This is a genomic window from Pseudomonas sp. Leaf58, assembly GCF_003627215.1.
Classification (GTDB): Bacteria; Pseudomonadota; Gammaproteobacteria; order Pseudomonadales; family Pseudomonadaceae; genus Aquipseudomonas.
Genome location: NZ_CP032678.1, coordinates 501,460 through 558,644 on the forward strand (window position 1 = coordinate 501,460; position 57,185 = coordinate 558,644).

Here is a 57,185-nt window from a genome sequence, read left to right on the forward strand (position 1 = left end):
ATACCGCTCGATCCTAAGGTATGACAGGGAGGGGGTCGACGCGCCTTTGCTGAGCTTGAAAAGCGCTGATCAGGCGAAGCTGTTTTCAGTGCTTGGCCTCGATTTCAAGTCGCTCAGGATCCGCGATCTCGGCGATTTGCGACACATCCAGTCACGCCATGATGATGACTTGTTCAAGCCTGCGGCGAAGGTTACTGTGCTTGCAGCCTCGGATGTCATACCGCCTCTGGCTGCTGAGGCGCCCCAAGCGCCCATCACCCCGGCGCAGTACCCGACACCTGAAGCTGATGAAACGCTCACCTCCAGGCCAGGTTTCTTGAAAGCCCTGCAAGGGCTATTCACATTCAGCAAGGACAAGTCGGTTTCTGTCGATGCCCAGCTCCAGCAAGAACCTGGCGCGGAATCCGCCCAACCCTTGACAGCTTCCACCCCAAAGTTCCGCCCCCAGGAAATGGATTCGATGCTGGCGAGAAAGTCGCTGACTGGCATACTGGCCTACGCCCTGGAGCGACGTGAACCAACGATCGACTGGCAGAGCTTGCTTGATTTCTATAACCAAGCCAGCCCAACGGCGCAGGCATCGCTAGACAGACTTTTCAAGCTCCTGACCGACTGCAGCATCCCTGAGCTGCTTACACCACCAGGCTTGGAATGGGGGAGACCGTGTCAGATCAGCGAAGGGGCATCCCGCAAAGACATCATGGGTCGCACATACATTGAAAACGAGAACCAGCATTGGCTGCGAGAAGATCGCTACATCCAGCGCTACTTCGTGTACGCCACGCTGGAGGAACATAGAAAAAACAATTCTGTTGATCGCGTGAACAATGGGATGACTCTTGATTTGACCAAACATCGATTTGTAGAGCGCATTCAACTGGTCGGCACCACGGGCTCGCTCGAAGGCGCCATTGAGGTGGCCCTGCTGGTAAGCAGGCAGCTTCCCAATCAGCAGCATGAGGGCGCTCAGTGGGCCGCAGCCCTGAACATCTATGAGGGGCCTTTGATCACCCGGAGCGATCCAGCCCTGCTCTCGGCGGAGATCCAGCACGAGCAGGTCGATCTGGCTGACAGCACCGTGATCGAGTCCAGGCTCAATTGGCAACGTCCAGATAACCCGAGCATGGACAAGGTGCTGATGGATACCCTGGCCATACTGGGGAACGAAGAGTCGTTGGCCGGGTTCCTGGAAGATGATCTGAACCTTTAATACAAGTCTGCACGGTTTGAGAAATTGCACTCGTCCAGGCAATACGGGGCATCATCGCTCACGATTGCTTTGGTGCTCACGACCGAGCAGAACACGATCAAAGCGATGAGAAGTGACCAGGCCCATTTGTTCAGACAAAGCTCATGCCACAAGGCTTTGAAACCAATGGCGAAGTGAATGATCGCGTGAAAGATGACCAAAAACCCAAGGGTGACAAGAAAGATCGGTTCTCCAGCGATCCATAGGCCTCGATACACTGAGGCCACCAGCCAGGCAATAGTAGCAACTAATAAGAAAAGCCAAGTGGGAAATGCCATTAGGGCCAATGGAACATTTGCCAGGTAGCGCTCTCGGCGATCGAAGGCTTCATTCACCCTCGCTACAACGCTGGCCTGATATACTTCGCCTTCGGATCCTGACTCCAGCTGACATTCAGCAAAACCCAGCGCGCCACCCTTGAGCAAAACAAGCTCCTGGCGACGGGCCTTCTGCATGGCCTCGATCTTCGCTTGAACAGCGGGGTGCAGCGCGACGCTTTCAACCCCCGGTAGTCGAGTGTTCATTTCTGACCTCCAATATTTTCTCAAACCGATTTGCGGTAATGCCGCGATATTACCACGGAAGAATCTGAACAAAGGCTTGGCACACGGCCCAATTTTAGGTATACTCGGTATCATTAAATCCCAGCGGAGACCGGTCATGTTTCAACGTGAAGAGTGGACACTGTTTCGCAACCTGAGCACCATCGGCCAGAAGGCGGGTGTCCCGCTCGATCGCCTGGCGGAGATCTGCTGCAAGGAGCTCGTGGACAACGCGCTCGATGCCGGCGCTAAAGCGACGATTGACCGCACAATGGAAGGCGTTGTCATCACCGACAATGGCCCTGGTATCTCGGCTGACCCGGATTACATTGTACGGCTGTTCTCGATCAATCGTCCACTGATTTCCTCCAAACTGATCCGCCTGCCCATGCGCGGCGCCCTGGGTAATGGCCTGCGTGTCGTGGTCGGCGCTGTCCTGGCATCCCGAGGCACCCTGACGGTCGAAAACTTCGGCCTGAAATTCATTCTGACGCCCCAGAACGACGGCTCCACTTCGGTCGAGACCGAAGCATCCTCGGTATACAAGGGCACTCGCATCACCTTGTGCCTGGGTGACGCCATTCCGGTCAATCGCGATTCGCTCAGCCTTTCCGAAGTGGCCATCAGCATGGCGCCGCTGGGTGACGTGTACAAGGGCAAAACCTCCCCTTGGTGGTATGAGGAGGAGGCCTTTTTTGAAATGTTCGCGGCCAGCGGTGATCGCCCGGTCGAAGACATCCTGGAGCTGTTCCACGGTATCAAGCCTGCCTTTGCCCGTGACCTGGCCAATGGCCGGATCGCTTCACAGATCGACCACCATGTGGCGCGCAACCTGTTGATCGCCTTGCGTGAGCAGTCGACCAAGCTGTCGCCCGCCAAGCTGGGGAAAATGGGCGACGCATTCTCTGGCTTCGGTTATCAGCACATGAAAGGCGAAATTCCGATTAAGAGCGCGGGGATTGCAGGCAGCCTGCCGTACAGCATCGAGGTCTATGCGGTCTCGAACGATGACGCTTCGGACACCATCACGTTGCTGGTCAACCGCACACCAGTAACCGGTGACCTGCGCATTTCCCGCATCAAGCCGTCGACCAAGGTGGGTATTTTCGGCTGCGGGCTATCGCATGGCTTCGAGGTGGGGCGCAAAGGCGTTACCCTGTATGTGAACATCACCACCCCGTTCATGCCAATCACCACAGACGGCAAGGAACCTGATCTGTTGCGTTATATTGTACCACTTGCAGAAGCGCTGAAGAAAGCTTGCGCCAAGGCCCGACGCCTGGCGGCCAAAGACAGCGCCGGCAAGGTCATCTCGCAGCGCTCGGTCATCGCTGACAACCTCGACGACGCGATCGCCAAGGCGAGTGGCGATGGCAGCTATCGCTACTCCCTGCGCCAGTTGTTCTATGCGGTAAGACCCTACATGCTGGAGGCCTTCGGCAAAGAGCCTGACTACAACTACTTCGCCCAGATGATCACCGACATTGAAGCCGAGCGGGGCGAAGATTTGCCGGGTATCTATCGCGATGCACGCGGAACGTTGTACCATCCGCACCTCGGCGAAGACATCCCGCTCGGCACCATGAACGTCGAGAAATACCAACGCCCAGCCCACACCATCCGGCACGTACTTTATCTCGAAAAAGAGGGATTCAATAACCTGCTAAAGGATACGAAGTGGCCGGAGCGCAATGACTGTGCATTGTTGACCAGCAAGGGCTTTGCATCAAGGGCCGCACGTGACGTCATCGACTTGCTCGGCGACTCCGAAGAGGAGTTGTACTTCTACTGCATTCACGACAGTGATGCCTCGGGCACGCTGATCTACCAGGCATTGACCGAAGCCACCCGCGCCAGGGGGGCCCGAAAGGTAAAAGTGATTAATCTTGGCCTTGATCCCTGGGAGGCGGTCAATGTAATGGGTCTGCAGGTCGAAACCTTCAAGGAAGCGAGCGATTCGAAACGCAAACTGCCGGTCGCCAACTATGTCCATGAATATGACGGCGAAGATGGCAAGGGCTACTGGGCCGACTGGCTGCAGACGCGCCGGGTGGAACTGAACGCCATGACCTCGCCACAGTTCCTGGCATGGCTGGACAAGAAGTTCGAGCCGTACAAGCAGAAAGTCGTGCCGGATCACCAGGTATTGCGCAGCACATTCAACGACCAGGGTAGAAAGGCGATCGAGGCAGAGCTGGCCAGAAAGATTCTCAAAGAGGCCGGGTTCGAAGAACAGGTGGCCAAGGCCATGGAGCACCTCGCCCACGCAGCCGGGGAAGTAGACTTCGAGCAGATCGTGCGGGACGGCCTGGAAGAAGTTCCGGAACACCGTTGGGACAACCCGCTGGGGCAAGTGGCTGACCGGATGGCCAAGCGCACGGTCGGTTGATCAACTGGTAATCAGAAAGGCCGGGGAAACCCGGCTTTTTCATGCCCGCAGCGCAGGGGCAGCGCACCCGGCAACTCACTTCAGCTGGGCAAATTTGCTATCAATATGCCGCTTATTTGACGTCAAAAGGCCACTGTTTCAATATCCGTGATACTTCGTCATAATTTAGTCACCTTTAATACAGGAGGCTGTTGTGACTGAATATGCTTTAATTGATCCGGATATTGAGCCGTTTAACACAGTCCTGGGTGAATCAGGGGCTTCCCTGCAGATGCACATCATGCGTGGCACTGAATGCCGAGCTGGTGCACCGCTGGAGGACGGACAATGGGAGTATCGCCTCTTCGCCAACGGCGCTATCGCTCTTGTTCTCAGGGATGCGGTCAGTCGTATCCCGGTCAGGAATGAACTGGGCGAGACCATTCTGGCGTCCCCTGAGGCGATTTCTCTGTCCATGAACCTGCTCGCGCTCAAAGATCAGCAGCAGTTGGTACCGCTGGAAGTCGCCACCCGACTTGAAACCCTTTACCGGGCGTTGAAGGAAGCGCTGATCCAGGAGCATTCCACCTTGATTCTCTCAGGGCTTGCGCCCGACCTGCGTGCGCGAAAACCTGCTGATCGCAGGGAAGGGCGTCTGCGCCCACACCGGGAAGCACACAGCATTATTCAGATGGAAGGATAGGGTTTTGTCCACTGGGTCGCTCGCGCTACCATGTATCAAAGGAGATCGCCATGAAAGCTGCCGACAACGACCCACTGGTACCGTTAAAAAACCTGCTGCATAGTCGCGCCGAAAAAGCCGCCCTTGCACTAGAGCCTGATGATGGGATTGGGCCGATCATGTGCAAACTGGTTGAGGCAGGGATCAAACTTGATGCGGACAAACCCGTAGCCAATGCCTGGGCCAAAATCCTGGGCTCGGTGCCGGCGATTCATGCGCTGCTGAGGGAGGGCGCTTCCCCCTACTGGGCATCCGCAGCGAAGGTTGAGAGCCGGTTCGGCGAACCACTGATCCTCGGCCATCATCCAGGCATTGCGTCATCTGCGAGCGCCCGTTCGATGGTGCTGGCACTGGGCATGCTGCAGTGCACCTCAACACTGGCCACCAATGAGCACATGGTAGCCTCCAATCTGCTGCGCATGATGTTACTGGGCGTGATCACTCCGTATCATGTGGCGACTGACCAAATCAGCCCTCGGTGGAAACAGCTGCTTTGCCAGCCCGCAGTGCAATTGGCGATTGCGGATGAACTCACCCGTCAGCCTGGCGGGCAGGCCTTGTTGGACAACCCGGAAAACGTCTTGAAAATGGGCGTGATGTTCCAACAGCTTGGCGCCCAGACTGTCGTTGAGGCACTGCAAGACCATCCTTTGGCGCAAGCGCTGTTTACGCCGAATGTCATCCGTGACGGCGCCGTGACCAACCTGGTCATCCTGAGCCTCGATCTGCCTGACGCAGACAAGGTTGCCCAGGTGCATGAAGCGGTAGCGCGCTTTCTGGGGATTGAAGCACTCGATGAGATCTTCGATCAGGCCTTTGCCCACGCCTGCCAGACCCCAATGACCAACGAAGGTACTGGTGTGGCAAGGAGGGTGTTATCTCTTCGCCTGGCCAACCTCTCGCAGCTGGGGGTGGGCTCGCAAGCACAACCTTGGCTCGCCCAGGCCGCTGCCTTCCCCCTGGATTCGGCTGATCCAGAATCTCAATTCCACCTGCAGCCGTTCTGGCTTGAGCTGGCCAGGTATCCTGAGCTCATGCAAGGCCCAACCCGGTTCCTGCAGCGCCTGACGGACAGTAGCTTCCTCAAGGGCACCCTGGATACTATGGGAGAAAACGCCTGGGCACAGATTTTCAGTGCTGCCTGGGGCACAGATGCTGCTCAATCGTCACATTTGGAAGTACTCACACGCCTGAATGCCCAGGAGCTAGCGTCATACCCTGTACTGCGCAAGGCCATGCTTGGCGTTATTGAGCGGGAGATCGTGCGACCCGAAGCGTCGTTGGCTTTCTTACAGAAAGATGATCTTGATAAAATCTGGGATGGCTATCGCAACGCTGCGGTGAAAATCTGCGGCATGGTTGGTCTGTACTTGGCGCCAGATTACTGCACAGAAGCCGCTGCGGCCTGGTTTGACCTGCTCAAACATGCCATCTGCCAGCAAGCAATGATTGCAAAGCTGCCTCGCGATCCCGTGTTGCTTGCTAAATTGGATGACGCAGGATTGGAATCAGCCTTGTCTGGGGATTTGGGCCTCTGAGCTGAAGATCTGGTTGACTTCGATTAGCATGGTCTGTCGCCGGCAGATCCTGAGCTCCGCTTGCCACTGGACTAACGCAAGATGCAGGCGTGCAACCAGAATCAGGTGTGCGGGTTCCTGCAATGCTCAGCCGGGTTGCGCCTGGAAGCTAGGCGCATGCCCCGGCTGAGTGGGGCTTAGCAACTCAAGTCTTGCTCAGGTTGCGTAATGATTCGAAAGTCCGCTTCGTTGCGGTAGCTGCGATGGCCCTCGGCCATGTCGATCAACCAGAGCTTGCCTTCCTTGTCCTTAAGAAAATCGACACTCCAGTACCCTTTGAGGCTGCGTGTAATGCGCTCTGAGGCGTTGATCATGAAATCTAGGTCTTTCCCTGTAGGGGTGGATATCGCCTTCAGGGCCTCTTGCCAGGCGGCAATGGACGGTTTTTGAATTGAATCGACTGGCCAGTACGGCTGGTATCCTTCGATGACGCCATCGCGAGCGAACACGCGGTACTCTTCCGTGACCGGCATTTGGCCCTCAAAGGCCGTGAAGACCGGGGCAACATCAATCATTTTTCGAACAACCAATTCGGGGGTGAATGTCTCAATGCCGTTCATGCCCTGGAAGTTGAGTAGCTCGCATACGTGAGCCAGGATCGTTTGCGGGTGGCCATCGGGCAAGGCACAGGCTTCTGACCAGTAATGCTTTGCGCTGGTGAAGGCCGTTTTGATGAACAGCGGGTAGCCATGCTCGGTACCGAACGTCTGAATGGCCTGCACCAATGCATCAATTTGAGTTTCAACCTGGGCATCGGCGGGTTTGCCGTCAAGCAGCGTGCTCTGAAGCTCTGGGCTCAGCGTGATCGTAGATGTCTTGGGATGGCGGATACCAGCCACTTCGACGGCGGGAAACCAGTTGGAGAATGCATTGGGGTTGGCCTGACAACGCTCGTAGGCTTCGGCCATCATGGTCTTCATTTGACTCTCGTCAAACTCAGGAATTACAAACAAACTGTCCAGGTCAAATGGGGTTTTTCCGGTCATTGCATAGCCCTCTTTAGTTAGAGCTATATTGGCATAATCAAGGTTTAAATTGGTAGAGGGGAGGGGCCATCCTGGCCAATGTTCCATTAGGGCCGAGGCAATACGCCCATACTCTGGATATCTGCTTCAAGCTCTATAACCAATTCGGCGATGTCGGGATATTCCGATTTGAGCCAGGTGCTGCTAACGTAGAGGTGTCCCAGGTAGGCAGTAGTAGGGCTACCGGTTTGCTCGCAGGCCGAGATAGCAATCATGGCTTCATTTTCAGCGTCGGCGAGCGCTGCCGGCAACAAGATCAAGCCGTCCTCGGTGATGGCGAACGACCGGGCCCATTCTGGATAGCGGGTGTCAGATGTATTCTGCGTTACATACCATTTCATGTTACCTACTTCACCCTCGTACCTGAGAAAGCGCCGCATGTTAGCGACTACTGTCCAAAATTGATACCCACTATGTGCGGCAAGCACGATCCATCAAGGATGGCATTTAGCCACAAGGTGCCCCTATGAAAACCGTACAAAGCGCCTGTTTTCTCGCGAGCTTGCTGGCAGATGCCACCACTGGCCGGCTGATGCCAGCAGACATGAATCGCCCCTATGTTTGGGAAAAGGCGCATGTAGAGACCCTGTTTGATTCAATTTTGAAGCAAATCCCGATTGGTAGTTTCTTGTTGTGGCAACCAAACGGAAAGGCCAACCTGTCTCAGCTTTCACGCAGCCGGCTTGGGCCTGTCGCCATCCTCAAGGATCTGCAAAGTCATACCCCGCTCAGCCTGCTCCTGGATGGCCAGAACCGCCTTGCCTCTCTGATGTGGCTGGCGAATATGAGGCCAGATTTGGTCACCGCTCAACTGTCAGGCACAGAGAAAGCCACGTGGGGATCGGGGGAGGCGCTGGTGTTTGACGGGGATACAGGTTCTGTAATCTTTGTTCCCAGTGCTTTGGCACAAGAGGGGTTGCGCGTGCCCGCATGGATGCTGATGCGCTCAATTTCAGCGGAACAGTCTGTGGCTACGCAAAAGGGTCTCGGCAACTGTACCTGCATTGGGAGACGTTCAAGTCGGAACACGAAATCGATCTGTTCCTTACACAGTTTGAAGCCGCTGCAGAGGCCTTCAGGGATGCCAGGGTCACCGTGACCACCATTGAGGATGCGACAGCAGAAGAAGCCAGAGCGATTTTCCTCAGGATCTGCCGTGTTGGCGTACAAATGAGCCAAGTTGATTTCGACCGGGCGGTAGGTTGGACACCTAAACCACCGGCAGATGTTTCTCCTGAGCCTGAATGTCCGTAAGATGTGCGTATTTTCATCTCATTAAGGACACGCCGGCATGACTTCTTACACCCCTGACAGTTCAAGCAATGACTTCGAGACGCTGTATAGGGCAGCTATCAACAGCGATGAAGTTGGGGGCGTAGCCCGCGATACGGCGCAGAAAGTCGTTGAGCGGTTCTTTGAGAACAAAAACGACGGACAGCTTTCAGACCTTACTGCTCAGATTCAGGAGGCAGCGGGTGATCGCAACATCGACCGCATCTTGAAACTTACGGAAGAGCTTAAAAGGGCCAAAGACACCGAGCATGAGCGGGCGATGCGCCTGGTGAAGTTCGCCGAGGAGTTCACATTCCAGGAGCTCTTGCAGGCTTTCCCTAGCGACTTCAAAGACCTGGCCTACGAAATTGGCCTGCTGGTGATCCAACACACCCAACAAGGCATCGCCAAAAGCAAGCGCCGTGGAGGCTCAGCGTCTGGATCCCGACGTGTCAGCCGGCACAAGTACCTGATCTCCAGGGGTGATCAGACCATTGAGGCCGTCAGCAACGTGGGCTCGCCGAAGAAGCCGGGGGCTGAGCGTGAATTCTTCGAGTTCATGGGCTTCACCGTCTCGGAAGACGGACGCTCGTTGCAACCGCCAACCTTTGTCAACATCAAGGGCGAGACGGTTACCATCGTGTCGAAGAAGGCTGTGATCGAAGACCTGATGGCGGGCCATGATGCTTGGCTGAGCAAGGGCTACAGCATCAAGGTGCAGGAGCAGACACCTGAACCATCCGGTGCCTGATATCAGTTCAGATCAAAGCCCCACGAGCCCGCCTCCGGGGCTTTTTTTCTGGCAGCTGACTTTTTGATCACGACATTGTCGTTGTCGTCATAGCTGATGATGCTGCGGGCTTCTCTCTTGAGCAGCTTCAAGCAATGTTCAGGGTTCAGCTCTGTCTCAGAAAGGGCAACGATGGTGATTCCCGTTGTCTTAACGAACATGAACATGTCGGGTTTGTTTTCGGTGCGCTCAGGGTGGAAGTAGCGCTCAGTATCGTAGAGGTTGGTAATGGACTTCTTGTATTTGAACTGGAAGAAAACCTCGCGTTTGCCTTCCCGCAGCTGACAACTGAAATGATCACCCACTTTGAATGAACCATTCATGATGTCGTCCCACACAGGATCTACGGCGGTGTTCAGTTTAAAGAAGTAGTTGCCATCCAGGGTCTCTTCATAGATGTAGGCAAATTGATTTGCCCGGAAGGCTTTGAGCAGCGCCGATTTGATGTCGCCGAAAACAAAGGTCATGCGTTGTTTTTCAGCTTTGATCTCAGCTTCAAGGGAAGGGTGCATTAGGGGTACTCCGCGTTCGAGTGTCGAGGGTACCACAGCAGAGGGGCGCGTTGTAGGTGGCGCGAAAGCAGGGTACGCCTGGCGAATGGCTGACTTGCTTCAAGCATGACAGAAGTCGAAGCCAGGTGTCATGAATATGTTCACAGAAATGGCGCGCCTGGCCCGATTTGAACGGGCGACCTTTCCCTTAGGAGGGGAACGCTCTATCCAGCTGAGCTACAAGCGCATGAGGCAGTGCATGGTAGCGAGTGTCGGACTCGAACCGACCTAACAGGGGAATGAACCCAGTGGCATCACCCGACCGCCGAACTCGCATAACATGGGTGTATGAAGCCCAGACTTCATTCCCGGCTAGCCAACCATAAACCTTATGGTCAGTAGTGGACAATGTTTTCAGGCGAAACACTCTCCACTACAGCCTGAATTTCAAGTGGTTTCTTTCACTTGGCGCCCCAGGGTGCGCGAATTTAAATGACACTTGCAGCTTACTTGTGCAGCATATGCTGTCGCCAGATCTTGAGGCGAGCCAGGATCCTGTGGCGTTGGAGCCAATCGAAAATGTGTTTGCCGGCAAAAGCACCGAGCGAGAACACTGTCAGGGCGGTGACACACACTAAGACCATGACACTGACAATAACGGATTTGAGTGCAAAACCAACGCTATTGAACATGGAAGCACCAACATGAGTTGATGTAGCTGAAAGGTGGAGCGGGTACCGAGAATCGAACTCGGATAGTCAGCTTGGAAGGCTGGGGTTCTACCATTAAACTATACCCGCGCATTCATTTGTTGATCGACATGGGAAAACAAGCCATTCAACTAAAATGGTGCCCTGAGGGAGACTCGAACTCCCACACCATTGAAAGTACAACCACCTCAAGGTTGCGCGTCTACCAATTTCGCCATCAGGGCTTTTGTTACTATTTCAAATCTTAAGCTAGATTTGATCTCAGGTCAACAGCCTAAGCTATTGATTTTCATCGAATATGGCGGGCAAAAAGAGATTCGAACTCTTGGACGAGTTACCCCGTCGACGGTTTTCAAGACCGTAGCCTTAATCCACTCGGCCATCTGCCCGGAAAGCATGGGCTGTTGTCAGCCAACACTTTGGTTTGTCGCTCGAACTGGGCCCGGTCGTGACTTCGGGCTGTAGAAACCACCATCCTACTTATTGCTCAGTGGGGCGGTTCGGCTAGGTGATGAGGTCTTTCAGACATCGCCCCCACCGAAACGCTGAGCTTTTCTCTCCCTCGATTACCCGGAGCTGGTGGTTGCCGCTCTCTTGAATCCCGGAAAAGCTGCCTGACTACAGGCTTCCTTTCGAGTTCTCACTATATTGTAATCGCTGAAGACCGTCAATACTCGATTTGATATTTTATTGATTCTACGAAACTTTCTGGAGGATGCTGCTGGGCCGCCCCTGCTAGCAGGTTATGCCAGGAGTGGGTGGGGGCGCTGTGCGGTAACAACATGGGGCAGAAATTTCTGGTGTGCCGAGGCAAGCCCGCGTAGGATTGCGCTTTCGGTTTATATTGCTTACCCCGACATTGACGAGCCGCTCCACAGCCGGCCACAGGAGCTTAGATTGACCACCCTTGAGAATCGGCTTCCCAGAGAATCGTTCAGTAAGGCGCTTGCGCGTATGTGCAAGAAGCTCGATGAGGCGCCTGAAAGGCTTGTTTTAGAGAAGTCAGCCTTCTCGGGAAATTTCGAAGCACGCATCACAATCACCAGCCTTTGGGTGGTTGGTTCCTATGCCCGAGGCGCTGAGCACTGCGGTGATCTGGATGTGGTGATAAATTGGCGGAGCGGCAATGGCCTGACACCATCCACTCAGGCAGTGAAGAATATCTTCTTTGGCCCGGTACCTCGCTTGCAGTGCTTTAGTGGAACACCCAAAAACAACAGCTCGTACGTCGCTTTCCCTGATGCGGTGAAAATATGGTCAGGGCCCGGCTGCAATTGGGAAAAAGCTATCGAAAGCATCAAGGTTGTGCAGGGGGCAGGGCGGGAAGCGCGTGAGACAGATCTGATACCCTTGCGCCCATGCCAGATGAATTGCTGTTGGGATGGCCTTCACAATGTCGTCGAACAATTGAAGTCAGGGATCTTGGAGCAAGAATTTGTTGCCTTCACACCTGAAATGATCACTGCGGATGTTGGTGCAGATCTGGATCCCACGGCCCGGTACTTGTTCTCCCTTCAGAGCAAGAAGTCACAGGCTCTAATGCCGCCTATTGTTAGACTCATGGACAAAATAGAGCCCAACCTGAGGTGGTATTACGAAGGAGGCACGTCTCTTCGCTGCGGCGGAAGCCTGATTCGCCTGGGGTTGCCCTCAATCGATCTGCATCTCCTCATGGCGGACACCGGAGTCAGGCAATTGGTGATCATTCCCCACCTGAGCGCCCGTGGGCCAAATGGCGCCTGGATTTTGCGCAGGGGCCCCAACCACCCGGATGCACTGACCTTCGGGCAGCGGCAGGCTTATGCATTCACGTGTGGTGGCAAGCCGGTGGTACAGGCGAATTATCAGGTCGACTCGATGCCGCATTCGATTTGCCTTCTTGAGCTGTACAAGTCGGAAAGCGCCGCCCAAAGAAAGCGTGGCAAGGCAGAGAAGGGACTGGCCGAAGAAGTGGCAATCAGTTCGATTCAAGGTCAAGAGCTCCTCAATTCCATCATGGGGGTGGATGCTGTGAAGATCGGACGCACCATTCACGCGCTCTCACCTCGCGCCAAAGGGGCGTTGAGAAAGCCGATTTCAACAATCTTCAGCACTGTCGCTTAGGGATCATTGCTCGCGTGCTCGGCATGCGAACGACCTACTGGCCTAGCAGCCATAAATATACGACCGAAACGCTGGGATGCGCTCGGTGGCTGTCCTGCAGTGGACTGCCGCATTCTCGCAGCGATTGAGCATATCAGGATGATTACTCAGTACGGCCTGCACCTTGAGTTCTGAGCGACCCAGGGCTGTCATGAATAACATCTGCACCTGAGCCAACGTCTGCGCGCACTGCGCCAGGAACTCTACCTCTAGGAACTCGAAACCTGCAAGGACGGCGATAGGGAAATTCGCCTTCACTGCAGTGGCGTCAGCTGCAGTGCCGGAAGCTCGATCGCTGACAAAGTTGACGATCACACCTTCATGCGCCTTCCACAACGCTTCGGCTTCCGCTTCATCCCCTAGCACCACAAACACAGTTTTGTGCTCGCGCTCGGCCATCAACAATACACTGTCCAGTTGGCAGGACATACCAGCAACCAGGGCATAAGCGACATTGGCATTGTCGAACAGCTCGATCAACGTGGCGATTTCGTCCCGTACCCCCACAACCAGACCACCTGAACGCCACACACTGATGTCCTTGAACATGACTTGGTGCAAGGCCTTGTGTCGCATGTGCGGGCTCCTGGCCCTGACAAGCAAGGCCTGCGATACAGACACCTCGAAATTGGCTGAGTACACCAGCTCTAGCGCATCGTCCTGAAGGATCGCGGTGGGGGTGGGCATTTGAAATCACCTGAATTATGGGTGTTAATATCGGAATTTACGATAATTACCAAACAAAAAGGGGGTTACGCCTATCGGTGCCCAAACCTTCTGCACCGATCGCGAACCCCCTTCTTGCCAGCCGAAGCTGTAGGTTGCTATTCCACCCTGAAGTCACGCCGCAAGCGGCGCTGGTACGGTTTCATAAGAGCCCCAGGGAGTTAACCAGCTTCCCCCTGGTGCTGAGGGTTAATCAGTCACCCACAACCGCTCGACCTTTCCCCATCTATGACGCTACACGTGATTGCGCCGCGTCTCCGGTGCCAGTGGCCATGACGGATTACCTCTCCCTCACGCGCCCTCGCTTCAGTCAACCCACAGAGCGTAATAGCGTCATCGGTAGGGGGTGGGCCTTCCCCTGGCGATCTACTGGAACGGTGGGTAAAGCATGAGCCCGTCTCCAGCGCTAGTGGGGGCGGTACCGGTTTTCGAACGCGCCGCAGCGCGAACAGATTCCGATCATCCACCCCGCTGCCCATTCTCGGCGTAAAAGATTGACACGCAACCTCAAGGGCCGAACATGGACAGGTATGGTGCCGCCAATAGGATTCGAACCTATGACCCCCTGCTTACAAGGCAGTGGCTCTGACCAGCTGAGCTATAGCGGCATATTCTGTACTGATGATCCAATCTACCTTTTCTGTCGATCGTCGTCAATATATATCTAAAGGTGGCGGAAAGCGAGGGATTCGAACCCCCGTGACCCGTAGGTCGCACCGCTTTCGAGGCGGGCCCATTTAGCCAGGCTCTGGCAGCTTTCCTTAACTCGGTGCTCAGTGCGCTGGCAAAGCCGCCTCGGGCTTGCACGTGTGCTACACTGAGCGATAAAGTAGTGAAATTCCCATCTCAGGTACCAGCCAATGCCAACACCTCACTCCGCCCCTGGTTCAGCCTGCACCCGCGTGAGCCCTGAAGACTGCGAAGCCATCAAGGCCTGGTTTGAGTCCCCCGAGGCGGGCGCCGCTTTACAAGCGGCTGCACAGGAAGCGCGTGCAACGATCGCCAGGATGCGCCATGAATGCCGGATTGACTGGCGTGAGCTGCACCGGCCTATCGTGCGCATCCTGCCTTAGAGCTTAAATTGGTGCGGAGGAGGGGACTCGAACCCCTAAAGCTTTCGCCGCCTGAGCCTAAATCAGGTGTGTTTACCAATTTCACCACATCCGCGTTTTACAACAAAAATGGTCGGGATAGGAAGATTCGAACTTCCGGCCTCCAGTCCCCCAGACTGGCGCGCTAACCTGACTGCGCTATACCCCGTAAACTTGTCTTATACTCAATACCACTCAATTATTGTGCCAACCAAATGGTAGAAGTAAGATAAGGCACTTGCACTTTGACACCCTTCGACAGATGTCCGTATTATGCACAGCCACATACATGGACGGTACAACTACATATGGTCGGAGTACCAGGATTTGAACCTGGGACATCCTGCTCCCAAAGCAGGCGCGCTAACCTGGCTGCGCTATACTCCGAATTATTGCATAAACCTATGTTTCATACCAAGACCTTTGACGGGGGAGTCGAACCCCTTTGCCCAGCCAGGCACTTTCTTGGATTCGAACCAAGCCGCTGCCGGTTAGTACCGGCGCACCACCAATGGATCAAAGGCCTTGGTATGAAACATACAACTTGTTGGCGGAGAGTCCCGGATTCGAACCGGGGAGGCTGTGACACCTGGCAGGATTCAAAGCTGCTACTTTAGACCGCTCAGACAACTCTCCGTAACTGGTGCTGAGGGCGGGACTCGAACCCACGACCTGCGCCTTATGAGGGCGTCGCTCTACCGACTGAGCTACTTCAGCAAGACTCGATGTCATGGCCATGTTCCAGCCAAAACACATTAATAATCAGGCATTTGCGATGGAAGCTCGAAATGCCAAAAAGGGCTGCTAGACTCAGGCCTACGGCCTGCAGGGAACCCGTTTCTCCCTGTTGATCCTGAGGTCGAAGGTTCAGCAAACCCTCCACTTGACCACTCAAGTTCTTCATCAACGATGAACTAGCGCATATGGCGGTGATGCAGGGATTCGAACCCTGGATACCTGTGATAGATATGCCTCCTTAGCAGGGAGGTGCTTTCGGCCACTCAGCCACATCACCATATAAACTTCTGTCAGATTGTATAAAGAGCGGTAAATCTTGAATCGAATGTGGCGGTGAAGAGAGGATTTGAACCTCCGAACCTGTGACAGTTACCTGATTTCCAATCAGGCCCATTCAGCCGCTCTGGCACTTCACCGAAAACTTTTCCAAGGCATTAAAAAACCCGGAGCATGTCCGGGTTTTTGGATACTGGATCCCGGACGGCGTGTCCGAGATGCGAACACGCGATACTATGCCATTGGTGACGGCAGCGTCATTGTCAGACTAGATGGCATACTTGGCATGTTCATGGGTAGTTCCTCGTGCATATGTCTAATAGTAGTCACTGCTTCGAATTAGTGTCAACAGCCTTTTTCAAAAAAAGGGAAATATTTTTTCAGCTTGACCTACCACAAACATTGCGTATACTTGGTGTACGTTAACTGATGCGATGGAATCACCGCCATGCAGTATATCAAGCCGGAAAACCTGATCTTTCATAACGATGCCCTGGTGACCCTTGAGGTACTGCGTGAGCATACCCTGGGGTGTGAAGGTGATGAGGCTGTACGCCTGGGCATTCTTTCTAAAATCGATCGCCGCATTGCCGAACTGAAGGCCTCAGTTTTTGAGCGTAGGGAGGCCAATGGATCTATTCGGGTACGCCATCCCGCCATCGGCGTCCTGTGTATCGATCACGAAACCCTCAAAGAGCCGACCCAACTGTTCGCTTCCCATATCAAAAGCCTGGTGGCCTTCACCATCACCATCAGTCGTGCTGACGCCATCATTGGTGTCGATGGGCTGATTGATTACGAGCCCTATGAAGAGATTGCGCGCTTTAAGATGACTGCATCAGCGTTTAGCGAACTGATTACAAGTCCTGGGCGTGGCCATCATCCGGCCACATTCGAATTCGCCAAGTACTACCGGATTGATCCCTACCTGCCGGATGCCATGGCCAATTCAAAAACACTGTTGGCCCGCAGTGTGGAAAATTGTCTGGATGGCACGCAAGAGTGGCTCAGCAACCTGGCAGGACTTATCTCCGAAGCTGCTGAAAAATCTGCCAAGCCAACCCTCAAAGCCGTTGCTGAGATGCAGAAATACACGTCCATGCTTGAGTTATCGGTGGTCGCAGGCCCTGGGTACAACCTGGCACGCTTAGCCGAGTTTGCCGAGGTGGTTAAGGCCCACAGTCAGCAGGAAATCGAGGCGCTCATCGCCCTCCACAAAATGAATGAGGAGTCTCGTTGATGCGCTCAATTAATACTGCCGTGCTATCGTCCCTGGATCTTTCGGTTGCCGAGCTTGCGTTACTGGCGCCCACCGCAATCAAGCGACACGCGGAGCATGCTGCCAAGTACAACTACAAACCGGATCCGAAGCGCTCATTTTCGGAATGGTTGGCGCTGTACGGGCCAAAGGGTCTAAAGGTTGAGCAATACATCGATATTCAGCTCATGCACGCCCTGGCCACCCGCCATAAGCCCTACACATCTGTTCGCGAAGTCGAAACCAAGCTATTCGCACAGGAATATGGCACCCACCACAGTAGCTATGGCAGCATTTCCCTAGGTGCGCCCTCGTCGAGTCGAGTCGCACTGGTTGGCACCTCAACCATGTCCAGTTATTTCATGCAATTTGACATTCAGTTCGGCCAGTTGGCCGTCCGTGATGGCGACACCCCTCATCTGATGGACAACATAGGTTTGATTCGGGCAGCCATGTCTGTTGAGCAGTTCTCGCTTTTGATTCGCGGTGGCAGTGGGGTCAGGGCCCCAGCCAAGCTTCAAGTTATTCCTGAGGGCTTGGGAGACGACCCGCCCGCATTGAGTCCGACCTCTGCCAAGCGCCAGGATTTTGAAGGTGCAATTCGCCAAGCGGCACAACCATTCATTCTGGCGATGAAAGCGATCGCAGAGATCCTGGGGCAGGACTTGTCCAAAAAGGCGAATCGTGTGGCTTTGGGCGAGGCCGGTAAGGCGGCACAGCTCGCGCTGGCCGAGGTGCAGGGGCAGATTTCGGCAATGACCGTGGCGGCGAGCCAGGAAGAAACCGAGCGGGTGCAGCGCCAATTCGACGCGGAAATCGCCGAGCGCCTGCAATCGATGGGGATTGAAAACCTCAGTGCAATCATTCCCCGGCTGACCTGACGGGCCTCCCCCTGAGTGAGCCCCAACTTGCACCTGCAACTGGGGTTTTCTCGTGAAGACCGCTAGAGCCCAATCTCACTCTCCAGGTGCATCGTCAAGACGCGCTCGCTGACGTGGTCGAGCAGGTAGGGGAGCTTGATGATCTTGAATACCCTGTCAGCCAAACGCGGATTGCTGGCATACGTGAGCACCAGGTCTTGCGGGAGCGCCTGCAGAATAAGCGCCGCAACAGGTGCGGCCTGCTGCTTGGCACCGGCCTCAATCAATTCAGCAAGTTCCGCCAACGGCTGTGGTTGCCTGTCTTTAAGCCCTAGGTAGATGTAGCCGCCGACAAGGTATTGCTTCAAGCCAATGAACCAATCGGCGCCGTCCGCGATCAGTCGGGTCATCAGCTGATCATCCCCATCCCTGGCTTTTTGCTCACGGCGGAACATCGCCTGGATGATTTCATGGCCGCCATTTCGGGCGAATTCGGCTTTGTAAATCGGCTCCACTGTTGCCCAGGCGCCAGACGGAACGGCGCCAATGCTTGCGCCCAGCCAGTCTGCGAAATTCATGCTGGAATACGCTGCAGGATGGTCTTGGTCGCCGCCAGTAAGCATGAAATTCATAACGCGGCGGGAATATCCTGGTTCGCTGACCTGGCATATCGCACCATGTTTTCTGCGTCCATGTAACGCCGGATGGAGCGTATCCCCTGCAGACTCTTGAATGCTTCAATGTCACCGGCCCTGGCCACATTGAGCAGTACTGCATTGATGTTGGTGCCATTGTTAAGGAGTTTGCGAACGTCTGCGACCTTGCGCAAGCTGCCATTCTGGAAGCGCATGACGCTCTGGGTAAGGGGCAGGGGGTTGAGGTGATCCAGGCGGTAGCTGCGACCTTTCTGCTGGTGGATGATCGCGATCATCCGTTCGCGAGTGTCTTCTTGTGTCAGGGCTAAGGCGCAAACCTTGTCAAAGGCGGAATCTACCCAGCGTTCTAACGTCGTTGTGCGAGCATGCTTGTCCGGGACATGACCTGGAAACTCCTGCTCGATCACCACATTCGCCAGCTCGCTTTGGCCAGCGTAGAGTTGCTTTGCCACCTCCGAGATCACCTTCTGACGAGGCTCATCCGCTCTCCAGGCCATCCACTCAATCACCTGTGGTGCAATCCCGGTTAGACACGTCGCGTCCTTCCGGGCATGCCCGGCATCGGCAAGCTCGTTAAATTGAACTTCGGTCAAGACGAAGGAGGGGGTCGGCGTAGCAGTCATACAAACTCCATCTGCATCGGGATTTTCTTCTTGAGATAGACCTATTATGCTTGCTGCCCCGCACTGGGGTAAATCACCAGGCAGTTGACACCATTAGGTATACTCCGTATACTTTAATCACCACCTCATCAAGGATCGTGCTCATGAAAATGCTCAAGCTGCTAGTTGCCTCCGCGTTGCTGTCGGTCTTGGCGGGTTGTGCAGGCCTAACCTCGAACTCTGACAGTTCCGTCGAATACACCTATGCAGGCGTGCCTGACGCCATGGCTGATCACTGGGTGGGGGCGGCCACTGAAGACGGTGGCAAGGAGAACTGGACGTTCGCCATGGATTTGCGCCAGAAAGAACTCAGCCTGGTGAACTACTTCTCGCAGAACTGCACCGCCGTCATGAAGTACCAACGCACTGAGCCTAATGGTGGCCTACTGTTCCTGCAGCAGCGCAGCTCGGGCAACCAGTGCTTCGGCAACCACTATGTCCGCCTTACGCAGATTCAGCCCAATACCCTGGAATATGCCTTCTACACCCTCGAAGGCAAGAAGAAAGCCAGCGGCCAGCTCAAGCGCTCCAGCACCACCGCCTTTCATGTGAACATGGATTCGCGCCTGGTGGGCACCTGGAAAGGTACGGCAGTGCTGGTCGGCGGCAAGTCCACGCCGGCTGTTATCACCATCGGCAAGACCCAGACCAGTTCTGCCAGCTACGATGCGTGTGGCAGCAGCCGCCTGTACTACCGCTCGTTTGTCAACCGCTCGGTGGCATTTGAAGAGCAGGCCAGCAACGGTCAGCCAAGTGCCTGTGTTGGCCAGATCACGACCTTCAACTACATGCCTGACGGCACGCTGCGTCGCATCAACCTCAACGCCAAAGGTGAGCGGATTTCGGCGACCTACTTCACCAGGGTCAAATGACCTGGATCTGATCGGTAAATGAAGCCCGCGCCAGCGGGCTTTTTTGTGGGCAAAAACCGCTATCGGCTTGACCCATAAGGGCTTTTCACTCATAATGTATACAGAGTAGACCTTATTGGATGTTGCCATGAAAGTTGCACTTTTCGGCTCCGCATTCAACCCGCCCTCAGCAGGCCATGCCGATTGCGTTGCGCAGCTGGCCCAGTTTGTAGACGAGGTGTGGTTGATACCGTCTTTTCGCCATGCCTTCGACAAAGACATGTCGACCTACACCCTGCGCTGTGAATGGGTACAGGCGTTTGCGCAAGACCTGGGGCCGCATGTGAAACTCATGGCGATCGAACACGAGCTGGCGATAGCGACGGGTACGCCGCGCCCCATCTACAGCTACGAGGTGGTGGAGCATATCGCGCAACACCATCCTGATCACCAATTGCTGCTGGCCATTGGCCCTGACAACATGCATGCCTGGAGTCGATTCAGCCATACCGAGCGCATCCACGCCCGGTGCCAAGTCATGGTCACCCAGGAGAGACTTCAAGTGCGCAGCACAGGTATTCGCCAGGAATTGGTACGTGGTCATGTTCCACGTGCCATGCTCACACCACATGTGATTCAGGCACTCACCCAATACAACCCATGGAAGCCACTTTATGTCGCTTGAACAACTGCACGACAAAAGCCCAGCGCCTCGCCATGACCCTATCGTGACCCTGGACGCGGTCATCTTCTGCTGGTTGAACGAAGAACTGCTGGTGTTGCTCGAAAAGCGACGCAAAGAGCCATTCAAAGATGTGCTCGCAGTGCCTGGCGGCTACATTCACACTGACTCAGATAAAACCATCGACACCGGTCGCGATCGCATCCTGCGGGAGAAAGTGGGGTTCCTGCCTGACTACATGGAGCAGCTCGAATCGGTGGGTGGTATGGATCGAGATCCGCGTGGCTGGTCGGTCTCGATCATCTACATGTGTATTCTCAAACAAGACAGCCCAGTCTTGGCGAACTTGCCCGAGCACCTGCAGCTGCTTCCCATCTCGCAAGTCACAGGCCCGGACGGTGTCGAGCTTGCGTTCGATCATCGCGAAGTGATCAACCGCGCCTATCAGCGCCTGTCCAGCAAGACCGCTTACTCCAGTTTGCCGCTGCTGTTCATGCCCAGGCTGTTCACGATGCCGATGATCATTAACATCCACAAGGCCATCATGGGCACCACGCCGAACAAGATGAGCCTGCACAAGCGTTACAAACAGGGCGACCTGATTCGCAAGGTGCCAGGTGAAATGCTCTCACTGTCGGGTGCGCGGATTACCGATGCCTACGAGGCCACTATCGTAGAGCCTGAAATGTTCAGCGGCTCGCTGGGGGGTGGGGGATGATCAACTGGATTCAATCCCACCCCCGCAATACACGGGGCCGGGATTTCGCGATCAGCGATATTCATGGGTGCTTCAAGTTGCTGGAAACCAGCCTGGAACAAGTGGGATTTGATCCTGCTTGCGATCGCCTGTTCCCGGTAGGCGACCTGGTCGATCGCGGCCCTCAGAATGAATGGGTACTCGACTGGCTGGACAAGCCCTGGTTTTTACCGGTGAAAGGCAATCACGAGGCCTTCATCTTGAAGCTGTATGCACAAGGCGAGCCTTCGCAAGAGGCGCTGACCCATGCCCTGAATTTCAAGAAGTCTGGATTCGATTGGTGGGGTGAAACCTCCCGGTCGTTCCGACACAAGTTCTTGGCGGCCATCGCCAAACTCCCCATCGCTGCGCAAGTCGACACATCATTGGGCAAGGTGGGGTTGATTCACGCGGACGTGCCATCAGGGATGCACTGGGATCACATCGTCGATCTGATCAACGATCCTGATGTTGAACAACAACGCCGGCTACTGAGCAACCGCGACCGCGTGACCAACAAGGACTGCACACTGGTACCGGGGCTTGAGCGCGTCTACGTGGGTCATAATGTCGTGAAAAGACCCTTGGTGCTGGGCAACACGGTGTGCATTGACACGGGTGCATACCAGGGGCGTACGGCGAAGTGGCCGGGGAAAGGCGGCCTGAGCATCATTCGCTTGGATGTGGCGATGGGTGAGCTGCAAGCGAAGATCAACAGCTGCAAGCCCAACCGGGGCCTGCTGATCCCTTAAGATGCAAATTGGCCAGCGGAAAACACTGGCCGATCAATAGGGATGCGCCGTGGTGCCTGTTGCGCACTTTTGCCCGGAAGTCCCTCCCTGCAGGCCGCAACAGGCGCTATTCCTCCACCTCGAAGGCGTCCAGGCGACCATTGATGTCGACCAGGACGGCATCTGTGCTTTGCACCAGATCCAGCATTGAATCCGACACCTTGAGCTCAGGCTGAGCCAGGGTTTGCGTGATCAGCGCCTGGATTTTCCCCAGCAGATCCTTGAGCTTCCACAAGGCAATCAGGCGCGGCGGTTCAAGCAGAGCAATCAACTGATCATTCATGCGCAACTCAGTTTCGCTGATTGACAGCGCAATGGACTCAAGCTTGTGCTTGAGCAGCAGGTCAGTCTGACTTGTCTCGGCCTGATTCATGGTGAGCCTCTTCAGTGGGTCGATGCAGGTGCGCTGGCAGTCGCGGCACGTCGTACAAGCCACTCACGCACCAAGGTGAAAGCCAGGGCCAGGAAGACCGGGCCCAGGAAGATACCCAGGAAACCCCAAACCATCATGCCACCCAGCACGCCCAGCAGCACGATGGGCATCGGCAGCACGCCGCCGCGACTGATCAGAATGGGTTTGAAAATATGCTCGGCACCACCAACAATCACAAAGCCCCAGAACAACAGGAAGATCCCCATCCACAGCTGGCCATCGTACATCAACCACAGTCCGATCGGGACATACAGCAAAGGTGGGCCCATGGGAATCAAGCTCAAGAAGAAGGTGGCCAGGCCCAGCAACAACACTCCAGGGATGCCGGCGATGGCAAAACCGATCGCCAATAGCACCGCTTGGATGAGTGAAGTGCCCAGAACCCCATTGATCACTCCCTGGATGGTGTTTTGCGCCACCGTCCAGTAGCTGCGCGACGACGGCCCGACAATGTAGGACAGCGCGTCATGAAGAATTTTGGTGATTTGCTCGCCCTGGATATGGAACCAGAAGGCGAAGACAATGGCCATCAGGCACTGCACCACGATCGTTCCCACTACGGCACTGTGACTCAGCAGGTAGGTGGCAGCGGTATGCAGGTACGGTTTGACATCCAGGAACCAGTCCGGGCCTTTCGCCTCCCACAGCCCCCATTGCTGATGGATGTAGCTGCCCGCCAGCGGGATCGACTCTACCCAGGATGGGGCTGCGGGTAGCGTGGTGTGCGCCATTGCGACGATCGGCTCGATAAACTGCTGGGTGCCTCCGGCCAAACTCATGGCCAGAGCCACCAGGGGGCCTGCAATCAAGACGAGAAAGACCAGGGAGATCAAGCTGGCGGCGACCCAGCGCGACCCCGTAACCTTGCGAAGCCATTGCACTGCGGGCCAGGTGGCGAAGGCAATCAATGCGCCCCAGGCCAGGGTGATTGCAAACGGTGTGAGCACGTAGAGGGCAGCAAGCAGCACCCCCAGCACAATGACCATGCCAATGGGCTTTTCCAAGCGGCTGAACATGTTGAATCGTCCGTTTTGGTGAATGAGGTTAATTGCACTGTAATGGCGACCTGCCACTTTTGCAATATATTGATTAAGCGTTGTTTTTGACATTGAGACTGACCGCCAGTGGCGTCCTTTTCTCTACAGTACACCCGCCTTGGAAAAAATCAGGAACGGCAGGTGGGCCGCGACGACCATTACACAGATCGGGAAAGCAAACAGGAAGACCAAGCCCATCAACTGCATGGCCAGTACACCACCCAGCAAGTACATCATTGCGGCCAGCACCACAACGCACAGGGCTAAGCCGATTGTTATGAGGGCGATTAGACGAACCTGGGCGCCGACAAGCAGCCAGGAGGCTGAGCCAGACTGGCCAGTAATCGAGGTGAACACTAGGTTTAGCAGCGCCGCCAGGCGCTTGGCGTTGAACTGCAGGAGCAGCGAGCCGCCCACACTGACAACCGTGGTCAGGGCAACCCAATCAGCCCGCCCAGCTGCGCCTAAGAACGCTTGGGCATTCAGTGTCAGAGACTGCTCAACCGTGTGAACGGCCTCGGCATTCATGGCTGCCAGCGCCTCCCATCGCTGGGGGATGTCGGTGCCCAGGATCGTCACCCTGGTTAACCAAGGGGGCGGTGTGCCCACCTCGGTGCTTGCCATTGCCAGGTAGGCATCGAGCAGCCTCAGCGCATCAGTCGGGAACGCCGCTGGCAGCCATACTAGGGCGCCCAGCAAGCTCAGCACAAGGGTGGCGCAACCGGCGCCAATCACAGGCCTTCCCACAGCCCGAACCAGGTACGCGAACAGTGGTTGAGTGAGCACAGCCAACAGGATGCCAGTCGCGAAGGTGCTTGGCAGAGGTACGACCGCGAATAATCCAGCGATGACTACCCACAACAACAGAGTTTTCGCGACCATTAAATGCAAGTTGATAGGCATGGCAGGCTCACACGCAAGAGTCAGTCGGTAAGGGATCTTCAAACCCCATGGTTACTGGCGTGTACGGTGTTAATTGCCCGTACAGACCGAGCAATATACACAAAAACCATTAGAGACCCAAGTCGAGCTCCAGCACCAGGTCGCGATAACCCTCCAAAGCCGGGGCTTTCATGGCAATCTCACGCGGAAACGCCGCGCTTTTGAAGGTGGCCTGGATCATTTGAAGTTGCGCTGGATCGCGCAATTGTGCCGGCAGTGTTGCGCTCATTGCCTGGGTGATGAAGAGCAGGAGTTGAGCGGCACGATCAATCGCCGTCGCTCGATCTTGAGCAGAACAGTTACCCAGGCGCTTCTTGGCTTCTGCACGGTAAGCGAAGAGCACTTGATTGCGCAGTTGCTGATCCGTGGCGCCACGGTTGAAAGGCTCCTGAGGAACCACAAGTTCACGGTGAAATGCGGCCTTCATCAGCTGGATACGACCGACCATGCCATTGAAATCTACCCAGCGATGCTCACTCGCAGTGTCCTGCAACTGCTCAAGGTAGTCCTTGGCACCATCAAAATCGCTGACGTTGAGGAGTTCAATGAGCGGGGTGAGGGTGTTCATGCCGACAATCTCCATGGTTCATTTTTAGCCTATCATGCCCGCGTACACACAATCACTCGCAATCTTAATCAGGTTAATGTTCAGCAATTTCATATGGTTGTGTTACATTTCTCAAGTAAATTAGAGAAATCGTATCATTCTAGAAACGACATGAGGTAATCGTGCAGAATGCCCTGAAATCCGAATGAGGTTATCAAAGTCGTTCTAAATCAATCGGTTAGGCGCAACTGGTGAGGTTGGTCTCATGATCTTGTCTCCACCACCTGCACATGCCATAGTGAACTGGCAGGGCGGCTAACCGGATGAGATCGATCGCCCTCTGGCAGCTAGGGCTGTATTCGCGCAAGGCGAATCGAGAAGGGGATGACCCATCGAAGCAGTGTCCGGATCTACATTAAGAAAAATGCGCCCCGAGGCGCATTCTCTTTGGACGCAAATCAACGATCGCGATCATCATCCGGATAGTCTTCACGACGCTCTGCGTAGTCACGATCACGAAACTGCGATCGTCCTAGACCCCCTTCGTGACGAACAGGTTCCGCAGGCTTGTCTTGATGATCTTCAGGTGCATGTTGGCGCATGATAAAGGCTCCGATAAAGGCTCGAACGCTGGAATTGCATTTAGCCACATATTGGATTTGGGTTCAATAGGCGGCATACCTCAGCATCGCTGATCTCATCGCCTTCGACACCCTCGGTGGCTCCGACCACATGACCTGTAAAGTCGCCAAGTGCCTGGATCTCAGCGGCCTACAGGCATGTCGACCCCCTGTAATTTTCTACATTTAGGGGAGGGATTACCCACTCTAGCAAAACAATATATGCTATACTGAAAGCACATTTTGGAGATATCCCATGAGCGAAATTCAAAGCGTCGACACCCCGGAAGTAGAGCACGAAACCACCCCGGTAGCATCCGCCAAACGGCTTGCAGATACCCTGGCGACGCTTCGCTGCCTGGCGCTGGATGCTATGGAAGAACACCGCGATGCGCTGATGGAGCTGCCCGAGGTTTACAATCACTTGCAGATGATCGATCGCCACCTTTTCAACGCGGCGGTGGAAGAAGAACGCTCCCGTGCGCCAGCGCCTGAGCCCAAGAGCAACGATCTGCCGGATCTGGTAGCCCAGTTGGCGCCAGGGGAGAAGTTTCTCCTCAGATCCCTGTTGAAAGCCCCCAATGGCATCAACAAGCACATGCTGGGCACCGAAAACCAACGCCTGATCGATTGGGGTTTTGTCCTGGCCGAGGGCAACTTGCTCCTGCTTTCCGAGCGTGGCCATCAAGCCAACCAACTGCTGAGCCTCAAACCCAATCGACGCGCTGAAGCCCCAGTGCTGGCCGCCTCGGTCAATTGACTGCCCAGTAGACGGGGGCCGGGGAGGTTGTTGCCACTCCGGAGCCTCCTGTTGTACCTACTTATTGCCCCACCATCCCCTGATGGCTTGATACTCAGCAGGCTTGCGATCATGAATAGTCTGGAAGCCATCCAAGCCTTTCGTCAGGCCTGTAATCCAGCAGTTTACCAACGACATCCGTGCCATAGACCTTAATCAGGGTGCCGACCAACCCCCGGCTTGGCCGGGAGACAATCAATTCCGCTGGAAGAAAGTTGTATCGCTCCAGTTCTGTCCTGACTGGTACTGCATCACCATAATCAGGCGTGATGTCGTAATTCAGCGGCACCCCCACCAATCGCTTACCGCCGTCAAAGATTTCAAAGCGGTGCCAGAATCCACTGTTGGCAAATTTGAGCTTGTTACACTCTTCAAGGATTTCAGGAATGGCTTGCAACATCGACTCCAGGCTGTTGGTCACCCTGAAGTGATCAAACACTGTGCAGATGTAAATCTCGTTGCCGTCGTCATCCTGCGTATCAATGGATGAGTAGTGCGCGGCCTCAAGCGTATAGCGAAACGAACTCGATCGATCGCCGGGATCCAGAAGAGGATTGAATTTTGGTTCTGCGGTACACGCATAGGTAAGGCTTGTCTGGCTCAATAACTCCCAGAACTGATCCAGATGTTTCCATCCTCCTGGTTTCTCTCCAAGCGTGATGAGCGCCTCCAATTCTTGGGGCGGACTTCGTAACGCAGTGCCTTCACTGCCCAACACCTTTGCAAGCTGTCCTCTAAGGTCATTGATGGTCAGATCGACTGGAATTTCATCAAACCCGGCCAGCCTGGCAATCAGCGCGCACCCCGTGTCTCCACGATTTTGGCCCATGTAGGACGCTACCAGCGTAGAGGAGGTTTTTTCCAGGTCTTCCCACTCATGGGCCCAATTGCCGAATTCCTGGAGGGATCGTTGCATGATGAGAATGAGGTCAATCGGTCTTAACGGTTTCAAAAGGTACTTCTGCTTGCGTTGCGAGAGTTGCAGGGATGATCACCTGAATGCGAAGCGCCTTACAATCCCAGATCAAGGCCCAGGCAGTGCTCCACATATAGGTCGGCCACTTCGGCACCGAACGCTGCTTGAATGGCTTTCACGCAGACCTGCCCGTCTCTTTCTATGATCAGGCCACGAGGATCAAATCGACCTTCCGGTGGGAATTCGCTACAGTCCATCGGGCTCATGCAGGTGTACATGATGGAGCGACGGGCGGGTGTAAACGGATTGGCGATCTTGCTCTTTGCTTTAAGCACCTTGAGGCACACATCATTCAGATGTGTTGATTCCTCATCGCCGGTTATCCTGTCGGCAATTTGCTTGAGCTCCTGATCGCAGAGCCTTGACACGTCCGGAAGTTTTTTCAGCAGGGCTGTCAGGTCATTGGCATAGAAACTGGTTTGGAGGTCGTATGTGTCATAGTAAGGATCATCATCGGGGTGAGCGATCGGCACCAGGCTATCGAAGGCCATCACTTCATATTTCCAGCCTTGCGTGACGTCTTCGGCTGGATTGATGCATTCATGAATGGGGTTCTGCAGCAAGGCTTCGGTCAGTGGAACACCTGCCTGACGCTCCCAAAGGGCATCAAGGTAACGCCAGCCTCCAGGAACGCCATGTAATGCATTTATCTTGATGAGGGTGGTCATGTGTGACTCCCACCCTTGGGATAAATCATTGAATTTGGCTCGCAAGGCAAACCGCAGCTGAGTTACAGTAAAGTGCTGAAGGAGACCGGCAGCGTTAAGCAACTCGGCGAACAAGCTAAGCCCAGGGTCTTCAAGATCAAGGGGCCCAAACCCAGGCGCCATACATTCCAGTACAGGCATCTCATCAGGCGGCCAGTGTGTGGAGTGGCCAAGTGATTTGCGCATGGCATAGCCAGGTGCAGGGCACTGGCGCTAGGGGTGGGGGCGGGTGCGATCATGGGTCACCGGAACGTGGCAGTCTTCTGCTGGGTCGAGTACGACCAGTATGGCAGTGGAGCTTTTTTGGAGGCAAAAAAGACGCCACGCCGTGCCGGCAAATGGCGCCCTTGACCTGGGTATACCTAGGCGTTGCGAATGGCGGCCATCAGGCCAGCCAGGTCATGACTGTTTTCCAGGAAGGTGGCGATTCGGGGCAGGATTACATCGGCACTGTCCTGAATGCAGCGGATGCGAAACTCGGGCTCCAGTTCCTGAGGAATCAAGCAGAAGAGAAGGTTGTCGGATGAAGCTTGCGGGTCTACGTAGAGCACCGTCGCGCAGTTGACCAAGGCGGCTGCGATCGGATCCATCAGGTAGGGGAACTGCAGGGTTGTCCCAGAGATGATCAACAGATTGGTCGATCGGGCATGGGCCATGGCTTTGTTGTAGTTCTCGTTCTTGATGTTTTCGCCGAATAGTACGACGTCAGGACGAATGGGGGCTTGAGCAGGGTGGCGGCAGCGGTAGCAGCGCGGCGGGAGCACCATGTCTTCGGTGATCGCCAGTTCGTGCTTCTCGCCGCAGCGAAAGCAGGAATAGGAGTGGGTCGAACCATGCAGCTCGACCAGGCGATTGGGATCAAGCCCAGCCCGAAGTGACAGGCCGTCCACGTTCTGTGTGAGCTCCAGGTAGTCGCTGGAAGCGTCGCTGATGCGTTTTAAGGCCTTGTGGGCCTCCGAGGGTGCCGCTGACTTCAAGGCCATCAACAACATGTGCCAATGGCGCCAGAGGAGCTCTGGATTCTCCTTCAGGGTTTGGCGAGAGACGATCTGCTCCACCGGCATTTTATGCAAGGCTTCGATTTCGGTGTAGCGCCCTGTGGCTCCCCGGTAAGTGGGCAAACCACTGCCCACCGAGATACCAGCGCCGGTGATGGACATTACTCTCATCCACGTGCTCCTTGAAATGATTGGGCGAAGACAAACCAATCGAGTGCCAACGCAGTTAACTCAATATAACGCAAATCGTGAGGGTTTTAGAGACCAAGCTCCATGGTGAGAATTTCTTCTGCCACCATGTCCGAGTAGTCCTCCATGATGCATTTTTTCAGCAGTGGGTTGCCGGCCAGGAGAAGAAGATCGGCAACCTCTTGAGCATGGGGTAACACCGCGTCCACGCCGATTCGCTTTCCAGTGATAAGCTCATCGATGCACTTGAAACCCTGCTGGGACAATGACCCTGAAAGCAGACTTTTCACAAACGGTTCGAGCAGATGATCTGGGATCACCGACAGAGGCACCGCACCATTCACCAAGGCTTGGGGCAATGTTTTCGTGCTCTGCAGCAACGGCTCAAGCAGGGGCGCGATCGCATCGTGGTTGATGCGCTTTGCAGCGAGCAGCTCATGAATACACTTCAAGCCCTCACGGGACACAGAGCCTGACAGCAGGCAGGTCACAAACCTTTCGAGCAAATGGTCTGGAATCACTGACAGCGGTACCCCGCCATTCACCAACCCCTGGGGCAATGTTTTCTTGCTCTGCAGCAACGGATCCAGAAGGGGTGCGATCGCATCGTGGTTGTTGCTGATCCATTGCTTATGCCGTCCAATCGCATTGACCGCGATCAGCGCTGGATCCTGGGAAGGCGCCGGGCGCCCCCAGGTGGCACTGAACTCACCCAGGGCATAGTCAATGAAGTCGAGGTTGCAATGCTGCCAGAAGTCGGAAAAGAGTCCCTGGTGCAGCGACTCATAATCACGCCCAATATGAGCGGCCAGATCCGGTCTGAACACCACTTCGTAGGGGTGGCTGACGATCATGTCGTCAGGCCCCTGGTTGACGTCCCGCTTGCCAGAGGCATGAACGGTGAGAAAAGCCTGTTCGATGGGGCCCTTCAGGGGGTGACCGCCCTCGTAGGCGGGCAGGTAATGCAGCGTCACTGCCGGCATCAGTCTGAAATAGCGCTCAAAGTCATCCGTGAAATCGGCAGGGTGCACCCCAGGCGGCAATTCACTGAGGTGGCCGCGCATGACCCAGTTTCGCAAGATGGCTTGCGGCCAGTTGAGGTCTTTGATGCTGCCGGTGTCCAATTCAGGATGCAGGTCGAGCACACGACCAATGGCTGATTGCAGGTTACTCTCCAGGGGGCGACTGCGTTGCAATTTGAGCTGACTCAGCCCAGACGGATTGTGCCTGGAGCTCGGGTCAAAAAACTCGCGGTGCAGCTGCCCGAGCAAGTCGTCGTCTTTCGACAGGTGCTGAGCGAAGCGATGCAGCTGGCGAGCTGCTCTTTGCGGTGAAATGCTGGCCCAGAATGGCCTTTGCTCCATCATCAGAATGGCGGGCTGATAAAATGCACTCATCACATCGTTGCGGTGTGGAAACAACGCCAGGGTTTGATCCGTGCACAGAGTTTTATCCTCCCAGGATTCGAGCTCATGTTGCGCGCCGTCGCCAATGATCCATCCGCTCAAGGAGGCCAGGGGATGCAGGCCGTCTTCCAGCAGCAGCATGAGCGCATGCTGGGTCATGTACCCCTTGCCGCCCTCGCATTTGAGCAGGTCGTCAAAACCGAACACGATCAGCGACCCGAAGGGTTTTTTAAGCTCTTCGGGGAAGGCGTCATCGGCTATGGCCTTGGCATAGGCCTTTACCCCAACCATGCGTGTGTGTTGCTGCAAGGCCCGGTTGAGCATGTTGGCCAGGTAATCATCCTTGATGCCGGGGTTCATCAGAGCGGCAAATTTCTTGATGCGCGCCAGGTGTTCGACCAGGCTTGAGGGTAACGAATCGATTGAACGGTGCTGCAAAATCTTCGACATGGTCGAGAAATCCAGGAAACTATGACTGCTTCCAGCATGCCTTTAGGGCACAAAAAAAGCCAGCTTTCGCTGGCTCGTGTTGCGGTTTTGTCAGTCTTTCGAGCCCATGCCGAGCAAGCTCAACAAGCTGGTAAACAGGTTGAAGATGGACACGAATAACGAAACGGTTGCAAGCACATAGTTGGTCTGACCACCCCGGAGAATCTGACTGGTTTCGTAAAGAATGGCTGCCGAGGAAAACAGAACAAAGCCCGCTGAAATCGCAAGCTGCAGACCACTCATGGGGAAGAACAGCGACAGGATGACGGCCCCCATCAACACGAAGAATCCGGCCATCAGAAAGCCTTCAAGAAACTTCATGTCTCGGCCCGTTTTGAGCACGTAAGCGGAGAGGCCGCAGAAGGTGAATGCGGTCAAGAGCATGGCATTGGCAACCAGGTCGCCGCCATTTTTCATGGCCAGGTAATGGTTGAGCATGGGCCCGATGGCGTAGCCCATGAAGGCGGCCAGGCCAAACGTCCAGGCAATGCCGCCCACACCATTCTGGTACTTGTGGATGGCGTACATGATTCCGTAGAAGGCGAGCAGGGTGACGATCAGCCCTGGGCCTGGAAGGTGGAGGCTTTGGCTAACCAAAGCGGTGATGCCGCTGACCACCAGCGTCATCGAAAGCAACATGTAGGTTTGGCGCAGGACGCGGCTGGCAGCCGAGCCTTCAATGGCGGTGGTTGTCGACGAATTAGTGCTCATGGGCATCTCGCTGAGTGGATTCAATATATAGTTAATCACAGAGGCGCTGAGCCGTCATCAGGCGACCGTTTCAATCTGTTACAACGTCCCCGTCATCAGCCTAGCGGCCCATTCCTGGCAAGCCTATTTCAACCATCTCAATATATTCCAAAATCAGCTGGCGATGGCCGGGCCAACCCGTGACGGAGGCTACTTCTAAGGCAGTGCCGTGGGTTGCTCGGAAATGCGAGTGTTTTTCATTGACGCTCCCATCAAAAAGAGGAAGTTTCCAAAGCCGGGAGGGATGATCCCGGCTTTTTCCCAAGCCCACCTCATACCGTAAAGCTTACAAGCCCAATGAGTTCTCAAGGGCGTAGGCGAGCTTGCTCTCCGGCAGTTTTTCCATCATCTGAAGGGACGGATTGCCGAACTTGAGCATTTCATTGATGATGCTTGGCTTGGGTTTTTTCAGTGCCAACATCGCATCAAAGACCTCGGTAAACAAGGGCTCATTGTGTTGTCTGACCAGGCGCATAATGTAGGGTTTGGTCGATATGTGCTCACCCGAATACGTGTTGATCAACTCCGTTTTGTTGTCGTGAAGCACTTTGACCAACAACCTGATGGCATTTTCGCGGGTACAAAGGGTAAGCCCGGTGTTAAAAAGGGTCTCAAACGCACGATTGTTTGAACGCAGGACGCCGACCGCAGTGAAAATATTGGGAATGAGGCCAAAATTTGCCTGCCCAAGTTCAATCATCCTGTCGACCTTGCCGGCAGGCAAGGCCTTGGCATCGACGTTATACCCTGCGGCATAACCAATACGTAATGCGTAGTCCTGATGGCCCAGGTCAATGCCTTCGCTCGCCAGAATCCTGGCCACTTTTGCCATTGGTGTGACGTGCCCCAAGCCAATCCAGGCGTTGTTCATATTGTTTTCAAGCGGCAAGTCATGCTCAGGAATTGTGCCGATCTCCAACCCAAGAAAATCTTCGGCACGGATGCCCAGGGTTGGCCACAGGCGGGGGAAGGGCAGGAACGCCATTTTCGCATGGCACACAGCAAGATCGATGACATAGGGTTGGGCCCCATGTCGGTGGGTATACAGGTAGCTGAGCTTGTCCACCAGGGTTTCCATGATCAGTTTTGGATCTTCCCCTTTCAGCACGAACACCTGAGCAGGGAGGGCACTTAGCGCCCTGCCAAAATCCTTGACGTGACTGAAGTGCCGCTGCTCATCAGCCTTCGTCACTTTCTTGGTCGTCACTTCAAGGTTCACCAGGAAGAGGTTTTCGGCGGCGTTGTGAAACGCCTGCTGATCGCCGGCCCAGGTGGCGAAATCGATCTGGCCACGGTCGTTCATGCCTATCAAATGTGCCAGTAATGGGGCGAGCTTCACAACTTCTGCGTTTGATTGGCCGAGGAGGTTGCGCAAGTTGTAATGGGTTATCTGTTTCACCAGCGCGTGCATTTGTGGGTTGGTGCGGCGAAGCTCACTCACACGCCCCAATGCCCGGTCTTCATCAACGAGATAAAGGGGGAGCAGCAACTTTCTGAACACGTGCTCCACTGCTTTATGCAGTTCATCATCGCTGAGCTCGGCGGGTATCCGGATGCCAGCAAACCCGGAACTCTCCAGGCGCTTCATCAATCGCTCGGGGCCCGAGTATTTCGAAACAACTGCATTTTCCAGCGACACGCCATCGGCCAGCAGCAAGTGAATAAGTCCGAGATCAATATCTTCATTTAGCAGGGTGATCAATTCATGGGCTTCTTTCAGGTATTTGCCGGTCTTACGGAATTTCCGCCAATCCTGGATGATCAAGGCTGCAGATGAGCCCTCCTGGGTAAAATACTCGGCCCTGATGGCCTCGAACATTCGGGTGTAGTCATCCAGCGCCTCTTGCCCAAGAATGGCCAGTACCCGCTCAGGGGAGGTGTTGCGAAAGAGTGTCATGGGGTATTTCCGCAGGTGTTTCTAGTACTTTATCCATGTATTGATAGCGGTGTCTACGCGAGCAACCCTAGTGACACCCTTACGCGAGAATTAACTGCCACCCACGCAGCTAAAGACCGAGATCCCGCTCCAGCACCTGGTCGAGGTGGCTGTCTGGGAGTTTTTCGAGGTCTTCTTGGCGGGGAGTGCCCTGCTTGAGCAGCATGTTGATGATCGAGGCTTTGGGCTTCTTTCGCGCCAGGGCCAGGGCAAAAACATCTTGGAAGAGCGCCTGATCTTCGTCGGCAATCACTTTGACCATCGCCTCCTTGGTCAGGTAACTGGAGATGCCTGTCAGGGTGTGGATCGCCTGAAAGGCTCCCTTGTTCAAAAGCTTGTCGATAAGCATTGCAGCCACTTCACGCGAACACTTCGACAGACCCTCCATGAAGTGATGGGTGGCTTCATCTCCCCGCATGCTCATCGCCCAGGTGATCATCAGTACACTGGGTGCGCGATCCGGATACACATCTGCTGCCTTGACCAGGTCATCCAGCGATCCTGGTGACCAGTCGTACAGGTCAACATGATAATCACCGCCAAAGCCGATCCGATCCTGGTACTTGGGGTCAGTAAAGTCCACGCCTTGCGTACGTAGCACATTCACCAGGCGCTGGAACGTCAGGCCTTTCCTGTCACGAAACAGCCGGGCACTTCCATGCCAACTGTCACTGAAGCAATCCGGGAACATCAGGCGATGATCGTTGCTCTCCTGGATTGGAAACCCAAGGAAATCTGCGGCTTCGATTCCAAGGTCTTTCCACAGGTGGGGGAAGGGCAAGAAGGGCGCTTTGCACCCTGCATCGATCAGGCTGCGGGTGAAGTCGTTGTAACCGTGTCTATAGGTGTACAGGAACTCCAGCTTTGTACGAATCCCTGCCATCACCTGGAGAGGGTCTTCCCCCTGGAGCACGAAAGCTTGGGCGGGGAGAAACGTCAGGGATTGGGCCATCCGACGCACGTAATCAAAGTGCGTGCGCTCCTCGCGCATGACCGGCTTGCTTTTTTCGGCCAACGTATTCAAAAAAAGCGATTCTGCTGAAGACTGGAACGCGCTCTGATCGCCAGCCCAGTCTTTGAGGGTGACCCGCCCTTTGGAGTTCATGCCCATGAGGTCGGCGAGCAAGGGGGATTTAGCTGGCACAGCCAGGGTAGTTTTCCCCATCATCTGCACCAGGGTGTAATAGGTTACGCGCTCGGCGATGAGCAAGATCCGGTCGTTGGTCTGTCGGCGTTGCTCAATAGACCGGAGCTTCTCTGTCGCATTTTTGCAAAGCACTGGGCCGAGCAGCTCATGGAATAGCACCCCGATCCCTCCGCGAACCCAGGACTCTGGCATATTCCTGGGAATCTTGAAGCCACAGAGGCCCGTCAACTGGATTTGCTTGGGTAGATCCTCATCCGAGCGATCCCATTTTGCACGCTTCTCGGGTTGAAACTGCACGCCATCCTCAGCCAGCAAACCCAGCAGGCCCAGGTCATATCCATCTTCGCCAAATGCCTGGAGCAACCGTGCCTCGGCATCATCGCACTTCTGGAACACCTCGGCGGCATATTGGTCTCGTCGCCCGCCAAAACCATTGCCATGCACCTGATCGATGGCATCGCGGTAAGTCGAAAAGGCTTCCTCACCACAGACAGCTTTGACTATGGCATCAGTCGTGTTTTTGAAAAGCTGCACCATGGGCCTCATTCATATCCAATATGTCTAGTATTTAATTTCCAAGGTAATCAGGCCCCAAGTCAAGATTTTTGCATGCACAAATAGCCCAAAAACACGTGGCTTGTCTTTCAAAACCAGCTGTGGAAAAATCGCGAATATACAGGATATTGGAATTAGCCATGAGTCAGGTCATCACGATTTATACCGATGGTGCGTGCAAGGGTAATCCAGGCCCTGGTGGCTGGGGCGTCATCCTCCAAGCTGCTGGCGCCGAGAAAGAGTTGTTCGGCGGCGTTCCCGACACCACCAACAATCGCATGGAAATGCTTGCCGTCATCAAGGGCTTGGAAGCGCTCACGCGCCCGTGCGAAGTCGAGGTCTACACCGATTCCCGATATGTCATCCAGGGGTGCGACGAGTGGCTGGAAGGCTGGAAGAAGCGCAATTGGCGCACGGCCCAGAAGGAGCCCGTCAAAAACGTCGATCTCTGGAAAGTGATGGATGAACTGCTGGGGCGCCATGATGTGATCTTCCATTGGGTCAAGGGACACAATGGCAACCGACTCAATGAGCGTGCCGATGCCCTGGCCAACAAGGGTGTGGCTTCGCTGAAAAATGCAGGCCAATCCCAAGCGGCCCAAACCCCAGGCGTCGCCGAGACTGCAGCAAGCCAGGGCGCCTTGGACTTCAACTCAGCGGCGAGCCGTCTGCCACCCATTCGGGTGTATACCGATGGTTCGAGTCGCAAGACCAAAACAGGCGGCTGGGGTGTGGTCATCATCAACCAGGGTGTGGAGACGGAAATGTCTGGCCACGCTTGGGAAACGACAAATAATCGCATGGAGCTTGAAGCCCCAATCCGAGCCCTGGAAGTTCTGCCTGCCGGTCAACCTGCGCACATCACCACCGACTCACAGTATGTACAAAAAGGCATCGAGGAGTGGATCAAGGATTGGCGCAGGCGGGGCTGGCGCACGGCGTCCAATGAACCGGTCAAAAACGTAGATCTCTGGAAGCAGCTCGAAGCGTTGTGCGCCGAACGCAAGGTGACCTGGGCCTGGGTCAGGGGCCACAATGGCGATCCTTACAACGAGCGGGCAGACGCGTTGGCACAATTTGCGTCCCTGCATGCCCAGGAGTTGCTGGGGCTTGAGAAGATCAAGGCAGCGATGTCATGACGACAGGCAGGGCATTGGATAAGACCCGGCCTGCGGATTTCCAGGCGTTCCGGATAGCATTTTTTTCAAGCCTGGAGAACAACTTCGCCTGCTTTAAGCGGGTGGAGAATCACCCTGATAGCTGGTCTCTTCGCGAACTGCACCTGAACAATCCAGACGCTTGCTGGACGTTTTTACAGCGGTATTCATACTTCCAGGACAACAGCGAGCTTGACCTGATGGCGGCCCTGGTTGCAGACGGTTTTTCCTACCGGGATCTAGTGCTGCTCACAGAAAAATCGCATTGCGCTTACAGCTACCTATGGGATGAATTTTACGAATCATCCCTGGGCGCCATGGCTGTTCGCTTGCCGTTTGCTTCCAAAAGCGGGTGCTTTTCTTCGCTGCAACGACTGTTCAAGGAAGTCAGTACTGTTGCATTCAATCAAGATGGCGCAACTGAAGAGGCAAAACTGACCGCCTTCTTCAAATCGATGCTGCTCAACAGCTTGCACGGCAAACCGACTGCCATAGCCACCCACTACAACACCTGGCTGCCTCAGGAGGAAATGTGCAACCTCCTGAGCTGTGACGGGGAGATGTCCGAATCGCTGGCCGAAACAGCCATTAGCACCTTAGTCGGCAAGCAATATGCCTTCGAACCCTACCGTAACTACCACCCCCTGGATTCGGATCGAGCGCTGCCAAATCCTACTGGCTTCGAAGCCCTTATGCAGATTTTGATCCGCAGCCTGGTGTATGACAAAGCAGCGATCATGCACCTGACCGACGTCGATGAAAATGCAAAATGGCGGGTCTTGCAGGTCACGGCCAGGCTCCTGGCAGACCATATCAATGCCGATCCTATGCAGGCTGACAAGCTGGCCACGCAAATGGTGATCAACGCGCTCTGCATCTTCGAAAAGGCCGTGCCGGAGCCTTTGCGTCGCCATCACCTGTTTGGCCAGCAGTTAGAAGACAGGCCCTATACACGGCTTGAACACCTTGTTTACGCCGGGCCCTTGCAGGCCCACCGCCTGGAGCCACTGCAATCGTTCAACGCCACGGCGTCCTTCCCACTCTTGCTGAGCTCGCTTGAGCAAATCGATGGCCCTCTCCAGCCCAGCGAGCTGCTGAATAGCCACTTGATTCAGGTGCCGGCGATCGGTGAAATTGCCCACCTCAGAAGAGTTCGTGGAATCGAAGACCATATTGACGCGATGCCAAATCCCGCCTTCTTGAATGTCCGGGCAAAGATTCCGACCGTGGTACAAAAGAAGGCGCATGAAAAAATCATGGTGCGCTCGGCATTGATGCTGCTGGACTACTCACTGCCGGACATGGATGCAACACGCCTCGCAGCCGCAGGGCTCCATAGTTACGGATTCAGGCCTGCAGATGTCGATGAGCAGCGGTTGATCATCAGGGCGCTGTGTGAAAAGGGTCAGCCTTCGATGGATCTGCTAAAGGTCTGCAATATTAGCCAGACTGTTATCCGTGAGCATCTGCATCAGCTAGGGGAGGAGGCCATGGAGCATACGCTCAGCCAGGATCTAGGGCTCTAACCGAGCCCCCGGTTCTCAGGGCGAAAGCTCTGCGTCCTTCGGGCGGTTCGCTCGCAGGTTTTGATGCTGGGCCACGTGTAGTTGGCAATAGGTGTATCATACTCCTGCACGCCTTGCTTCATCGCCTCCTCAGCCATGGCATGCAGGGTTTGCAGGTGGGGCGCCATCCACTCGGGGAGCGGCATGTAGGCGCAAACGAACCTGGCTTCCTCTGGGCACATGCCGCCCATGCCGAGATTGTCATACACGGTGATGCCATGATTTTCGAAGGTCACGGTCGCATAAAAACAGTGGCAGCCGGACTTTTTCACCTGCCCGGAGGCCGCATCCACATCGTTGGAATGCAGCATCAGCGGTTCGTCGATCACGTTGAAATGGTAGAGCAAGCCGTGGCTGATCTGCGTCAGCGGGTGCAGCCAGCTGATCGTTTTGGTGGCAGTCATGGCCTTGACCTGCTCGAACGAGAATGGAAATACCTCCAGGCTCTCCTCGATCCTGTCGGCCCATTCCTGCTTCTGTTCGCGAAATGTGGCGAAGGCCTCCTGTATTTCCTGGATACTGTAATTCTCCAGCAGCGAGTCCATTACCCGTTGCCTGGCGGCCTGTTTATCAATAGTCATGAAACCCAACACCTTTTTCTTCCATCATAAGCCAGGCACAACGCCGGGTGAAAGCTTCTGCCTACGGACAGTTCCCCATAGGGCAAGGTCGGTTCCCTGGAAGATGTCCGTGGACGCTCTACAAGCGCTCACCGCGCCTTATCTCATAGCCGTCGTATTTTTCGTACCAGAACGGCTTGGCAATGTCCTCATCCAGGAAGAGCGAGGTGGTACCGGTCTCTGGGGTAATGGGGTAGTTGCCCCTGGGTTGACCGTCAACGAGTAGAACCTCGGCCTCCACCACCTTCACCGTCTCATCGCGCAGATCAAGCTCCAGGAGAAATCGCTTCCAGTGAATCCTGCACTTCATCTCATAGGAGGGATCCATGAGATGATCATACTCACCAGGGCCTGGAGGCTGTACGTCCTGGTACGCACTGTCCACGGGCGCCAGCGAGTGCTGGATCAAGGCCCACACCTGCTGCAGGATCGCCTCATCCTGCTTGAGGAAGCGCTTGGCGCGGCATCTGCCTGACGGCGTGTACCAGCCTTGCTCCTGGTAGACTTCGGCGAAATGCGTGTTCGTGCTTGGGCAGTACAGGTCGAAGTCATAGGTAATGGCGCGTTGATCAAAGAATGGTTTTTCCACCCAGACGTCAACAGAGCGTAGGCCGCCCATACAGACCTCGACACAATACGGTCGCGTAATCCACACCTTCATACGGAACCCCCTCTGGGCAAACGAGATCGACTGAACCTGGCCTGGATCCTGCCTGGGCGCTCCCACTGTATAACCCTATTTCGTCCGAGATGGAAGGATCCTCGCAGGCAGCCTGGGTTCCCGGCCTCCTGTATTTCATCAGCAAGCAGCCCCCTCTCTCAATAGTCGTGAAACCCGACGCCTATAGGCCAAGCCCAACCCCAAGGGAAAGCTCCAGCATCCGATCACCTACAATACTGAGCACCTCGGCGGGCAGGGTGGCCTTGGCCATGATTTCAGCCGCGTGCCGATTGCCCGAAATCCGCCGCCAATGACCCTCGCCGAAGATCATCGCATCCACCATGTGTTGCGCCATCGGGGTATCGACGTCCAGATCGTGCTGGCGGCGCAGCTTGGAGTCACAGAGAATACCCAAGAGAGCATCAGCCAAGGGCGCTTTGAGCACCTCTGGAAGCGCGTCCAAGGGCTTTGGCCGCCAGATCAATGCAGAACCATCATCGACCACCACCTTGCTCTCAATCAGTCCTGCAAGCGCTCTGGCAGAGTACCCACCCTTGATGGCGCCTGGGAGCACGTAATGCGCATTGGCGAACCATACCTTGAAGAGCATGACGCGAGCCCACTCGCGATAATCTTCGGAGATTTGATTGCCCGCCAGGAAGTTGAGGTGGGTGCGAAGGGGAGCGGGGTCGATGTCAGCGAAATCCGCCATCAGCCGAATGGGCAGGGTGCCCATGGCTACGTTGACCTTTGCCTGTTCATCCACATTGTTGAAATCCACCGGCATCTGGCAAGCCAGCCGAGTCAGCCACGCACTGCGCGCTGTGTCGCTGCCAAGGGTGTCAAGGTAATCTACCAATCGGCCATGGACTAACGACAGTGCTTCAAGGGAATAGATGTTGGAAAACATCAGCGCCTTGCCAATCTGATCCTTGGCGCCGTCCTGGTGTGTCGGGTTCAGAAACTGGGCCAGCAGTGCGTCGCTGCTGCCGGTGTACAGGTGGTTTTCCCGGTAATCGCGATAGCCACGCTCATGCCCGTCGCGCAAGCTGAACCCCAGGCCCAGGTGCACCGCACTGCAGGTGATTTTCCGGTAATCGTTCGGCTCATGCTCGGCGGCGCAGTTCTGCAGGGCCTCGCGCTTGTATTTCACATGGAAGGTGAGTGCATTGATTTCTGTGGGGTTGAGCGGGGCCATCCGAAACAGGCGATTGACCACCTCCTGCTGGGCAGAAGTCGTAGCGTCGAAAATCAGGTCGATATACAGGGGGAGGAGGCGACCATCCTCGGTAATGCCTCTGAACTCGGTGGTGGAGATCTCCGTGTGCGTCAGCGACATGCCCTGCAGGGCCTCCAGGCGCTCCACCCACTGACCCAGGTGTTCGTACAAATGTATCACGTTGACCTCGATGCCCAGCCTGGAAGCCAGAATGGCAGTGGTCTTCACGCCAATGACTCCCACCTCGGTTTCGAGGATGTAGCTCGCCAGGACTGGATCGTCTGCCTGAATCTGCTGAAGCACAACGGACAGGGTGTTGCGGCAGTTAATATTCGGCGTGCGGTGATGATCCCGCATGAACTCAAAAAAGCCTCGATGTCTCAGGTCATCGACTGGCCCGGTCATTAGCTGGAATAACGGCTCAAGGGCCATGGAGGTGAGCAAGTGCTGCTGGAATAGCCTGTCGTAGTCGCTGCGGATGGGATTCATGAATAAGCTCATCGAATTCTAGTTGCTTGGGTTGGGCCAACTTGGAGGAATGCCGTCATCACAACCCCAAGGCGTTGCTCAAACTCTGCTCCCGCATTTTTTCACCTACGACTTCGAGTATGCCGGGTGACAATGTCGCTTTAGTCATAAACGCTGATGCCTCATCATGCTCACTGATTTGCCGCCAATGCCGGCGCGTCAGGATTCTGGCATCGACAATGCGCTGGGCAATGGGTTGCTCTGGTATGATTTTTTGCTCGGTGCAAAATTCGGAATCACATAGACATCCTACGATGACGTCAGCATACAGTCTGCGGATACTCTCTGGCAGCTTGGTTGGTGGCACAGGAGCCAACTCATAGTTGTTGCCCCTTGATCCAATAATACCCTGCTCAACCAGGGCGCGTACCTTTTCCTCAGGATATCGCCCCAGCATTCTGGATTTTTTCAAGCGCACCGGATCAGAGAAACAAACATCAAAGATCATCCTGCGCAGAGCTGACTGGAACTTAGGCAGAGGATCATCTTCATTGAGTTGCTTGATCAATGCCACGAAGGGGGTGGGATCACGCTCGGCGAACTGAACGATGATTCGCACCAGGAGCCCGCCTGTCTCAATATTGATGAGGAATTTTTCGTTATACCGAACATAATCCTTCCGCAGTCCGTTCGCCAGGGAGGTTAGCCAGGCTGAGCGTGCTGCGTCAGTCGTCCTGGAGTGAAAGAAGTCAAAGAGATGCCCATGCAGCATGGCCAACGCATGTCGTTCTTCAACGTCCGCAAACAACAACCCTCTTCCGAGATGTATCGCCGCATCTTCACACAACTCAGGAACCAGAAATTTTGCAACAATGTCATTGGTATATTTTTCATCGTTGAAATATCGCTGCATCTTTTCTGGATCAAGTCGACCTGATAACCCCAGGTGAATGGCACGCTCTGCCACTGCTTGCTTGTTATCACCGCCATATTGCAGGCGCAAGGCGTTAAGCGCGCCCTTGCCTGATTCCTTGCACAATATCAGGGCATCATAATCATGGGTATCCAAGCGGGTAATATCGAACAGCCTCGTCACCAGCGCTTTTTCTGCAGATGTCCCCGCTTTGAAAATGATATCAAATACTAAGCGGGGTATACGCGCATTCCTTGATATTTCGTCTTGGCTTTCAATAGACGAAATGTTCTGCTCCTGCTGCTCCTTAACTTGCTCGGCTTCCAGGCGTTCAACCCAGGATTCTAGCCTGTTGAATATCGTTGAAAGTTCATAATGAATGTCATGATCCTCAGCAAGCATGGCCACTGCTCTCAATCCGATTGTTGCAAATTCGTTTTCAACGATCGTGGTGGCCAGCGCTGGGTTGCCAATGGCAATTTCGGCGATCACTCGCTTTAGAACGGGATAGGGGTCGCACATGTGTCGACCTCTATTCTCCCGCATGAAGCCAAAAAAGCCATGCTGTCGCAGTCCCTGGATAATCCAAGGCTCTGCGTTGAACCGAGGCCTTGCAATGACGTGCTCCACCATTCGATCGGTGAACAGGTGGTCATAGTCTGGGCGTTTTTCCATCATGTCGATCTGCCGCTCAAAGTGATAGGTCGGTTTCGAGCTTGCGGGCCATCAGGGACTCCGAGGCTTCGAGAAGCTTCCGTGGAATAGTGACCCTGAGCAAGGATTTTGCTGCCAAATCATCGCTCGCAATGCGCAGTATGTGATTAGGGGTCAGCACGTCCAGATCGATCATCTCCTGAAGCACCTTTGTGGTCATGTTGTTGCCGCTGCGGAATCGGGCGCAGATGATACCGCAGACAATGTCACCCATAGGTTTAGCCAGCGACCGGGGTAATACCGATTTATCGAGGCGTGGACAGCACCAGCGAACGTCTCCCTCTGGGTTCAGGTCATCGCTGATAACCTGCTGCAGCCCATGCTCTTGCAGCCGCTCAAAATAGCCAGGGCTCACCGCACCAAGCAAATCTTTCTCCACTGCGGTTTCACCGACATTGAAGATCCCAAGCTTCAGCACTCGCATCAATGCTTTGCGGTCATAAGTTTGCTCGTCTTCAGGGGTGTTGACTGCATTCGCCAGCTCGTTGAGGCCAGCAGGCGATCCTTCGAGGGCGGATTGGGCAATGCACCGAACCACAGAGCGACACGCTTCTATGTTGAAGTCGCTGTCCCAGGTGTCAGCCATGACTTCTTGCATGAAGGGGCTCATCTCTTCGGCACCTGGTGGCTTGACCAAAAACTTGAGCAGGCCGTGTGCCAGGCCGCTGCAGAACTGATCCCGCTCCTCTGCGCCAAGGTTGGCCAGGTGGGTTAACAGCGAGAGTTCGAAGGCAATGCGCCTTGCAAAATTGCTATTCACAAAGGGGTGGACGTACCACGCCAGGCATTCCCCTGGATCGAAAGAATCGATTCGCTCGAAGCACAGCAACTTGACCAGCTTGGGGCATTTGACCAGCGAGCCCATGTCGGCGGCTTCGAATTTCTCAAGATCCAGGACGTCTTTCATGGCCATCGCGATCAATTGATTCGGCGCATCGGTCTCCTGCGACCCGGTCGTTGATAATGACCAGGTTTTTTCGATCGCGGGACGGTAGCTTTTATGCAGCCTCAGCGCCAGAACATCGGCGGGAAGCAGAGGGGCTTGGACAAAGTAACTCTTCAGTGCAGCCTTTTGAACGGGTGTATTAGCACCCAGTGCAAAATCCATCATCAAGGTGACATAACGGCTAGGGCCCACCTTGAGGCCATATGTGCGCTCCATCTCCAGTACTCGACTGCGGTCAGGATCTGGCCCACTGTCCATGCGGCGAAGCCGCGCTGTCCAGGCAGGCAACTGCTTGTAAACCTGCTCAAAATCTAGCCCGACGTTGTTTTCCGCCGCGACACGCAGGGTGGTCTTGAGTCCTACGTTGGGGATTTGCTCGGTCAAGATTTGCTTGCAAAGTTCAGGCTCCGTCAGGTTGAGTCGCCCAATTACGTTTTCAAATGCCCGCAGGTTGAGAGTGTCGACAAGCCCTTTCCCGTGACGCAGCGCATAGAAGAAAGGCCAGCTCGTGGGCGCTGAAACGTAGGCCCTTACAACACTTGGCCCCGAAGTATTCATCGCCAGCCTTTCTTCCTTGAACAAGCTGTCATAGCCGGGGTTTTCTAATGCGGTGTACTGCCCATAGCTCATAGCCCAAGATCCTCCGACAGGGCATCGGCCATAATGCTTTCATTTTCCCAACTGATGGTGCGCATCAGTTTTCGAGGATCCTTTTCAGGGCAGACGGGATTTATGGCCAATTTCTCGCAGAGCCGCAGGGCATATTGCTCGTCCACGTCTTTCAGACTTTCCAGGTACAGTTTGGCCTTGTCAAAGCTGCTGGCGTGCTCAACCAGGAGAAGGCTGTAGTCAATGGTTGCCTGCCTTGCCTGCGTGAAGTCGGAAGTCAAGCTCTTCGCGCTGTCCAAATAAGCTTCGTCGGCATGTATATCCGGCACGCTACACTCACTGATATCTCTGAAATAGTCCGCGACTGCGTAAGGCCTGCGTCCGGAAGCTTCGAGGTAGTAGGGTAGGCGGTTTTCGAATAACAGCAAAGCTGCCTTTCCATGTTGCCCCGCAAACAAGGCATCAAACTTGTCGTTTTCCAGGCACATGATGTGCAGGATCGCGCCTCTTTCTGCAATGCTCGGTTTGTCCAGCATCAGATCGACCATGTCCAGTTCTGCCGCCCGATCCCGGATCTTCACGTACTCAGGATCCTCCTGGTAGGCCTGCTTGCTTTCCAGCAGCCTGGGCAGTGTGTGGCACATGAATTCTTCATTCATCGAATCGTTGTTGATCATGGTGAAGAAGGTTGTCGTGGGCAGAATCTCTATCGGAATATGCGGGGCAATGGTATTGACTTCATAGGGATTATAGGTGTCGCGGAAGCTTCGGCTGAATCGACCACCCTGAATCGCCTTGTCCAACAGGAACATCGGGCTCTTACGGCAATCGCTGGCGATGATTTTCAAGAGGCCTACAGTCTTCACGGTCGTGTATTCAGCCACCGCAGCCTGCAGCACGGAAGGCATCTTGTCATCCGTGAGGTGCAGGTGATCAAGGCTTTTGAGCGTGGGCCACACCTCGTGCTTGAACGCCTGGTAAGTCGCCCCGGCGCCGCCTCTGCACCCCAGGTAGCGCCCGATCATGGCCATCAGGAACTCATTGCCCACCAGCTTCGTCATGCGGCAAGTTTCAATGGCAGCCTCGACAAAGGGCAGGAAGAGTTCGCGTTTGAGCTGGCTGACGTCGCTAACCAGCCTCAGGAAATCCTTGATCTCGAAAGCATCCAGGGCAGGGCGGTAACCTGCTTCAAAGAGTGCTTCCAGTTTTTTTGGCAGGTTCTCCTTGATGCAATTTTGAGCAAATGGCATCAGCAAATCGCAATTGTCCGTCATGTCGATGCAGGCACGCATCAGCCCAAGCCTCAGGAGGGCATTGGGTACCGACAGCATAAACTCCGAGAGCATCAGGTCATAATTGCTCCATTCGCTGGCCCACTGGGCCAGCACTTTGGGATCGTTGATCCCCAGGCCCTTGTTGAAGGTCAACTGGGCGTCATCCAGGGCTGCCTGCAAAATCCTGTCGACTGCTGGCTGGGTGCCCTTGTCAAGGGCCTGCTTGTAGGCCGCCAAGTGCGTCTTGCAAGTACCCCGCGCCTGCTTGAGCAGCGCCTCCAGGGAAAGCTCCATGTGTATCATCGTTAGCCCAACTTGAAGTAGTCTGCTGCAGGTTGATCATCCTCCCTGAGCGACTCCTTGTCGACCAGGGCATTTTTGAAGCGCTGCACCAGGGCAGTATCCGAAGCATGATTGAGCTCTGGTTCCGGGCGATCTATGCCACTGAGGCCCCAGGGCAGAGCAGGCTCCCCAAAGTCGACAACCACGTCATCCGTTTCAGGCATGTGGGTCTCAGCCTTCGCTGGAACCGCAACACGCGGGTCACAGAGTACCGATCGGTCAACCCCAGCAAAGCGCTCCAGATCGCAATACAGCAGGCCTGGATCATTGTCGACGTAGCGACCTGCATAGGCAAGGCCATTGAGCTCAACCAGTGCTGGGCCCTGGTCGGTCAGGCAGAAGTCGGCGACGTAGGCGGGCGCCACATGTCGATGCTGCTCGGCAAATGCATGAGCAAATTGACGGACTTCATCGGGCACCGGGCTGTGATCATAGTCCCGGTATGCCGACATGCTCGACACTTCACCATTCACGATGAAAGCCCGGTACTCGCCGCGATGGTCGGGCTCGCGCAGAATGTTCATGACCGATGAGATGATTACCCCTTCGCTCAGGTCAATCACCTTGAAGTGACCCTTGACCGGCCCTCGGTAAGGGCAGTCGTAATCAGGGTACTTGTGCAGCGCCACCACTTGCTCTGCCGGTAACTTGTTCACCTGGCCAGCAAGGGAAGGGAAGTCCCTGGTGATAACACCTGCTGGCTTGATCAGTCCGTTCAGCTCCAGCGATGATCCCACCACGTGGTGCAAAACAGACTTCTTGACACTTTTCAGAAACAGCGGGGTGACCAGGTCTCCGGAATGAAAGCTTGCGGAAAACAAGGCCTGGCTCATTTGAATGACCTGGCGCTTGAGGAAGAATTCGGGGGAGACAATATGATTCGGCCACTGTTCCACCTGCCGCTCATGACCATTGGACACCAATAAAGGGAATACGCGCAGCTTGTCAGGCAATGACGCATCACCGTAGAGGCGCAACACCAGTGGTGTCGACGGATCCAGCGCCGCTAGCTCGCAGTTGGTGTCCAGAATGGGCTCATCCACCTCATCCCCGAGGAACGACGGCTCCGCCACGACTACATAGGGAATCTTCAGGGCCCGGCACGCCAGGATTTCCTGAGCCCGTTCGCGACGAATGCAGTAGTCCAGGTCTTCGTTGCGAAATTCGTTGTACCACGTAGCAATACCCAGACTTTGGGCTAGGTCTTCACGGGAAGATTCACTGAACACGACGAGCATGAGGCAACCCTTTTATTCTTGTTATATTGGCATTATGGCATTGGAGCAGCAGGGCTTTACAGCCCAAGGTCAGTTTCCAGGCATTCGCTTCTGACGCTGGCTTTGGCATGTTCAATCAATCGCACCGGATCGATGGAAAGGGCCCTCGCGAGGGTGTTCAAGCCCTTCGCCGATTTGATATGCGGGGCGTAATCTGAGGCCAAGAGGATGCCCTTGGCATGTAGATCAGCGAGTGCTGCCCGCAACTGCCAGTCCCCAAGCTGCCTACCGGCGTCAGGATTATCGGGCTGGTCAGTCACGCGGGCCATGAGGGCGCCCAGCATTGGCAATATCAGCGTGCGCATCGCTTGCGCCTGCTCAGATGTAGAGAGATAGGCCAGCAAGGTCAGGGCTGATCCTCGGCTTTGCAGATCTTTGAGGGTGGTGCGCCGCGCCAATCGGCGCAGAATCTGTTCATGGACTTGCTGGCGCAGCTTGACTGGCAAATGCCCATACAGCACCTTCGCGCCTTCGACACGTGGCCTGGACAAGGACGTGCGGCTCATCTCGTCCCCATACAAGCTGAGGACATGCTCCGGAGTCAGCAGGCGTGCCCGCAACGGCGCCATTTTTCGATGCTTGAATAGGGTGTCTATCAGATCAAATCGCCAGGAAAAGAGGTGATTCCTGACGAAGACGCTAAAGCCGGAGCTTTGCCCCTGCGCCACATCCAGCAGGGCGCGAATGGAGTAGGGCTGGCGGCTCATATACGGCGCACAAGCCAGTAACACACCGCACAACTCCACATTGCGCTCGCGTAGCGGGTCATTTTTCAAGTGGGTGCGCGCAAAAGGCTGAGCATCCCCGGCATTGAGGTAAAGGCCTTGGGCGAATGCCCGGTGCACCAGGTTCCCATTGATGTCGAACAGCCCGGTGATTTCAGTATCGGCGAGGTGGTACAGGGTGGCATTGGTGTACCGCGCCAAGGATGCTTTCACTGGCTCAGGCTCGAACATGACAGGAACGCGGCAACGCACATCAATGTGAGCAGGGATGCATTGCGCTCCATCGCACAGGACTCGTCAATTTGTGCAAGGCTTTCGAACGCGGCTGTCGTCTGGAATGTCTGGTCGATGCGCTTGCCTGATGACAGGTTCTTGCCCAATGCAGGAAAACGGTTGTTGATACTCTTGAGCATCAAGGTGATCCAGGCATCCAGCGTCGGCTGATCTTCACTCAAGATGCAAGCAATGCGCTCCAGTGCGATATTGCGCTCATCAATACCGCCACCCAGAGACCCCATCATGCAGGGGACGCAGGCTGCCGAACTGAAGATGAGGGCGATCTGGTCTGGGTTGTAGCGCTTACGCAGTGATTCGCCAATAACAGGGTCGTACGCCAAATGATCACTGAACAGAATGCGACTCATCAGGAAGGAGAGCATTGAGCGCTCCTTCCCACCCATATGGTCGGTTGCCAGAATCGAAAGCCAATCGAATCGCTCGTCGAGAATCAGCGTTTTGAATTGCAGGTAAGACAAGCCATCTGGCCAGAAATAGGCGCGTAGCATGCTTTCTGCGATCCGAGGCTGAACTTGACCATCTTCTCGCCGCTGAGCGATCTCTTGCAGCAGAACGGTTCGCCAGTCGCAACCATGTTCTTGGGAAAAAAAGCCGGTTTCATCCAGCGCAGGTTCGATCGACGATGACATGAGTTGCACCAAGCATTGATGAGCCGAATAGCGACAATATTCGGCTCACGGAATGAGCCGAATACAGTGGGCGGCGCCGGCTGGATGGAAAGCTGCGGGCGCCTGGGCTTCCTTTGCGTTAAGCTGGCACCGAAATGTCTTCGACACCGTAGAAATCTGATCCCGTTCGCTGCCAGTAGCTGACGGTGAAACTGCCCTTGTCGCTAAACCCCTTCATTTCGTACAGTGCATGCAGATCGACGAAAAAGGTTTTCGGCAGCACAGTGTCGACGTCACCCGAGAAATCGATTTCACTGATCAGCGCTGCATCCGCAATTGGCAGGGCTTCCATCCACAGACCTACACCGCCAATGACAAACGCTTCGGGCACACCCTGCACCATGTCGATGGCTGCCTGCAGCGACGGTGCAATTTCGGCACCAGGGATGTACTTGAGCTGGGAGCTGACGATGATGTTACGCCGCCCTGGCAGCACACGCCCCATGGAGACGAGTGTGTTGCGGCCATAAATCACAGGGTGGCTGTACGTGGCGTTCTTGAAATTTTCCAGCTCTTCCGGGTTCTTCCAGGGAAGGGCGCCGTTATCTCCGACCTCACCATTCTTACCAGTGACCAGGATGAGGTTGATTTTGGTGCGGGCAGTCATCGTGAGCTCCAAAGCGAAAATCAAATCAAGGGGTAGTGGTCGAGTTGCTGGTTTGTCCGGGCATCCAGCAGGCGCTGAGCCATCACCATCGGGTTGATGGCGCGCATCATGGGCGGGACATAGCCGTTATTGCGGAACGCCAGAAGCAACTCATCCACCACTTCATGAGTGATCCCCTCGGCATCCACAACAATTTCGATCAGGATGCCCTCGTCATGGTCGTTGCGCAGCTCGAAGCTTTCTTCACGCAACAGTCCCATCAAATCGATCAGCGAAGGCGTGACCGCAATCCGCTGGCCAGGCGCCTGACCCAGTTCAAAGGCCGCCAGGCGAGCAGCCTTCAATTGTGCGGTAAGGATCCGTATGTCATAGAGCAAATCTTCTTCCAGCACCGGCAACTTGACGCGCAGTTGCTGCACCTCGATGCCCTCCTGATCGCTGCAGAACCAGAAGCGATCCGGAGTCTCCTCCATGATCAGATTCACGACCCTCATCACGTCATTAGCGCGTTCATCTCGCGGCAGTTCGATCCACATCACGCACACTCCAAGGCAATTTTGATCATTATAATGCGCTCGAAGCCTGATTCGGAATGACGCTCGAATTGCGCAGCAACAGATGCTGCAACTGGGGATGACGACCTTCGCCTGTGGTGACCGAAGCACCCCTGACAAAGCCCATGTCGAACAGCGCCACAGCCATCTCCACAGGTAAATTCGACAGTTGATCCAGGGAGGTGAAGCTCTGGTAGAACGCGGTTTTCGCCAGGGCCATCTCGGGGGATTTGGCAGCCAAGTGCTGCCGCACCTGATCCTGACCAACCTTCTCGTACAACTGCTTCATGTGCTTGATGAGGTCGCCAACCCCGCGCCAATTAAGCTGCCGCGCCAGGCTGCACTCATGCCAGACAACATCCGTGCGACCCAGTGCAAGCCTGGACTCAAATGACAGGTCGGTGCTCCAAAGACTTTTGCGTGTTTCCGCGCAGCTCGACGCGCCAAGCCTGCCAGCAGACAGATTGTGCGGGGCAAACAGTTCACGAGGCAGGGTCTGGATCTTGAGTTGGCGGTTATCAACATCGCTCAGAAAACCTTCCAGCGCCAATTCCAAGCGTGCATTCAATTCAGGCAGGTAGGTGCGCAGCGCCATTACCAGATCAACAAAGACCTTGGCCCGGTAGGCCTGCTTCAGAACAATGCGCAAGCTGACAGCAGAAATGCCTGCTTTCGATTCAATCTGATTCAGCGCCATCACCAGAGACGCCGGCTGCCAGCGGTAGGCTGCGATGCAAGCAAACAGCTTGATATAACTCACGCGCCAAGATGAAGGGGCGGGGCTGGCTGGTTTCATGGCCATCAGCAGGGCCATGACCTTTTCCAGTGGCATTCCCCAACTGCAGAAACACAGAAACGCCATTTCGTGAGCGACTTCAAGGGAGGAGAGTGCGAACCAGCTGTAGCGATTGCCTGCCAGCAAGGATTGCTTGAAAGCTGGCAACTTGGTGAGCCTGAGCAATTCGACTTCAAGCGCGGGCAAAGCTTCGTTCTGCGCCACTGTGCGCGGATCGATACCGCGCAATAACTCACGAATTCGTGACTCTATGTCCCCAGGGTTGGCAGCAGGCTCGGCAGGCATGACAGTGATCTTGTAAACTTTTCACCAATATACCATGAAATCAAATCTAAACCATCGTCATAGGTCGAGTGAATCATCATCCTCGGTTCGCCGCTGCGATTCGACAAAGGCTTTTCCGTCAACAGTCAAGCTAAACGAATGTTCGAGGCGCCCCATAAAGGCCTCGGCACGGGCCACGATCTCAGTCGCCAGCCCTTCGCGACGTCGAGCACGACTGACGTAAATGTCCTGGATCTGGTTGCCCAGCACATGCATGCCAGCCACCGGATGACCGTCTTCCAGGATTTGAAAACGAATACCTGTCCCCCTGATGACGGTAAAGTCTTCCTCGATCTCCACTGCATCACATTCATAACCATAGGCATTCTGCAGCAGCGGGTGGTTGCTGTGAAAAAGCAGCCGCGCCAACGCCGAATGGCCGTATTCATCATGGCTTTCCATGATGGCATGTGGGTCATAGGCTGGCACTAAACCATCGGGTGTGAAGAAGAACTCAAAGCCAGCGGTTTGCAACATGTACACCTGACCCTGGGCCGTGTCACTGCGATAACAGGCCCAGTCAGGGTCGCTGGCCACGTAATCTTCCAAGGTCTCCTCTTCATCAAGAAGCCCATCCAGGTCGCAGGCCGCGACAAACTCGGCAGGTTGAATGCGTGTGGCGCTTGCGATCAGGCTGTTCCAGATTTCCCGGCCATATTCAACTTTCATCTGCAGGCGGTCACACTGGATCGCGTATTGATTCCGTTTATTCATCACAACCCCAGCTCTCGGATAAGGACGTCTTCTGATAATTTAGGATAGCAATTGAGCCAGCGATCTCGCATCACGGATTTCTCGATCAGCTTTGTAGCTTGATCGCGACTCAATTTGCCCAGGGCAGCAGCAAAATCTGGACGGGCTTCGTACTCAGGCAACACCTTGTCGAAGTGGGTGTAATGAAGCAGGGTGTCCAGGGTGTCGGCCAGCTTAGCCCCTTCAACAGCGGTCAGGCGCCTGAAGCTATCCTCGATGGCCTGCACAAGGGAGGGGTGCCGCAACAGCTGCTCGGAGGCGAGGAACCACGTGTAGTTCTGCGTCGTCGGCTTTGGCTCAAGGAAACCACGAAGCACCCCCTCGGTGTACAACCGAATGAAACGCTTACATTTTGCTGGCTCATGCGTATTGGCTTGAAGGTTGACTGAGTAGCGATTCGCAAAGTCGGTGAAGCTCTGCATCCCCAGCTTTTCAAGCACCAGCGAGCTGTCCATGACTGCATTGAAAAATTTCACATCATGAGCCGGCAGCCAGGCTTTGATTTGGCGCCAGTATCCAGCCTCAGCCGCATCGAGTTCTTCTTGCTCAAAGCCATGGCGCAACAAGAAGCGCTGACGCTTGGCGTGGGCAGGGTCATTGGTAAGCGCTTGAATCATCCATGCATGCCGCACGCCGTGAAATGCCGGACAAGTCGCCGTGCCAAAACGGATGGGCTCAAGCTTTGCCATCAAACCACCCCAGAAGAGCAGACGGTTGTTGGTACTGGTGGTCTGCTCCTTGATCTCCCTGGCGGCCTTATAGTCCCTGATGTTCCGGTCGTAGAGGGCTACGATCGCCGTGGCCGCCTTTGACTGCTCCAAAAGGTCTGCCATGCGCACAAACATCGTAGGTTCCGGCAGGGTGTCGCACAGCTGACCCAGGCGTTTGGCCAGATAGAGCGCATAGTCGGTGTTGTGATTGAGGAATGGGCGATCGGCGAGCTTGGACAACGCAACCGTATCACCTGTTGTCATGTATTCAATGCAATCGAAGATCCATTCAAATCCAGCGTAAGCGTCCAAGATAATGCTCCCAGTATAGGTGCCTGACGAGCTACCCCTGGCCCCGTTCGTGCGCCAGCAGTACTCTGTTATCCCATGATACCCAAGGAGCCGGCCATTGAGCAGTCATGAGGGGTAAATCGTCCAGACCTCGTATGCCGGTACACACCACCAGGATTTTTTCCACAGAAAACCGATCAGGAGTGCACCAAATGTCCTGATCGCAACTAAAATGACGTTTCCCATGAACTGTTTTTCTGTATATTGGTCAGCCTCAACCGTTCGTGCTCACTTTTTGGAGGCAGATGTGAAATTTTTCGTCGCTGGCGTCACGCCTGCCTGGTCTACAAGCTTCATTGTCACCCCCGCGAACCCGAAAATGGGGGTCAAATGGCTGGTGATGGCCTCCCTGAGTGGCAACAACCTGGATATCGCGATCACTGGCGAGGCCGGCATGCGCCACCTGCAGTTCTGTAATGTCGACAGCGACAACCTCGCTGGGCTACGCAAGCTAAGAGCGGAATACCTTGCCCAGCACGCCAGGAGTACCTGCTACCCCCCGCTGCTCGATTTCGACTTCTTTTTCGAGAAAGCGGCTGCGAACATCAAGCAATTGGCTGCAGCCGGATTGGTGTCCCAAGACATAACGCAGGATCTCCAAGATCACCTTGATAACTGCCAGGAAATTCTCAGTCCGACAACGTTCGCCAACCATGTGCGTGAACAAGGCCATGCTGACATTCTTGACAATGCCTACCGCTACACTACCCACCCTGGTGAAATTTCATTCTGGGCTGATTATTGGTCGATAATCATGGGAAAAATTATCAACAAAACGCTAAAGATGCCCTAAAGAAAATTGATTTCGTGCCGGTGGTGTGTGCAACATTGACAGTTTGGCAATGGCTAGGTACTCTCCGCCTAAGACCCGAAGGTAAACAGAATATGGCGATCACCCTGGATAACCCGAATTCGATGGATGGACTGCAAAGTCGCCTTGAGTCCTGCATCGGAAAGATAAAGGGGCATATTGAGCTGAGCAACACCCCGGAACTGTTCGGCTTGGTGGGCAAGGGGGAGGTTGACCAGATCTCGATCAGCATGGACATGGCCAATGGCATTGTTTCCCTGCTGGCCGACTGCATGCTCGGGTTTTCCGCGTTGGAGCTCGATGCCGCCCAAGGAAGTTATGCTGCCGAAGAATCCCATCTGCTGAGAGAAAGGGTTCGTGCGCTGACCAAATCCCAGCAGGGGTTGATAAAACTGTTGCAAGCAGTCAAACATCCAGAGCATGCACGGGCCATTCGTGAGGCCGAAACGCTCCTGAATGAAACGGGCGGCCAGCTGTAAAACTGACCCATCCCTTGAACACCCAACTTCCAGAAGCTTATGATCAAGAAACTCTGGAGGCTTGGCCATGCGTGTTCCCATCATCAAGGTTGACCAGCTTTGGCACATCGGCGACCTGGATATCACCCGAAAATTTGCCTGTGGTAGGAGCCAGGAGGGCAACCTCTTTTCGGTTTCACGCTGCCCGGCTGCCTGGCGAGAGATTGTAAAGCTCGGTGGGTTTGACCTGTATGAAGGGAATGCTGGCTACACACTGATGGATATGCTCTCTATCACGCACCCAGCCACCCAAGCAGGGCGCCAACTGCACGCTCAAGTCAAGCGGTGGTCTTACCAGCAGGGCCTGCTTGAGTCTCGCAGCATTCTCCAGGGGCAGTATTACGATGACGAGCTGGAGCAAACGTGCCTGGTTCGACTGACTGAGCAAGACGTCGACGACGCGGAACCTGACCAGTACGAGCGAATTGATCAGGTAACAATCCATGCTCCGACTGAAAAATTGTGCGAAATTCATAAGTTGCGCTCATCAGAAGACGCCGATGCGTTTGACTTTGCCCTGATTGAATGGGCTCGGATTCATCACCGCGCCACGCTGGACGGGGTCTACTGGAATGAACGCTACAATCCCAGCGCATACGGCGCACCCAGGGCTGGCTTATTCGAGGTCAACATCGAGCATCTGATCAAATGCGACACTTACCCGGAAAATGAGCATGAATTGATCCAGGTGGGCCGGGTTACCTGGGCTCAATTGCAACGAGAAACTCAATATGGTCAATAAGCGAAAATCAATTTTCCACCTTTACACTCCATTTACCTTATATTGACTGACACCGGAACAGATCATCCTTACCATGCAAGTTGAGAATAACAACAAGGAATCTTATCCATGAACATGAAAAAAGCCACCTTTGCTCTCGCTGCTGCCTTGGCGCTCGCCAGCACTTCGGTTTTTGCCGCCCCGGCCTCGCCAGCTGAGCCAATCGGTGCCCATCCTGTCGCTGGAGAAGTAACACCGGCAGAACCAACCCACAAGCATGACAATCCACGTCCAGACCATCCCGCCAAGCACAAGCCTGGCCCGCGTGCAGAAGGCTTCACTCAAGAACTGAACCTGAACAAGGATCAGCGCAGGGTGCTGCATCAGACCATACGCGAGGATATGGGGCAACAGAGGCTGATTGTCAGCCGCTACCTGGAGAAGCTCCCTCAAGCTGAACGTGAGGCCTTGGCTGCCGACCTCAAGGCCAGTCATGATCAACAGTTCGCGAAATTTCTGGCAGTACTGACCCCAGAGCAGAAGGTGAAGGCCCTGGAAGGTTTCAAGAAGTTCTCGCACGGCCCAGCGCATGATCGCGGGGTGCCACCGGCCAGAGCCGATGTGCCAGTAGCTGTGCAATTTCCAGCGAACTTGCCAGCCCCTGCACAGCTTCCGCCAAACATGCCCGTCACAGAGTAAGCAACGAGACCCTCGCAATTCGGGCCCCTCTCGTGTTGCCGCGTCGGCTACAGCCCTAGATCGTCTTCGAGGATCTTGACCAGGCCGACTTGAGGCAGCGCCTCCAAATCAATCCACGCACGATCGACATAGCCCTGGGCCACACAGGCCAGGCGCTGATTGTGAGTGAGCAGATCAAACGCCTGGGTAAACTGCTCCGGATCTACCTTGGCAATGGCCTGCACTATCCGTTTGTGGTGGTCATACTCGGACGTTTTGCTGCTATCCCAAAACTGAGGCGAATCGGGGGTGAAGGACAAGACAGGGGTAACTTGCCCTGTCATGTACTGGGCCAGACTACCTACAGCGCCCGCCTCAGATGGGTAGTGGGTCAAATTGGGGAGTAGCGTCCAGTCGTAACCCTCCAGAATGAAGCTCCCGATGTGTTCCTCTTTCCTGAAGGCGGTCGGTGTGCGGTCAGGATCTACATGGAACTTAACCCCCATCTCGTGCGCTAGCGCAAGGATCCCCTGATTCACCGTGCAGGCCTCAACCTCGGGCATCCTCGGGTGTTTGAGAATAGTGCGGATCAGCGCGTTGTCAATTATGACCCGGATGAAGCCGCCATTCCCGTTGAGCATTTGATGCACAATCGCTTCGATCAGGATCTGCTGCTCGGCCTCGTGCCCGAGCAACCTCATCTCCCACCGACCTTGGTTGTTCATCAGGTCTTGCGCCTTTGCACCCCGGAACAATGCCTCGCCAAGCGCCGGGTACAGAGGGGCCAGTTCGTCCTTCAAGGCAGGGTAGTACAACCAGGCCGCCTCCAGCGACTCAAAGAAATGCTCGGGATTGGCCGCATTGATCGCATGGTTCAAGGCGGCTCGCTGACCTCGAATCACCATGTCCAACGCCACCACGGCCTGATTGCTGCTCGATCCGGTAGGATACTGCCTCAACGCGCCAGCACTGACTTCTCGGCGAATCTTCTCTATGCCGTGAATTGCGACAAAGGCCTCGGGCTTCAGGAGCCTGGCACCTATGTCCCGCTTAACCCGCGCAACCGCAGCATCGGGCGCGTCCAGGACATGCAACTCGACAAGCGCGGCGGAGGTGTTCGCACAGCTGAAGGCTTCGATTC

Annotated in this window: 53 protein-coding genes, 13 tRNA genes and 1 pseudogene (2 of these 67 only partly in view); 21 read left to right on the forward strand and 46 right to left on the reverse strand. The window is 55.1% G+C overall.

Annotated elements, in window-relative coordinates; genetic code table 11:
• Positions 1-1,210, forward strand: partial view of a hypothetical protein gene (locus tag DV532_RS27915; protein WP_056798677.1) — the 3' portion only. The gene continues 65 nt to the left of window position 1, outside the view; the window shows 1,210 of its 1,275 coding nt (coding positions 66-1,275); the start codon falls outside the window, past its left edge; it ends in the stop codon at positions 1,208-1,210.
• Here DV532_RS27915 and DV532_RS27920 read toward each other — a convergent pair.
• Entirely contained in the window at positions 1,207-1,773 is a 567-nt protein-coding gene (locus DV532_RS27920) for a hypothetical protein (protein ID WP_056798674.1), read from the reverse strand. The genes DV532_RS27915 and DV532_RS27920 overlap by 4 nt on opposite strands.
• Here DV532_RS27920 and DV532_RS27925 point away from each other — a divergent pair.
• The 3 genes from DV532_RS27925 (at position 1,766) to DV532_RS27935 (ending at position 6,439) form a co-directional block, all read left to right on the forward strand.
• The gene (locus tag DV532_RS27925; RefSeq protein WP_256659150.1) at positions 1,766-4,180 is read left to right on the forward strand and encodes a hypothetical protein; all 2,415 of its coding nucleotides are present in this window, start codon (positions 1,766-1,768) and stop codon (positions 4,178-4,180) included. The two genes, DV532_RS27920 and DV532_RS27925, sit on opposite strands and share 8 nt — an antisense overlap.
• Before the next feature lie 193 nt (positions 4,181-4,373).
• A complete protein-coding gene (locus DV532_RS27930) occupies positions 4,374-4,862 on the forward strand; it encodes a hypothetical protein (RefSeq protein ID WP_056798668.1) in 489 nt (162 codons plus the stop codon).
• Between the two features lie 50 nt (positions 4,863-4,912).
• On the forward strand, positions 4,913-6,439 hold the full coding sequence (locus DV532_RS27935) for a hypothetical protein (RefSeq protein ID WP_056798666.1): 1,527 nt from the start codon (positions 4,913-4,915) through the stop codon (positions 6,437-6,439).
• 176 nt (positions 6,440-6,615) lie between these two features.
• On the opposite strand, the gene DV532_RS27940 is transcribed toward DV532_RS27935, so the two are convergent.
• Together DV532_RS27940 and DV532_RS27945 are read right to left on the reverse strand one after the other, a co-directional pair.
• The gene (locus DV532_RS27940; RefSeq protein ID WP_056798663.1) at positions 6,616-7,464 is read right to left on the reverse strand and encodes an ATP-grasp domain-containing protein; all 849 of its coding nucleotides are present in this window, start codon (positions 7,462-7,464) and stop codon (positions 6,616-6,618) included.
• Positions 7,465-7,550: 86 nt separating this feature from the next.
• The gene (locus DV532_RS27945; protein WP_156675917.1) at positions 7,551-7,844 is read right to left on the reverse strand and encodes a hypothetical protein; all 294 of its coding nucleotides are present in this window, start codon (positions 7,842-7,844) and stop codon (positions 7,551-7,553) included.
• Between the two features lie 125 nt (positions 7,845-7,969).
• On the opposite strand from DV532_RS27945, the gene DV532_RS27950 reads away from it, so the two are divergent.
• Entirely contained in the window at positions 7,970-8,602 is a 633-nt protein-coding gene (locus tag DV532_RS27950) for a DUF262 domain-containing protein (RefSeq protein WP_120715478.1), read from the forward strand.
• 192 nt (positions 8,603-8,794) lie between these two features.
• Positions 8,795-9,526 carry a hypothetical protein gene (locus tag DV532_RS27955; RefSeq protein WP_056798652.1) on the forward strand — a complete coding sequence of 244 codons (732 nt, stop codon included), beginning with the start codon at positions 8,795-8,797 and terminating at the stop codon, positions 9,524-9,526.
• A 2-nt stretch (positions 9,527-9,528) separates the two neighbouring features.
• Here DV532_RS27955 and DV532_RS27960 read toward each other — a convergent pair whose 3' ends face one another.
• The 5 genes from DV532_RS27960 to DV532_RS27985 form a co-directional block, all read right to left on the reverse strand.
• Positions 9,529-10,077, reverse strand: a complete 549-nt coding sequence (locus DV532_RS27960) for a hypothetical protein (RefSeq protein ID WP_056798648.1) — start codon at positions 10,075-10,077, stop codon at positions 9,529-9,531.
• Between the two features lie 149 nt (positions 10,078-10,226).
• Positions 10,227-10,303: transfer RNA gene (locus DV532_RS27965), tRNA-Arg, on the reverse strand.
• Between the two features lie 479 nt (positions 10,304-10,782).
• Positions 10,783-10,856, reverse strand: a tRNA-Gly gene (locus DV532_RS27975).
• Positions 10,857-10,903: 47 nt separating this feature from the next.
• Positions 10,904-10,990: transfer RNA gene (locus DV532_RS27980), tRNA-Leu, on the reverse strand.
• Positions 10,991-11,065: 75 nt separating this feature from the next.
• Positions 11,066-11,155, reverse strand: a tRNA-Ser gene (locus DV532_RS27985).
• A 508-nt stretch (positions 11,156-11,663) separates the two neighbouring features.
• Here DV532_RS27985 and DV532_RS27990 point away from each other — a divergent pair.
• Positions 11,664-12,869 carry a hypothetical protein gene (locus DV532_RS27990; protein ID WP_056798643.1) on the forward strand — a complete coding sequence of 402 codons (1,206 nt, stop codon included), beginning with the start codon at positions 11,664-11,666 and terminating at the stop codon, positions 12,867-12,869.
• 42 nt (positions 12,870-12,911) lie between these two features.
• Here the strand turns inward: DV532_RS27990 and DV532_RS27995 are convergent, their stop codons facing one another.
• The 10 genes from DV532_RS27995 to DV532_RS28040 form a co-directional block, all read right to left on the reverse strand.
• Positions 12,912-13,595: a hypothetical protein gene (locus tag DV532_RS27995; protein ID WP_056798639.1), complete on the reverse strand. Its 684-nt coding sequence runs from the start codon at positions 13,593-13,595 to the stop codon at positions 12,912-12,914.
• Between the two features lie 570 nt (positions 13,596-14,165).
• Positions 14,166-14,242: transfer RNA gene (locus DV532_RS28000), tRNA-Thr, on the reverse strand.
• A 63-nt stretch (positions 14,243-14,305) separates the two neighbouring features.
• Positions 14,306-14,395: transfer RNA gene (locus tag DV532_RS28005), tRNA-Ser, on the reverse strand.
• A gap of 321 nt (positions 14,396-14,716) precedes the next feature.
• Positions 14,717-14,801, reverse strand: a tRNA-Leu gene (locus DV532_RS28010).
• 15 nt (positions 14,802-14,816) lie between these two features.
• Positions 14,817-14,894, reverse strand: a tRNA-Pro gene (locus DV532_RS28015).
• A 140-nt stretch (positions 14,895-15,034) separates the two neighbouring features.
• Positions 15,035-15,112, reverse strand: a tRNA-Pro gene (locus tag DV532_RS28020).
• Between the two features lie 161 nt (positions 15,113-15,273).
• Positions 15,274-15,361, reverse strand: a tRNA-Ser gene (locus DV532_RS28025).
• Positions 15,362-15,366: 5 nt separating this feature from the next.
• A tRNA-Met gene (locus DV532_RS28030) sits at positions 15,367-15,442 on the reverse strand.
• Positions 15,443-15,649: 207 nt separating this feature from the next.
• Positions 15,650-15,740, reverse strand: a tRNA-Ser gene (locus DV532_RS28035).
• A gap of 51 nt (positions 15,741-15,791) precedes the next feature.
• Positions 15,792-15,879 (reverse strand) — tRNA-Ser (locus DV532_RS28040).
• Positions 15,880-16,187: 308 nt separating this feature from the next.
• On the opposite strand from DV532_RS28040, the gene DV532_RS28045 reads away from it, so the two are divergent.
• Positions 16,188-16,979, forward strand: coding sequence for a hypothetical protein (locus DV532_RS28045; protein ID WP_056798636.1), 792 nt, complete (start codon positions 16,188-16,190; stop codon positions 16,977-16,979).
• Positions 16,979-17,878 (forward strand): hypothetical protein, encoded by a 900-nt coding sequence (locus DV532_RS28050; protein WP_056798635.1) that lies wholly within the window; start codon positions 16,979-16,981, stop codon positions 17,876-17,878. The genes DV532_RS28045 and DV532_RS28050 overlap by 1 nt, the downstream gene beginning before the upstream one ends.
• 62 nt (positions 17,879-17,940) lie before the next feature.
• On the opposite strand, the gene DV532_RS28055 is transcribed toward DV532_RS28050, so the two are convergent.
• Both DV532_RS28055 and DV532_RS28060 read right to left on the reverse strand, forming a co-directional pair.
• Positions 17,941-18,489: a hypothetical protein gene (locus tag DV532_RS28055; RefSeq protein WP_120715480.1), complete on the reverse strand. Its 549-nt coding sequence runs from the start codon at positions 18,487-18,489 to the stop codon at positions 17,941-17,943.
• On the reverse strand, positions 18,486-19,136 hold the full coding sequence (locus DV532_RS28060) for a hypothetical protein (RefSeq protein ID WP_120715481.1): 651 nt from the start codon (positions 19,134-19,136) through the stop codon (positions 18,486-18,488). The genes DV532_RS28055 and DV532_RS28060 overlap by 4 nt, the downstream gene beginning before the upstream one ends.
• A 143-nt stretch (positions 19,137-19,279) precedes the next feature.
• Here DV532_RS28060 and DV532_RS28065 point away from each other — a divergent pair, with 143 nt between their 5' ends.
• From DV532_RS28065 to DV532_RS28080, 4 genes are all read left to right on the forward strand, one after another.
• Positions 19,280-20,047 (forward strand): hypothetical protein, encoded by a 768-nt coding sequence (locus DV532_RS28065; RefSeq protein ID WP_056798628.1) that lies wholly within the window; start codon positions 19,280-19,282, stop codon positions 20,045-20,047.
• 127 nt (positions 20,048-20,174) lie between these two features.
• Positions 20,175-20,711, forward strand: a complete 537-nt coding sequence (locus DV532_RS28070; protein WP_056798626.1) for a hypothetical protein — start codon at positions 20,175-20,177, stop codon at positions 20,709-20,711.
• Positions 20,701-21,426, forward strand: coding sequence for an NUDIX hydrolase (locus tag DV532_RS28075; protein ID WP_056798623.1), 726 nt, complete (start codon positions 20,701-20,703; stop codon positions 21,424-21,426). Before DV532_RS28070 ends, DV532_RS28075 begins: the two co-directional genes overlap by 11 nt.
• On the forward strand, positions 21,423-22,196 hold the full coding sequence (locus DV532_RS28080) for a metallophosphoesterase (protein WP_056798622.1): 774 nt from the start codon (positions 21,423-21,425) through the stop codon (positions 22,194-22,196). Before DV532_RS28075 ends, DV532_RS28080 begins: the two co-directional genes overlap by 4 nt.
• Before the next feature lie 106 nt (positions 22,197-22,302).
• Here DV532_RS28080 and DV532_RS28085 read toward each other — a convergent pair whose 3' ends face one another.
• The 4 genes from DV532_RS28085 to DV532_RS28100 form a co-directional block, all read right to left on the reverse strand.
• Positions 22,303-22,608, reverse strand: coding sequence for a hypothetical protein (locus tag DV532_RS28085; RefSeq protein ID WP_056798620.1), 306 nt, complete (start codon positions 22,606-22,608; stop codon positions 22,303-22,305).
• An 11-nt stretch (positions 22,609-22,619) separates the two neighbouring features.
• Entirely contained in the window at positions 22,620-23,777 is a 1,158-nt protein-coding gene (locus DV532_RS28090) for an AI-2E family transporter (RefSeq protein ID WP_236707502.1), read from the reverse strand.
• A 30-nt stretch (positions 23,778-23,807) separates the two neighbouring features.
• Positions 23,808-24,650, reverse strand: coding sequence for a hypothetical protein (locus DV532_RS28095; RefSeq protein ID WP_156675916.1), 843 nt, complete (start codon positions 24,648-24,650; stop codon positions 23,808-23,810).
• 67 nt (positions 24,651-24,717) lie between these two features.
• Complete coding sequence (locus DV532_RS28100) at positions 24,718-25,215, reverse strand: hypothetical protein (protein ID WP_056798614.1); 498 nt, start codon at positions 25,213-25,215, stop codon at positions 24,718-24,720.
• Positions 25,216-26,070: 855 nt separating this feature from the next.
• Between DV532_RS28100 and DV532_RS28105 the strand changes: the two genes are divergently transcribed.
• Positions 26,071-26,574, forward strand: a complete 504-nt coding sequence (locus tag DV532_RS28105) for a hypothetical protein (protein ID WP_056798612.1) — start codon at positions 26,071-26,073, stop codon at positions 26,572-26,574.
• 109 nt (positions 26,575-26,683) lie between these two features.
• Here the strand turns inward: DV532_RS28105 and DV532_RS28110 are convergent, their stop codons facing one another.
• The 7 genes from DV532_RS28110 to DV532_RS28140 all read right to left on the reverse strand — a co-directional run bounded on the left by DV532_RS28110 (position 26,684) and on the right by DV532_RS28140 (position 35,748).
• Complete coding sequence (locus DV532_RS28110; RefSeq protein ID WP_056798609.1) at positions 26,684-27,565, reverse strand: hypothetical protein; 882 nt, start codon at positions 27,563-27,565, stop codon at positions 26,684-26,686.
• Between the two features lie 59 nt (positions 27,566-27,624).
• The gene (locus DV532_RS28115; protein ID WP_156675915.1) at positions 27,625-28,257 is read right to left on the reverse strand and encodes a hypothetical protein; all 633 of its coding nucleotides are present in this window, start codon (positions 28,255-28,257) and stop codon (positions 27,625-27,627) included.
• Positions 28,258-28,658: 401 nt separating this feature from the next.
• Complete coding sequence (locus DV532_RS28120; RefSeq protein WP_082476805.1) at positions 28,659-29,465, reverse strand: Sir2 family NAD-dependent protein deacetylase; 807 nt, start codon at positions 29,463-29,465, stop codon at positions 28,659-28,661.
• An 86-nt stretch (positions 29,466-29,551) separates the two neighbouring features.
• Positions 29,552-31,339: a hypothetical protein gene (locus DV532_RS28125; RefSeq protein ID WP_056798601.1), complete on the reverse strand. Its 1,788-nt coding sequence runs from the start codon at positions 31,337-31,339 to the stop codon at positions 29,552-29,554.
• A 90-nt stretch (positions 31,340-31,429) separates the two neighbouring features.
• A complete protein-coding gene (locus DV532_RS28130) occupies positions 31,430-32,089 on the reverse strand; it encodes a Bax inhibitor-1/YccA family protein (RefSeq protein WP_120715482.1) in 660 nt (219 codons plus the stop codon).
• 325 nt (positions 32,090-32,414) lie between these two features.
• Positions 32,415-34,025, reverse strand: a complete 1,611-nt coding sequence (locus DV532_RS28135) for a hypothetical protein (protein WP_056798596.1) — start codon at positions 34,023-34,025, stop codon at positions 32,415-32,417.
• 109 nt (positions 34,026-34,134) lie between these two features.
• Positions 34,135-35,748, reverse strand: coding sequence for a hypothetical protein (locus DV532_RS28140; protein WP_056798594.1), 1,614 nt, complete (start codon positions 35,746-35,748; stop codon positions 34,135-34,137).
• A gap of 158 nt (positions 35,749-35,906) precedes the next feature.
• Between DV532_RS28140 and rnhA (DV532_RS31030) the strand changes: the two are divergent.
• From rnhA (DV532_RS31030) to DV532_RS28150, 3 genes and pseudogenes are all read left to right on the forward strand, one after another.
• Positions 35,907-36,338: pseudogene (rnhA, locus tag DV532_RS31030) on the forward strand (ribonuclease HI); the annotation flags it as partial.
• A 96-nt stretch (positions 36,339-36,434) separates the two neighbouring features.
• A complete protein-coding gene (gene rnhA / locus DV532_RS31035; RefSeq protein WP_236707513.1) occupies positions 36,435-36,905 on the forward strand; it encodes a ribonuclease HI in 471 nt (156 codons plus the stop codon).
• Positions 36,902-38,449: a hypothetical protein gene (locus DV532_RS28150; protein ID WP_056798592.1), complete on the forward strand. Its 1,548-nt coding sequence runs from the start codon at positions 36,902-36,904 to the stop codon at positions 38,447-38,449. Before rnhA (DV532_RS31035) ends, DV532_RS28150 begins: the two co-directional genes overlap by 4 nt.
• On the opposite strand, the gene DV532_RS28155 is transcribed toward DV532_RS28150, so the two are convergent.
• From DV532_RS28155 to DV532_RS28220, 14 genes are all read right to left on the reverse strand, one after another.
• The gene (locus DV532_RS28155) at positions 38,446-39,069 is read right to left on the reverse strand and encodes a hypothetical protein (RefSeq protein ID WP_162949014.1); all 624 of its coding nucleotides are present in this window, start codon (positions 39,067-39,069) and stop codon (positions 38,446-38,448) included. The genes DV532_RS28150 and DV532_RS28155 overlap by 4 nt on opposite strands.
• 118 nt (positions 39,070-39,187) lie before the next feature.
• A complete protein-coding gene (locus DV532_RS28160; protein ID WP_156675914.1) occupies positions 39,188-39,769 on the reverse strand; it encodes a hypothetical protein in 582 nt (193 codons plus the stop codon).
• A 181-nt stretch (positions 39,770-39,950) separates the two neighbouring features.
• A complete protein-coding gene (locus tag DV532_RS28165; protein ID WP_056798581.1) occupies positions 39,951-41,477 on the reverse strand; it encodes a hypothetical protein in 1,527 nt (508 codons plus the stop codon).
• Between the two features lie 58 nt (positions 41,478-41,535).
• Complete coding sequence (locus tag DV532_RS28170; protein WP_056798578.1) at positions 41,536-43,047, reverse strand: hypothetical protein; 1,512 nt, start codon at positions 43,045-43,047, stop codon at positions 41,536-41,538.
• Positions 43,048-43,060: 13 nt separating this feature from the next.
• Positions 43,061-44,659, reverse strand: a complete 1,599-nt coding sequence (locus tag DV532_RS28175; protein ID WP_056798576.1) for a hypothetical protein — start codon at positions 44,657-44,659, stop codon at positions 43,061-43,063.
• The gene (locus DV532_RS28180) at positions 44,656-46,206 is read right to left on the reverse strand and encodes a hypothetical protein (RefSeq protein ID WP_056798574.1); all 1,551 of its coding nucleotides are present in this window, start codon (positions 46,204-46,206) and stop codon (positions 44,656-44,658) included. Before DV532_RS28180 ends, DV532_RS28175 begins: the two co-directional genes overlap by 4 nt.
• 11 nt (positions 46,207-46,217) lie before the next feature.
• Positions 46,218-47,492, reverse strand: coding sequence for an ATP-grasp domain-containing protein (locus tag DV532_RS28185; RefSeq protein WP_056798571.1), 1,275 nt, complete (start codon positions 47,490-47,492; stop codon positions 46,218-46,220).
• 56 nt (positions 47,493-47,548) lie between these two features.
• Positions 47,549-48,376 (reverse strand): hypothetical protein, encoded by an 828-nt coding sequence (locus tag DV532_RS28190; protein ID WP_162949015.1) that lies wholly within the window; start codon positions 48,374-48,376, stop codon positions 47,549-47,551.
• Positions 48,377-48,465: 89 nt separating this feature from the next.
• Positions 48,466-49,182, reverse strand: a complete 717-nt coding sequence (locus DV532_RS28195) for a hypothetical protein (RefSeq protein ID WP_120715486.1) — start codon at positions 49,180-49,182, stop codon at positions 48,466-48,468.
• A gap of 118 nt (positions 49,183-49,300) precedes the next feature.
• The gene (locus tag DV532_RS28200; protein WP_056798566.1) at positions 49,301-49,828 is read right to left on the reverse strand and encodes a dihydrofolate reductase; all 528 of its coding nucleotides are present in this window, start codon (positions 49,826-49,828) and stop codon (positions 49,301-49,303) included.
• A 20-nt stretch (positions 49,829-49,848) separates the two neighbouring features.
• Positions 49,849-50,364 (reverse strand): hypothetical protein, encoded by a 516-nt coding sequence (locus DV532_RS28205; protein ID WP_056798564.1) that lies wholly within the window; start codon positions 50,362-50,364, stop codon positions 49,849-49,851.
• A gap of 28 nt (positions 50,365-50,392) precedes the next feature.
• A complete protein-coding gene (locus DV532_RS28210) occupies positions 50,393-51,463 on the reverse strand; it encodes a hypothetical protein (RefSeq protein ID WP_056798560.1) in 1,071 nt (356 codons plus the stop codon).
• Between the two features lie 57 nt (positions 51,464-51,520).
• Complete coding sequence (locus DV532_RS28215) at positions 51,521-52,216, reverse strand: hypothetical protein (RefSeq protein WP_156675913.1); 696 nt, start codon at positions 52,214-52,216, stop codon at positions 51,521-51,523.
• A complete protein-coding gene (locus DV532_RS28220) occupies positions 52,216-53,277 on the reverse strand; it encodes a hypothetical protein (RefSeq protein WP_120715487.1) in 1,062 nt (353 codons plus the stop codon). The genes DV532_RS28215 and DV532_RS28220 overlap by 1 nt, the downstream gene beginning before the upstream one ends.
• A 286-nt stretch (positions 53,278-53,563) precedes the next feature.
• Here DV532_RS28220 and DV532_RS28225 point away from each other — a divergent pair, with 286 nt between their 5' ends.
• The 4 genes from DV532_RS28225 to DV532_RS28240 all read left to right on the forward strand — a co-directional run bounded on the left by DV532_RS28225 (position 53,564) and on the right by DV532_RS28240 (position 56,065).
• On the forward strand, positions 53,564-54,109 hold the full coding sequence (locus tag DV532_RS28225; protein ID WP_156675912.1) for a hypothetical protein: 546 nt from the start codon (positions 53,564-53,566) through the stop codon (positions 54,107-54,109).
• 92 nt (positions 54,110-54,201) lie between these two features.
• A complete protein-coding gene (locus tag DV532_RS28230; RefSeq protein WP_056798547.1) occupies positions 54,202-54,606 on the forward strand; it encodes a hypothetical protein in 405 nt (134 codons plus the stop codon).
• A gap of 67 nt (positions 54,607-54,673) precedes the next feature.
• Positions 54,674-55,387 carry a hypothetical protein gene (locus DV532_RS28235; RefSeq protein WP_056798544.1) on the forward strand — a complete coding sequence of 238 codons (714 nt, stop codon included), beginning with the start codon at positions 54,674-54,676 and terminating at the stop codon, positions 55,385-55,387.
• Between the two features lie 108 nt (positions 55,388-55,495).
• Complete coding sequence (locus DV532_RS28240; RefSeq protein ID WP_056798541.1) at positions 55,496-56,065, forward strand: hypothetical protein; 570 nt, start codon at positions 55,496-55,498, stop codon at positions 56,063-56,065.
• A 47-nt stretch (positions 56,066-56,112) separates the two neighbouring features.
• Here the strand turns inward: DV532_RS28240 and DV532_RS28245 are convergent, their stop codons facing one another.
• Positions 56,113-57,185, reverse strand: the 3' portion of a protein-coding gene (locus tag DV532_RS28245; protein WP_056798539.1) for a hypothetical protein. The gene runs 118 nt beyond the window's last position; 1,073 of the gene's 1,191 nt are visible here — the last part of the coding sequence; its start codon lies off the right edge, out of view; the stop codon is at positions 56,113-56,115.

Bases quoted from the DNA above. Each gene is read 5' to 3' on its own strand.
- DV532_RS28080 (WP_056798622.1), top strand. From the start codon at position 21,423: ATGATCAACTGGATTCAATCCCACCCCCGCAATACACGGGGCCGGGAT.
- DV532_RS28175 (WP_056798576.1), bottom strand. From the start codon at position 44,659: ATGAGCTATGGGCAGTACACCGCATTAGAAAACCCCGGCTATGACAGC.
- DV532_RS28240 (WP_056798541.1), top strand. From the start codon at position 55,496: ATGAACATGAAAAAAGCCACCTTTGCTCTCGCTGCTGCCTTGGCGCTC.
- DV532_RS28155 (WP_162949014.1), bottom strand. From the start codon at position 39,069: ATGACTATTGATAAACAGGCCGCCAGGCAACGGGTAATGGACTCGCTG.
- DV532_RS28085 (WP_056798620.1), bottom strand. From the start codon at position 22,608: ATGAATCAGGCCGAGACAAGTCAGACTGACCTGCTGCTCAAGCACAAG.
- DV532_RS28090 (WP_236707502.1), bottom strand. From the start codon at position 23,777: ATGTCAAAAACAACGCTTAATCAATATATTGCAAAAGTGGCAGGTCGC.
- DV532_RS27920 (WP_056798674.1), bottom strand. From the start codon at position 1,773: ATGAACACTCGACTACCGGGGGTTGAAAGCGTCGCGCTGCACCCCGCT.
- DV532_RS28205 (WP_056798564.1), bottom strand. From the start codon at position 50,364: ATGTGGATCGAACTGCCGCGAGATGAACGCGCTAATGACGTGATGAGG.
- DV532_RS28180 (WP_056798574.1), bottom strand. From the start codon at position 46,206: ATGGAGCTTTCCCTGGAGGCGCTGCTCAAGCAGGCGCGGGGTACTTGC.
- DV532_RS28120 (WP_082476805.1), bottom strand. From the start codon at position 29,465: ATGAGAGTAATGTCCATCACCGGCGCTGGTATCTCGGTGGGCAGTGGT.
- DV532_RS28165 (WP_056798581.1), bottom strand. From the start codon at position 41,477: ATGAATCCCATCCGCAGCGACTACGACAGGCTATTCCAGCAGCACTTG.
- DV532_RS27940 (WP_056798663.1), bottom strand. From the start codon at position 7,464: ATGACCGGAAAAACCCCATTTGACCTGGACAGTTTGTTTGTAATTCCT.
- DV532_RS28170 (WP_056798578.1), bottom strand. From the start codon at position 43,047: ATGATGGAAAAACGCCCAGACTATGACCACCTGTTCACCGATCGAATG.
- DV532_RS28075 (WP_056798623.1), top strand. From the start codon at position 20,701: ATGTCGCTTGAACAACTGCACGACAAAAGCCCAGCGCCTCGCCATGAC.
- DV532_RS27950 (WP_120715478.1), top strand. From the start codon at position 7,970: ATGAAAACCGTACAAAGCGCCTGTTTTCTCGCGAGCTTGCTGGCAGAT.
- DV532_RS28160 (WP_156675914.1), bottom strand. From the start codon at position 39,769: ATGAAGGTGTGGATTACGCGACCGTATTGTGTCGAGGTCTGTATGGGC.
- DV532_RS28230 (WP_056798547.1), top strand. From the start codon at position 54,202: ATGGCGATCACCCTGGATAACCCGAATTCGATGGATGGACTGCAAAGT.
- DV532_RS28185 (WP_056798571.1), bottom strand. From the start codon at position 47,492: ATGCTCGTCGTGTTCAGTGAATCTTCCCGTGAAGACCTAGCCCAAAGT.
- DV532_RS28195 (WP_120715486.1), bottom strand. From the start codon at position 49,182: ATGTCATCGTCGATCGAACCTGCGCTGGATGAAACCGGCTTTTTTTCC.
- DV532_RS28130 (WP_120715482.1), bottom strand. From the start codon at position 32,089: ATGAGCACTAATTCGTCGACAACCACCGCCATTGAAGGCTCGGCTGCC.
- DV532_RS27955 (WP_056798652.1), top strand. From the start codon at position 8,795: ATGACTTCTTACACCCCTGACAGTTCAAGCAATGACTTCGAGACGCTG.
- DV532_RS28150 (WP_056798592.1), top strand. From the start codon at position 36,902: ATGACGACAGGCAGGGCATTGGATAAGACCCGGCCTGCGGATTTCCAG.
- DV532_RS28070 (WP_056798626.1), top strand. From the start codon at position 20,175: ATGAAAGTTGCACTTTTCGGCTCCGCATTCAACCCGCCCTCAGCAGGC.
- DV532_RS27960 (WP_056798648.1), bottom strand. From the start codon at position 10,077: ATGCACCCTTCCCTTGAAGCTGAGATCAAAGCTGAAAAACAACGCATG.
- DV532_RS27995 (WP_056798639.1), bottom strand. From the start codon at position 13,595: ATGCCCACCCCCACCGCGATCCTTCAGGACGATGCGCTAGAGCTGGTG.
- DV532_RS28140 (WP_056798594.1), bottom strand. From the start codon at position 35,748: ATGGTGCAGCTTTTCAAAAACACGACTGATGCCATAGTCAAAGCTGTC.
- DV532_RS28215 (WP_156675913.1), bottom strand. From the start codon at position 52,216: ATGAATAAACGGAATCAATACGCGATCCAGTGTGACCGCCTGCAGATG.
- DV532_RS27945 (WP_156675917.1), bottom strand. From the start codon at position 7,844: ATGAAATGGTATGTAACGCAGAATACATCTGACACCCGCTATCCAGAA.
- DV532_RS28050 (WP_056798635.1), top strand. From the start codon at position 16,979: ATGCGCTCAATTAATACTGCCGTGCTATCGTCCCTGGATCTTTCGGTT.
- DV532_RS28105 (WP_056798612.1), top strand. From the start codon at position 26,071: ATGAGCGAAATTCAAAGCGTCGACACCCCGGAAGTAGAGCACGAAACC.
- DV532_RS28135 (WP_056798596.1), bottom strand. From the start codon at position 34,025: ATGACACTCTTTCGCAACACCTCCCCTGAGCGGGTACTGGCCATTCTT.
- DV532_RS28045 (WP_056798636.1), top strand. From the start codon at position 16,188: ATGCAGTATATCAAGCCGGAAAACCTGATCTTTCATAACGATGCCCTG.
- DV532_RS28200 (WP_056798566.1), bottom strand. From the start codon at position 49,828: ATGACTGCCCGCACCAAAATCAACCTCATCCTGGTCACTGGTAAGAAT.
- DV532_RS28060 (WP_120715481.1), bottom strand. From the start codon at position 19,136: ATGACTGCTACGCCGACCCCCTCCTTCGTCTTGACCGAAGTTCAATTT.
- DV532_RS28210 (WP_056798560.1), bottom strand. From the start codon at position 51,463: ATGCCTGCCGAGCCTGCTGCCAACCCTGGGGACATAGAGTCACGAATT.
- DV532_RS28115 (WP_156675915.1), bottom strand. From the start codon at position 28,257: ATGACCACCCTCATCAAGATAAATGCATTACATGGCGTTCCTGGAGGC.
- DV532_RS28235 (WP_056798544.1), top strand. From the start codon at position 54,674: ATGCGTGTTCCCATCATCAAGGTTGACCAGCTTTGGCACATCGGCGAC.
- DV532_RS28065 (WP_056798628.1), top strand. From the start codon at position 19,280: ATGAAAATGCTCAAGCTGCTAGTTGCCTCCGCGTTGCTGTCGGTCTTG.
- DV532_RS28055 (WP_120715480.1), bottom strand. From the start codon at position 18,489: ATGAATTTCATGCTTACTGGCGGCGACCAAGACCATCCTGCAGCGTAT.
- DV532_RS28125 (WP_056798601.1), bottom strand. From the start codon at position 31,339: ATGTCGAAGATTTTGCAGCACCGTTCAATCGATTCGTTACCCTCAAGC.
- DV532_RS28100 (WP_056798614.1), bottom strand. From the start codon at position 25,215: ATGAACACCCTCACCCCGCTCATTGAACTCCTCAACGTCAGCGATTTT.
- DV532_RS27935 (WP_056798666.1), top strand. From the start codon at position 4,913: ATGAAAGCTGCCGACAACGACCCACTGGTACCGTTAAAAAACCTGCTG.